Raw genomic sequence first — 57,671 nt, 5'->3', positions numbered from 1 at the left:
ACCGTGACGCTGTCGCCGTTGCCCACCTCGGCACCGTCGCCCGGCTCGAGCACCTTCAGCTCGAGGTCGGGCGATGGGGCCACGTCGGGGATGACGATGGTGGGCGCGGCGTCGCCGTTCCGAGTGACCTCGGGTACGTTCTCGGTCCACTCGGCGGGGGTCGGCAGCGGCTCGGGCTCAGGCTCGACGTACTCGCCGATGACGTCGGCGACGATCACGACGGTGTCGTCGGCGCCGACGCCGAGGGTCTCGTTGCCCGTCTCGCCGTAGAGCGACGCGGGCGGCGCGACGGTGACGGTGCGGGTGCCGTAGGGCTGGCAGTCGATCGCCGAGCGGAACGAGTCGAGCACCGAGCCGTCGCCGATCGCCAGGGTCGCGGGCTGCGAGACGATCTGCTCGCCCGTGGTGGCGTTGATCATCGTGATGACGAGGTCGGCGCTGGTGCCGCTCGCGGCCACCTCGCCGTCGCCCTCGGTGACGACGGTCGTCTGCAGGTCGGTCGCCGACAGCGGCGTCGTGAACGTCGCCGTCGGGTTCGCCTCGCCGAACGCTCCGTCGACCGTGATCGCGTCGCTGTCGGGCCCCGAGACCGCCTCGAAGCAGGCCAGCGCGCCGTCGGCGGTGGGGGTGGGCGTCGGCGTCGACTCGGGGCTGCCGGCGCAGCCGGCGAGCAGGAGCGCGGCCGAAGCGGCGAGTGCGACGGGCGCAGCGATGCGCTGGGCACGGTTCATGGAGGGGTCTCGTTTCCGATCGGGACGTGGATCACCAGTCTGCCGTGTCGCGGCTCACGATTGGCTGAGTCCGTATGACCGTGCGCGTCCGCCACCCGTCGCGCCCGAGGCATCCGACCGTACAGAATGGGCGGATGGGGGACGCACTCGAAGCGGAGGAGGCGGGCCCGGCGCCCGTCGGCCCCGCCGATGACCACGCCGCGCTCGACGCGGTGCTCTGGGATCCGATCGCCTTCGGAGTGCTGGTGCGCACGCGACCGCGCTTCGAGGAGGTCGTGCTCGACGCCGGCTGCGGCGACGGCGCCACCGCGTTGCCGACGGCCGAGCTGGTCGGGCCGAGCGGTCGAGTCGATGCGATCGATCCCGATGAGGGGCTGGTCGCGCTGGTGCGCGACCGCGCGAGCGACCGGATGCCGCAGCTGCACCCGTTCGTCGGGGATCTCGCCGACCGCGATCCGGGCGAGTACGACCTGGTGCAGTGCGCGCTCGGGCTGCGCCGACTCGCCGCGGGCGATGTCGATCGCCTCGACGACGTGGTGCGCGCGCTCGTGTCGCAGGCACGACCAGGTGGCCGGGTCGCGATCGCGGTCTGGGCGGGCGGGTCGTTCGACCCGCTGCCCGAGGTGCTCGGCGGCGCGCTCGCACCCGAGTACGGCGGCGACGAGGATGCCGCGGAGCTGGCGGCGTCCGCACGGCCGAGCCTGCCCGGCGCCGAGACCCCGGGCGCGTTCGCGCATCGACTCGCGGGGCTCGGGCTCTCGGGGGTGCGCGCCGATGTCGTGCCGCTGCACCTCGAACTCGACGACGAGCTGGCCTGGCGGCTCGTGACGGGCACGACGCTGCGTGCGCTGCTCGAGGACCTCGACGATGACGGGGTCGAGCGCGTGCGCACCAGGGCGCTCGCAGCGATCGCCGACCGGTCGATCGCGTCGGTCGACGCTTCGGTGCTGGTCGCGGTCGGTCGCCGGCCCGTCTGAGCGCCCCCCTTCCGGCCGTTTCCCGCCGCAGGGGGCCGAGGTCCCGGGGGATGAGCCCCTCCCTGCCCCGATAGACTTGACCGACGGTCGGCACGGTGCGCGAGGAGGGTGAATGATCTTCAGCCTCGTGGTCTTCGGTGCGCTGTCGCTGGTCACTCCGCTCCTCACGAGGCTGCTGGGGCGGCGGGTCTTCCTCGTGCTGGCCGTGCTGCCGGCCGCCGTGTTCGCGGTGCTGCTGAGCTGGCTGCCCGGCGTGCTGGCGGGGCAGTCCGTCAGCGAGACCGTCGAGTGGATCCCCACCCTCGACATCGCACTCTCGTTCCGCGCCGACGCGCTGGCGCTGCTGCTCGCCCTCATCGTCACGGGCGTCGGCGCGCTCGTGCTGGCCTACTGCGCCTGGTACTTCGACGACGACGAGCCGTCGCTCGGCCGCTTCGCGGCGCTGCTGCTGGCCTTCGCGGGCGTCATGCTCGGGCTCGTGACCGCCGACGACGTGTTCGTGCTGTTCACCTTCTGGGAGCTCACGAGCGTGCTGAGCTACCTGCTCATCGGCCACTACACGGGCCGCAAAGAGAGTCGTGGTGCGGCCCTGCAGGCCCTCACCGTCACCACGTTCGGCGGTCTCGCGATGCTCGTGGGCCTGGTCGTGCTCGCGGTCGCGGGCGGCACCACCTCGCTCAGCGAGCTGATCGCGAATCCGGTCACGGGTGTCGCCGGGGAATGGGGCATCGCGCTCGTGCTGGTCGGGGCGATCTCGAAGTCGGCGCTCGTGCCGTTCCACTTCTGGCTTCCCGCGGCGATGGCCGCGCCCACGCCCGTGTCGGCGTACCTGCACGCCGCGGCGATGGTGAAGGCCGGCGTGTACCTCGTCGCGCGGCTGGCCCCCGGCTACGCCGTGCTCGAGGCGTGGCATCCGATCGTCATCGGGCTCGGCACGTTCACGATGCTCGTGGGCGGCTGGCGCGCCCTGCGCCAGTACGACCTCAAGCTGCTGCTCGCCTACGGCACGGTGTCGCAGCTCGGGTTCCTGGTGCTGGTCACCGGGTTCGGCACGCACGACGCCGCGCTCGCGGGTGTGGCCCTGCTGCTCGCCCACGCCCTCTTCAAGGCGGCGCTGTTCCTCGTCGTCGGCATCATCGACCACGCCGCGGGCACACGCGACTGGCGTCGCCTGTCGGGGCTCGGCCGCCGCATGCCGGTGCTGGCGACGGTCGCGATGGTCGCCGCGGCGTCGATGGCGGGCCTGCCGCCGCTGATCGGCTTCGCCGCGAAAGAGGGGGTGTTCGCCTCGCTCCTCGAGGCGACCTACGCGAGCGAGCCCAGCGGCCTGGCGGGCTGGGCGTGGCTCGCGCTCATCGGCGCGATCGCCGGGTCGATCCTCACGGTCGCGTACAGCGTGCGGTTCGTCTGGGGCGCGTTCTGGACCCGCCCGTCGATCGCCCCCACCGAGCTGCACCGGCCGGCGGCGATGGCGGTCGCGTCCCCGCTGCTGCTGGCGGCGGCCAGCCTCGGGTTCGCGTTCGCGATCGGATGGCTCGAGCCGCTGTTCGCGGGCTACGCCGACGAGCTGTCGGGCCCGCACGAGCTGCATCTCGCGCTCTGGCACGGATTCGAGCCGGCGCTGTTCATCTCGCTCGGCGTGTACGCGCTCGGCGCGCTGCTCGTGTGGGGCCGTGCCCGGGTCGCGCGCATGCAGGCCGCGCTGCCGCCGATGCTCGACTCGGGTCGCGGCTACCTGCGAGTGGTCTCGTTCGTCGACCGGGTCGCGGCGGCCGTGACGACCGCGATCCAGCATCGCGGGCTGCCCGGCTATCTGGCCGTCATCGTGCTGGTGTTCATCGGCGGCCTCGGGTTCTCGGCGATCGTGAACACGACCTGGCCCGACAGCGTCCGGCTCTGGGACTACCCCGCCCAGCCGTTCCTCGCGCTCGTCATGGCGGTGGCCGCGATCGCCGCGGCCACGGTGCGCCAGCGCATGACGGCGGTGCTGCTGGTGAGCGTCACCGGGTACGGTCTGGTGCTGCTGTTCGGCATGTCGGGTGCGCCCGACCTCGCGCTCACCCAGGGCCTCGTCGAGACCATCGTGATCGTGGTGTTCGTGCTCGTGCTGCGGCGGCTGCCGAAGCAGATCGCGCAGCGACACCCGTCGGTGCACAAGCTCGCACGCGGCATCATCGGGCTCGTCGCCGGCGCCGTGATGGGCGTCATCGGGCTCGTGGCGCTCGGCGCCCGCATCGAGCCGACCATCGCCGGGGGCCTGCCGGCGCTCGCCCTCGAGGCCCACGGCAAGAACATCGTGAACGTCATGCTCGTCGACATCCGCGCGTGGGACACGCTCGGCGAGATCTCGGTGCTCGTCGCCGTCGCCACGGGCGTCGCGAGCCTCATCTTCGTCTCGGGCCGCACGGGCGGCGCGCCCCGGCTCGAGCGCCGCCCGCAGGGGCGCGACCGGTTCCGGCCGGTGCCCGAGAAGGCGTCGTCGATCCGCGCGGCCCGGCCCAGCCTGGCCGAGGTCGAGCACGAGACGGATGCCGCGTCCGAAGCCGCCGAGACCCGTCAGACCTGGCTCCTCGCGGGCCCGACCCTTTCGCCGCGGCGCCGGTCGATCCTCATCGAGGTGCTCGTGCGGCTGCTGTTCCACCCGGCCATCGTGGTGTCGGTATACCTGCTGTTCGTCGGGCACAACGCGCCCGGGGGCGGGTTCGCCGGCGGACTGCTCGCGGGCCTCGCGCTCGTGGCGCGCTACCTCGCCGGCGGCCGGTACGAACTCGGCGAAGCGGCGCCCATCGACGCCGGCCACCTGCTCGGCGGGGGCCTGCTGCTCGCCGCCGGCACCGCGGCATCCTCCCTGCTGTTCGGCCTCGCCGTGTTCGAGTCGAGCTGGTTCGAGGCCGACGTGCCGGTGCTCGGCACGCTCTCGATCGGCACCTCGACCCTGTTCGACATCGGCGTGTACCTCGTCGTCGTCGGGCTCGTCCTCGACATCCTGCGCTCGCTCGGCGCCGAGGTCGATCGTCAAGAGGAAGAGGCCGAGGAGTCCGAGGACGTCGACCCCGGCGACCTCGGGCGCTCGGGCGACCGCATCGACTCCCCGTCCCAAGGTGAGGGGGTGCGCACATGACCGGTTCGCTCACCCTCGTCGTGCTCATGGCCGTGCTGTTCGGCGCCGGAATCACGATCATGCTCGAGCGCAGCCTCACCCGCGTGCTCATCGGGTTCCTGCTCGTCGGCAACGCGGTGAACATCCTCATCTACCTGATGAGCGGGGCGCCGGGCGTCGCGCCGATCCTCTCCGACGGCGTCGACGAGGATGCAATCAGCGACCCGTTGCCGCAGGCGTTCATCCTCACCGCGATCGTCATCAACCTGGGCATCACGGCGTTCATGCTCGCCCTCATCTACCGGTCGTGGTGGCTGGCGCAGCTCGGCGACAAGGGCGACCTGATCGACGACGAGGCCGAGCTCGTCGAGGACGCCGAAGAGGCCGCCGACCTGATCCGCTCGTCCGCGGCCGACGACCGGGCCATCCAGGAGCTCATCGACGCCAGCGACGAAGAGCCCGAGGGGCCCGACGACGACGAGCTCGAGCTCGAGGCCTCGCTCCGCGACCGGGAGGACCGCCCGTGACCGCCGCCCTCGTGCCCCTCGTCGTGCTGCTGCCGCTGCTCGGCGCGGCCGTCGCGCTCATCCTGGGCCGCCACCGCCGCGCGCAGATGGGTGTGTCGGCGACCGTGCTCGGCGCGGTCGTGGTGATCGCGGCGATTCTGCTCGTCACGGTCGACGCCTCGGGCGAGGGCGTGGTCGTCGCGATCGGGGCGTGGCAGCCGCCGTTCGGCATCGTGCTCGTCGTCGATCGATTGAGCGCGATCATGCTGCTGATCTCGGCGATCGTGCTGCTCGGCGTGCTCGTGTACGCCGTCGGCCAGGGCATCGCCGATCAGCACCGCGAGACGCCGGTGTCGATCTTCCACCCGTCGTACCTGATCCTGTCGGCCGGGGTGTTCAACGCCTTCATCGCCGGCGACCTGTTCAATCTGTACGTCGGGTTCGAGATCCTGCTGTCGGCGTCGTACGTGCTGCTCACTCTCGGCGGCACGGGCGAGCGCATCCGCGCGGGCGTCACGTACATCATCGTGAGCCTCGTCTCATCGCTGTTCTTCCTCTCGGCGATCGCGCTCATCTACGGCGCGACGGGCACCGCGAACATCGCCCACCTCTCGGTGCGCATCGCCGAGCTGCCCGCCGACGTGCAGCTCATCCTGCACCTGCTGCTGCTGATCGCGTTCGGCATCAAGGCCGCGGTGTTCCCGCTGTCGTTCTGGCTGCCCGATTCCTACCCGACCGCGCCTGCGCCGGTCACGGCGGTGTTCGCCGGCTTGCTGACGAAGGTCGGCGTGTATGCGATCATCCGCACCGAGACGGTGATCTTCGCCGACAGCGACCTGTCGACACTGCTCCTCGTGATCGGCGGACTCACGATGGTCATCGGCATCCTCGGTGCACTGACGCAGGCCGACATCAAGCGTCTGCTGTCGTTCACCCTGGTCAGCCACATCGGGTACATGATCTTCGGCATCGGACTGGCGAACGAGATCGGTCTCGCCGCGACGATCTACTACGTCGTGCACCACATCACGGTGCAGACCGCGCTGTTCCTCACGACCGGGCTCATCGAACGGTTCGGCGGGGCGACGTCGATCAACCGGCTCGCGGGCCTGCTCAAGGCGTCACCGCTGCTGGCGATCCTGTTCTTCATCCCGGCGCTGAATCTCGGCGGCATCCCGCCGTTCTCGGGCTTCCTCGGCAAGGCCGGCCTGTTCCTGGCGGGCGGTGAGGCGGCGGCGGATGCCTCGCCCGGCTCGGCTGCGCTCATCTGGATCGTGATCGGGGCCGGCGCAGTCACCTCGCTCATCACGCTCTACGCGCTGACCCGGTTCTGGAACATGGCGTTCTGGCGCGGCCGTGATGAGCTCGAGGGGTACGAGTCGGTGCTGCTGAACTCGGTGCAGGAGTGGCCGGGCGCGAACACCGCCACCGCCACGGCACGCCGCACGACACCCGTGCTCATGGTCGTCGCGACCACGTCGCTGGTCGTGGTGACGATCCTGCTCACGGTGTTCGCCGGCCCGCTGTTCGAACTCGCCGACCGCGCCGCACGCGACCTCGCCGATCCGGCGGCGTACGTGTCGCTCGTCTTCCCCGGAGGCATCCGATGAACGCGAGGATGAGCCGTGCCGAGGGCCACGAGCCCCTGATCTGGAAGTCGCTGTGGCGGCAGGCTCCGTTGCTGATCGCGCTGGTCGCGCTGTGGTTGCTGCTGTGGGATCACATCGACGTGCTCACGGTCGTGACCGGCGTGGTGCTCGCGATCCTCGTCACCCGCACGCTGTACCTGCCGCCGGTGCTGCTGAGCGGTCGGTTCAACCCGTGGCGCGGCCTGCTGCTCGGGCTGCGCATGATCTTCGACGTCGTGCGTGCGTCGCTGCAGGTCGCGTTCTTCTCGCTGATGCCGTGGTGGAAGCCGATGAACGCGATCATCGCGGTGCAGCTGCTGACCCGCAGCGACCTCGTCACCACGCTCACGGCCGAGGCGATCTCGGTCGTCCCCGGCACCGTCGTGGTCGACATCGACCGCGAACGCGGCCTGCTCTACCTGCACGCGCTCGGCACCCGGACGCATGCCGACGTCGAGCACACCCGGCGCCAGGTGCTCGGCACCGAGGAGCGCATCGTGCTCGCGATCGGCACGCACGAGCAGGCCGAGTCGATCCGTCAGGCGCGGCGCCAACGTCGCGCTGCGGCCCGTGACATCCGACCGAAGGAGCACGCATGAGCTTCCTCACCGTGGTCAGCATCGCCGCCGGCATCATGTTCGGCATCGGCGGGCTCGCCGCCGTCGCACGCATCATCCGCGGCCCGTCGATCCTCGACCGTGCGCTCGCGACCGACGTGCTGCTCGCGATCGCGATGTGCGCGCTCGGCGCCGAGATGGCGATCAACCAGCACACCGACACGCTCGTGATCCTGCTGGTGCTCGCGATGTTCGCAGTCGTCGGCTCGATCTCGATCGCCCGGTTCATGGCGAAGCAGGATGTCTCGTGAGCCTCGCCGAGATCGCCGTCGGGCTGCTCATCCTCGTGAGCGCCTTCCTGTCCATGGCGGCCGGCATCGGCATCGTGCGGTTCCCCGACGTGCTGACCCGGCTGCACGCCGCGACGAAGCCGCAGGTGCTGGGGCTCGCGACCATCCTGGCCGCGGTCGTGCTGCGAGCGCCGACCTGGGGCGTGCTCACGACCGCGGTGCTCGTGATGACGTTCCAGCTGCTCACCCAGCCGATGACCGCGCACATGCTCGGTCGGTCGGCGTACCGCACCTCGCACGTGCGCCGCGACCTGCTCATCGAGGACGAGCTCGGCCGCGACATCGCCGAGCACGCCGAACCCGAGGCATCCGATCGCTGAGGGTTCGCACCCGTCCCTCCCCGCCCCCTCCCCGCCCCCTCCCCGCCCAAGGTCGATTCGCGCGAATGAGGCATGAACGTGCCGACCTCAGTGGCGCGAATCGACCTTAGCCACGGTTGCGGATACCGTGACGGCAATCGTCACCCGCGTGACATCCGCCCGTCATCTGCCCTGCGTAGCGTCCATGCATGGCTGCGAGCTTCGAGCGGGTCGATCCGTTCCTCGGAACCGAGGTCACCGAGCTCCCTGAGCCGACCGGACTCGCGGCATCCTGGTGGTGGCCGAAGCCGCAGATCGGCAACACGCACCCGGGCGCGACCTCGCCGTTCGGCATGGTGTCGGCGTGCGCGTACTCGGGCGCCTATCCGACCGGGTACGGCCGCTACGACCTCATCACCGAGGGCGTGCCGCCGCGCATCCACGACCGGCAGCTCGCGTCGGGGTTCACGCACTTCCAGCAGTCGGGCACCGGCGCGATCCGCAAGTACTACAACTACTTCCGGGTGACGCCGATGATCGAGCCGCTCGACGTGCTCGGCCGCACGTGGGATCTCGTCGACGAGCACGCCGAGCCCGGATGGTACGCGGCGACCCTCGAGAACGGCATCCGGGCCGAGATCACGGTGGGCCCGAAGAGCGCGGTGCACCGGTACACGTTCCCGAAGCATCGCAACGCCCGCATCGTGGTCGACTTCTCGATGGGCGGGCTCACGATCCCGTATGGCGCGACGATTCCGCTGCGCGCCCACCTCGAGACGGTCGCGCCGGGCGTCGCGCGCGGCGAGATCGTCGTCGAGGGCGCACCGCTCGCGGTGCACCTCGAGTGCGACACCCCGCAGTGGCGGCAGATGCTCTGGTACGACCGCCGCCTCATGCCCGGCGGCACCCGGCTCGACTTCGACCACATCCGGCCGACGACGCTGCGCAGCTTCGGGTTGATGTGGGCCGGCCCGGTCGAAGCCGGCCAGACCGTCGAGCTGCGACTCGGCTTCTCGCTGCGCGGCACCGAGCAGGCGCGGGCGAACCTCACGCGCGACTGCGGCGTCGGGCCGGCCCGCTTCACTCAGCGCCGCGAGCGCACCGGCAAGGCGTGGAAGCGGCACCTGCAGTCGATCCGCGTCGACACGCCCGACGACGACCGGCAGACGGTGTTCTCGACCGCGCTGTTCCACTCGCTGGTGAAGCCGTGCCTCGCGCCCGACGAGAGCCCGTTCTGGCCGAGTCCCGGCCCCTTCGCGTTCGACCTGTCGACGATGTGGGACGTCTACCGCACGCAGTTGCCGCTCATCACGACGCTGTTCCCCGAGCGCGCGGTCGAGCTCGCGAACGCGCTGCTCACCATCTGCGAGGAGGAGGGCAACTTCCCCATCGGCTACCGGATGGCGCGCGGCAGCGACCGGTTCTCGCGGCAGGGCTCAGCGCTCGTGCACACGTTCCTCGCCGACCTGTGCCAGCTCGGCCTCGACGGCATCGACTGGGACTGGGCGCTCGTGCACATGCACAACGACCTGCGGCGCACCTACGGCGAGGACTTCCTGCTGCACGGCGTGGCGCACCCCGTCAGCCACACCCTCGATCTCGCGTTCGGGTACTGGTGCACCGCGAAGGTCGCCCGCCGGGTGGGCGACGTGTCGCTCGCCGAGGAGTTCGAGGCGCTCGCCGCCCGCTGGGTGAACGCGTACGACCCGGGCACCGGACTGCTGCAGGACTCGACGTTCTACGAGGGCACCCGCTGGAACTACTCGTTCCGGCTGCAGCACGACATGGCGGGACGCATCGAGCTCGCGGGCGGCGACGAGGCCTTCACGGGACTGCTCGACCGGTTCTTCGGGTTCGGCGCGCCTCCGGTGCGGCAGCCGGGCATCCGGCCGGATGCCTCGGAGATGACCGCGGGGTACGCGCTCGGCCGCTTCGAGGGGCTGAACAACGAGCCGGACATGGAGTCCCCGTGGGCGTACACCTACGCCGGGCGCCCCGACCGCACCGCCGAGGTGGTGCACGCGATCGTGACGCAGATGTTCGGCACCGGCCGCGGCGGCCTGCCCGGCAACGACGATTCGGGCGGGCTGAGTTCGTGGTACGTGTGGGCGTCGCTCGGGCTGTTCCCCGTCGCCGGGCAGAACCTGTTCCTCATCAACGCGCCGAGCTTCGCCGAGTCGCGCATGCGCGTCGCCGGCGACGACGTGTTCCGAATCGAGACGGTCGGGTTCACCGAGCCGCGACCCGGCGGGCCGGTGCAGTACGTGCAGTCGGTTCGCTTCAACGGCGAACCCCTCGCCCGCCCCTGGCTGCGCGGCGCCGAGCTGCGACACGGCGGCACGCTCACCGTCGAACTCGGCAGCGAGCCCGGCGAGTGGGGCACGACGGAACGCCCGCCGTCGCATCCGCCGGCCGTGAAGTCGCCGCCCGTCACGCATGACCCGCTCGCATCGCACGAGTCATCCGAACCGCCCATCTCCACCGAACCAGACCGGAGGACGCCATGACCCCTTCGACCCTTCCGACCCGGCTCGTGATCGTCGTGCGCGCCGATCCCGTGATCTGCGGGCACTCCGTCGAAGCACGGAACCTCGCCGAGGTGGCGCTGCAGCGAGGCATCCGAGAGGTGCGCATCGTGACCTGGCCCATCGAGCGCCTCGAAGCTGCGGGGCTGCCGCTGAAGCCCCTCGACGTCGTGCTGCCCTACAGCCGCGGCATCACGGTCGAGCGGCCCGATCCGGTCGGCGACTACAAGGTGCCCGACAGCCGGTACCTCGCGGGCATCACGGGCCGGCTCGTCGAGCTGTTCACCGACGGCGTGCCGACGGTCGCGCTCTCGCTCTACCTGAGCCCGCATACGGTAGCGGTCGCCGACGCGATGCGGGTCGCGTGGGCGACCGGGCTGCCCGTGAACGTCACGACGATCGCCGAGGCGGTCGGGTCGGATGTCACGAACATCGTGCGGGCGTGCGTGGCCGAAGGCCGATTCGGGCCGGCGGCGCACATCCTCGCGAGCTACCTCGCGCAGGACCACCTCGTGGCGGTGTCGGAGTACACGCGCGACCTGATCGTCTCATCGGCCGAGGACGTCGACTCGGCGCACGGCACCCGGTTCGCCGACCAGCTGCGCGACCGCATCGCGATCTCGTACCCGGCGATCGACGCGACGCCGTATCTCGACGTGAGTGCCGCCGACGTTGACCGGGTGTGCGCTGCGCGCGACCTGCGGCCGGGCGGCTACGTGCTGTTCCTGTCGCGGCTCGCGCGGGCGAAGGGCGTCGACGAGCTCATCGACGGATTCGCTGCGTCGGCGGCGGCGAAGCGAGGCATCCGGCTCGTAATCGCCGGGCGCGGACCCGAGGCGGCCGAGCTGCGCGCCCGTGCCGCGCTCTCGCACGCGGCCGAGCTGATCGACTTCCTCGACGACGTCGGCGACGCCGAGAAGCCCGCGCTGATGGCGGGCTGCGCCGCGTTCGTGCTGCCGTCGAAGCCGCGGCCCGAGTTCGTCGAGACGTTCGGCATCGCGCTCGCCGAGAAGCTGCTCGCGGGCGGCGGACCGGTGATCACGTGCGACACCGGCGGCATCGTCGAAGCCGTCGGCGAGCACGCGACGATCATCCCGGTCGAGGATGCCGCGGCGATCCAGCGCGCGATCGACGAGGCGTTGGCGCTGCCCGCCGACGAGGTGCGTGCGCGTTCCGAGCGGGGTCGCGAGTATGCCAGGCAGTTCGATCGCACGAACGTGTTCGACAAGCTGTTCGCACGCGTGCTGCCCGACCCGGTCGCGGTGCTGGTCGAGTAGCCCTCTCGAACGCCCCCGTCAGTACGTCTGGTGCACGATCGCCTGCGCGACCGCCGCTGCCCCGTCCCCGTTGATCTCGTACACCGTGTCCCCCACCCGCAGGATCACGGGCGACGACGGGCCGTCCTCGGCGCTTCGCACTGCGGCGTCGACGTGCTGCCCCGCCGGCACGTCAGCGAGCTCGAGCGGAACGAACGCGGCGTCGGTGTCGGGCTCGCCGATGCGCGCGAACAGGTCACCGAGGCCCCGTGCCGTCTCGATCGTCACGAGCGGGAGCGGACCGAACCCGTCGACCACGAGCTCGCAGTCGAAGGTGCGGGCAGCAACCCTCACCGCGTCGTCGAATCCGGTGATCTCCCGGGTCGCGGCGAGCCCGAGCGCGTAGGTGTACGACGCACCGTCGAGCTGCTCGGCCTCGACCACGCCCGGTTCGGCAAGGCCGCCGGTGCACGCGGCCTCGCCGTCGCGCAGCGGCGCGATCTGCCAGGCGGCCCGGTCGGGCGCCGCCTGCACCGCTTCGGCCGCCGAGGATGCCGCGACGGCGAGCCGATCGAGCATCTCGGCGGCGTCCACACCGAGGAACCGGGAACCCGAACCCGTCAGCCCGGCCGCCGAGATCGTCGCCCGCAGCCACGCGTCGCCGACCGGCGCCGAGATGCGCCACCCGCTGTCGCCGACCGCGACGGATGCCTCGACGCCAGCGATCTCGCGGGACTCGGTCGAGGGGGCGTCGCCGGCCCACTCGGGCGTCCAGGCGAGTGCCCCGCCCGGCAGCACGTCGACCCGCAGGTACGCCCAGTCGGTGCCGTTGTAGTCGGGCATGCCGGTGCCGACGCGCCATGAGCACGCGAGCCCGCCCGCGCCGGTGAGCAGCAGGTCGGCGAACGCGAAGCGCTCGTACGTCGCGGGCACCGGCTCGACCGGCGTGCCGTCACCGCCCTGCAGCGTCGCGGCGACGAGGTCGCCCGGCACGAGGTCGTCGCACGTGTACGGCAAGGCCGCCTCGATCGGGGGCGTGCTCGCCGTCGGTGCGGGCGTCGGCGGCTCGGGCGTCGGCTCGGGCGCGGCGGAGCACGCGGTCAGGGCGAGGAGCAGCAGGGTGGTCGTCGCGACGACGGCGTTCGGGCGCACGGCACGACCCTAGCGGTCGGGCGACCCCCGCTGGTCGAGTAGGGAGCGCAGCGACCGTATCGAGACCCCGCACCCCGCCCACCGACCCTGCCACAGCTCACCAGGTCTCGATACGCGCTTCGCGCTACTCGACCAGCGGAACGGGTCAGTCGCGACCCGTGAACACCGGCGTGCGCTTCTGCTGGAACGCGGCGAAGCCCTCGCGGTAGTCGGATGTCTCGCAGAGCGCCGCCTGCGCGCGGTTCTCCTCGGCCATCGACGCCCACAGCCCGAGCCGCTCGTCGCGGAGCGCGGCGACGAGTCGTTTCGACGCGGTGAACGCGAGGGTCGGGCCGGCGGCGGCCGCGCGTGCGGCCTGCCACGCGGCATCCGTCACCTCGTCGGCGGGGAAGGCGCGCGAGAACAGGCCCGAGGCGACCGCCTCGGAACCCGACATCAACCGGCCGGTGACGATGAGGTCCATGGTGCGGTGCGCGCCGAGGCGTTCGACGAAGAGGGCGTGCCCGCCCGAGTCGAGCGTCGCGCCGAGGTTGGCGAACGGCGAGCCGATCTTCGCGGTGTCGGCGACATAGACGATGTCGCTCGCGATGAGCAAGCCGAGGCCGACCCCGAGGCACGCGCCGTGCGCGATCGCGAATGTCGGCACCGGGATGCCGGCGATGCGCTGCAACAGCGGCTCGACGAGTCCGCCGAGGTAGCCGAGCACGTCGTCCTCACGGGGGTCCACCCCGGAGATGTCACGACCCGCGCAGAACGCCCGACCCTCGCCCCGCAGCACGAGTGCGCGCACCTCGCCGGTGTCGGCGAGCCGGGTCGCCTCGACGTAGGCGGCGTCGAGCTCGCGCAGCGCGGCCTCATCGAGCGCGTTGAGCTTCGCGGGCGCGTTCAGCACCACTTCGGCGACCGCATCGTGCACGGCGAACTCGATCATGGCTGCTCCTCGTCGTCGCGGAATACCTACCGATCGTTCAGTCAGCCCGATCGTGCAGCCAGCATAGCCGCGCCTGGCTCAGCCCAGAGTGAGCGCGCTGAAGATGAGCCCGGCCAGCAGCAGCCAGCCGAACGACGAAACCGACGAGGGAAGATCGAGCACGCTCACTAGCCAGAGGCCGAAGAGGAACAGCAGCGCGACGACGGTCGGCACCGCCGCGGCGATCGTGAGTCCGCGCGCCCACCACAGCGAACGGGTGCGTGCGGGGGCGGCGGACGGGGGCGCGAGCGTCATGCGCCGGAGTCTAGCGGCCGGGCGTCACCGGCCCGAGGATGCGAGAACGGCAGGGGTGGGAAGCACCCACCCCTGCCGTTCACGTCGGGATCAGCGCGCGTCGACGGGCTCCGCGGCATCCGCCTCGTCGTCGGCGTCGAGCAGGTCCACGACCACGAGCTCGTCGTCGAAGGCGTCATCGGACGCGAGCTCGTCGTCGGACGCGAGCTCCTCGTCGGCCTCGGCCTCGTCGGCCTCAGCCTCGAGCTCCTCCGCGACATCCGCCTCGTAGTGCTCCGTCTCGAAGCCCTCCTCCGACTCGATCGCGGCGATCTCCACCGGGCCGAGGTCGTCGAGCAGCGCGTCGCCGAGGCGCACGTCCTCGAAGTCGACCTCGATCTCGGCGCGGTCGAGCAGGTCGTTCATGCGGCGCTGGCGGTTGCGCGGGATGAGCGTGACGACCCGGCCCATGCGGCCGGCACGGCCGGTGCGGCCCGCGCGGTGCAGGTAGGTCTTGTACTCGTCGGGCGCGTCGGCCTGGATCACCAGGTCGATGTCGTCGACGTGGATGCCTCGGGCGGCGACGTCGGTCGCGACCAGCACGTCGACCCGGCCGCTGGTGAGCTGGTGCAGGTTGCGCGTGCGACGCGACTGGTTGAGGTCGCCGTGCAGGGCGACGGCGCGAATGCCAGCCTCCTCGAGGTGGTCGGTCAGGTCCTCAGCGAACGCGCGGGTGCGCGAGAAGACGAGGGTCTTGCCGTCGCGGTCGGCGAGCGCCGCGACGATGTCGCGCTTGTCGCGGTTCTCGATGACGAACACGCGGTGGTCGATGGTGCCCGACGACTGGTCTTCGCCGGCGACCTCGTGCACGGCCGGCTCGACGAGGAACTCGTCGACGAGCGTCGCCACACCGGTGTCGAGCGTCGCCGAGAACAGCAGCTTCTGGCCGCCGGGCTTGGTGAGGCGGAGGATGCGCTGCACGGGCTCGAGGAACCCGAGGTCGCACATGTGGTCGGCCTCGTCGAGCACGGTGATCTCGATCGCCGAGAGGTCGAGGTGACCCTGGCGCTCGAGGTCCTCGATGCGGCCGGGCGTGCCGATCACGATGTCGACGCCGCGGCGCAGCGCGCCGACCTGGCGTGCCTGCGGCACGCCGCCGTACACCTGCGTCGTGAACAGGCCGACGGCCTGCGCGATCGGCTGCACGGTGCGGTCGATCTGCAGCGCGAGCTCGCGCGTCGGCGCGAGGATGAGCGCGCGGGGCGCGCGGCCCATCTCGCGCTTGCGACGACCGTCGGGGCCGTTCGGGAGGTCACGCTGCTTCGCCGCCCACAGCTGCATGAGCCGCTCGACGGTCGGCGCGCCGAACGCGATGGTCTTGCCCGAGCCGGTGCGCCCGCGACCGAGGACGTCGCGACCCTCGAGCACGACGGGGATGGTCGCGGCCTGGATCGGGAACGGGTGCTCGGCGCCGAGGTCGCCCAGCGCGCGGACGATGTTCTGGCCGAGGCCGAGGTCGCCGAAGCTCACACCGTCGACGGCTTCGGCCTGGATGGCGTCGGCCTCGAGGCGCTCGAGCACGACGTCGTCTTCGGGGGTGAAGGCGGGGCGCTCGTCGCGAGCCGGGTAGAACGAGGACGGGCGGCGCTCGCTGTCGCGGAAGCCGGCGCGCTCGACGTCGCGACGCGGGGCGCGGTCGCGGTCGAACTCGCGGCGTGCGGGCCGCTCACCACGATCGTCGAACCGGCGCGGAGCACGGTCACGGTCGAAGTCCCGACGCGGGGCGCGGTCATCGCGATCGAACCGGCGCGGCGCACCACCGTCGCGCGGGGTACGGTCGCGGTCGAACTCGCGGCGTGCGGGCCGCTCGCCACGGTCGAAGTCCCGACGCGGAGCGCGGTCATCGCGGTCGAAGCGGCGCGGCGCACCACCGTCGCGCGGAGTACGGTCGCGGTCGAACTCGCGGCGTGCGGGCCGCTCGCCACGATCGTCGAACCGGCGCGGAGCACGGTCACGGTCGAAGTCCCGACGCGGGGCGCGGTCATCGCGATCGAACCGGCGCGGCGCACCACCGTCGCGCGGGGTACGGTCGCGGTCGAACTCGCGGCGTGCGGGCCGCTCGCCACGGTCGTCGAACCGGCGCGGGGCACGGTCGTTCCGGTCGAACCGACGGCCGCCGTCGCGCGGAGCGCGGTCGCGGTCGCGGTCGCGGTCGAACTCGCGGCGGGGCGCGCGGTCGTCGCGGTCAGAGCGACGGCCGCCGTCGCGACCGCCCTGCTCGCCGCGGCTTCCGTGTTCGGGGCGGGCGTCGGCGCGGTGCGGCGTGCGGCCGCTGGCGACGCGCTCGTCGCGGCTCCAGCGGGCCTTCTTCGGGGCATCCTCGTCGGGGCGGTAGCCGCGGTGACCGGGGCTGCGCGATCCCGACTTCGGGGCACCCGACTTCGCCGCGCCGCGCGCGTACGAGGGGTCGAAGTTGCGCGCGGGTCGTCCGCCGGCGGGCTTCGTGTTCTTGGGCATGGTGGAACTTCCTGGGTTGTACTCGAGTACATGGCGAACGTGCTGCGCGGTGCGCAGCACGATCGAGAACCCGGAACTGTCGTAGGCCGGGGCCGTTCACATACGGTGATCTATCCAGAGGCCGAACGCCTCGGAACCGGCCCTGCAGACTCACAAACCCATCCGCGCACAGCGCGGTGTCCAGACCGACCTGACCACGATAGCGGTTCCGCCTGTGAATCGGCCGCATCGCGCGAGCCGGTTTCGACGGGATGAGCCCCGAGGCGCCCCATGACCCGTCGGATCCGCCAGGTGAGGACTCCTCCGGATTCTGGGGTAGCATCGCTGCACCCCCGACCCGGAGCCCGCCCGTGATCCAGACCCGAACTCGCGGTACCGGCGGTCGCGGCGGCCGGCACCGCAGCCGGGCGCTGCTGATCGCCGCGGCCGTCGCCGCCGCGATCGCGACGACCTCGGTGCTGAGCGCGTTCCACACCCGGCTCGAGGCCATCGACCCGCAGGGTTCGGATGCCGCGAGCGAGGTCGCCGGCGCCGAGATCGTCGGCATCCGCACATTCACGCCGCCCGCCGGCCTGCGCGTCGCACCCGATCTCGAGTACGGCACACGAGAGGACGGCACGCTGCTCACGCTCGACGTGTGCCTGCCCGCGGCAGCCGGCCTCGGCATCGAGTTGCCCGCGGTGGTGTCGGTGCACGGCGGCAGTTGGGCGCGCGGCGACAAGGCCAACGCCGACTGGCGCAACGTGTGCCTGTGGTTGGCGAGCGAGGGATTCGTCGCGGCATCCGTGAACTACCGACTGGTGCCCGATGCGGTCTTCCCGGCGCAGCTCGAGGACGTGCAGCTCGCCGTCGAATGGCTGCGCGATCCCGCGCAGCTCGAGCGGTTCGACATCGACCCGAGCCGAATCGGCGTATTCGGCGGTTCGGCGGGCGGCAACCTCGCAGCCCTCGTCGGCGCCACCGGCGAGGGCCCACTCGACGAGGGCTCGCGGGTCGCCGCGGTCGCCGATCTCTCGGGCCCGGTGGTGCTCGACGGCATCCCCGAGGGCGACGTGTGGCTGCGTGGCATCGTCGGTGCCTACGTCGGGTGCGAACCCGATTCGCTCGACGGCGACGGATGCCCCGCGGCCGGCGCCGCATCGCCCCGCACGCTGCTCGACGCCAGTGACCCGCCCGTGTTCATCGGTCACGCCGAGCACGAGATCGTGCCGCTCGCCCAGTCGCTCGGCTACGCCGAGTCGCTGCGCGCAGCCGGAGTGCCCGTCGAGTTGGCCGTGGTGCCGGGCGGCGAGCACTCGATCGGCATCCTCGACTCGGCGCTGCGCGAGCGGGTCGCCGCGTTCCTGCACGCGCACCTGGGCTGAGGGACCGCGCAACCCCTCGACGCCCGCGACGGCGACCTGCCATCATCGCCGCATGCCCGACTCCGCCCGCCCCCGGCCCGACGGCCACGACTCGCCCGCCCGGTTCAGCCGCGACGACTGGCGCCTCATCCTGCGCCGCACCTGGCACGAGGCGCGCATCAACCAGTGGGCCGACATCGCCGCCGCCCTCACCTATTACGTGGTGCTCGCAACGTTCCCGGCGCTGCTCGCTGCGCTCGCCCTCATCGGCGGCTTCGGGTCGGCCGAGCGCTTCGGCGAAACCGCGCTCGACATCGTCGGCGACCTGTGGGGCAACGACGCGGCCAGCGCGCTCGACGAACCGCTCGCCCAACTGCTCGACGCGTCGCACCAGTGGTCGGCACTCATCGTCGGCATGGCCGGCGCGCTCTGGGCGATCTCGGGATACCTCGGGGTGTTCGGTCGCGGCATGAACCGCATCCTCGACGTCGAAGAGGGGCGGCCGTTCTGGCGATCGCGGCCGGCGATGCTGCTCGTCGCGGCCGGGCTGCTCGTACTGGCGGCCGCGGTCGCGGTGCTGCTCATCGTGAGCGGCCCGGTGGCGGGCGCGGTGGCCGAGGCGTTCGGCCTCGACGAGGGCGTGGCGTTCTGGTGGGACCTCGCGAAGCTGCCGGTCGCCGCAGCCCTCGTCGCGCTCGCGATCGCACTGCTCTACTGGGCTACGCCGAACGTGAAGCGCCGCCACGTGCGCTGGATGAGCGTCGGCGCGGCGTCGGCCGTGCTCGCGTGGATCATCACGACGGGCCTGTTCGGGGTGTACGTGCTGGGATTCCGCACCTACGAGCGCAACTACGGCGTGCTCGGCGGGGCCGTGGCGTTCCTGCTGTGGGTGTGGCTGTCGAACCTCGCGGTGGTACTCGGCGCGGTGCTCGACACCGAGGTCGAACGGCTGCGGCAGCTGCGCGCCGGCATCGCAGCCGAGGTCGACCTGAAGCTGCCGCTGCGCGACGAGCGGATGGTGCGCAAGAACCACCAGCAGCGGGCCGATGACATCCGCCTGGCCGCCGAGGTCCGCCGCGAGGCATCCGTCATCGGAAGCTGACGCGCGCTCGCGTGCAGCACCTCCCCAGCCCCGATGCGCTGCAATGGTTCCATGCCGACCGAACCCATCACCGTCTCGATCCGCCGCGAGGTCGACCCCGCGCGCATCTCCGAGGCGACCGCGTGGGTGCAGACCGGCGTGAACCTGGCCAACAAGTACCCGGGCTTCCTCGGCTCGGGCTGGGTGCGGGCGGGCGAGAGCTCCCGAGTGTGGCACATGCTCTACCGTTTCGCCGACGAGGCGTCCCTCGAGGCGTGGGAGCACTCCGCCGAACGGTCGTGGTGGCTCTCGACCGGGCAGGCGTTCGTCGAGAGCGAGCGGTCGCGGCGGCGCTCCGGCATCGAGGGCTGGTTCGACGAGCCGCCGACGGGCTCGGTCCCGGTCGCCGGCGGCGCCGGCACCGAGGCATCCGACCCGCCGCCCGCGCCGCCGCGCTGGAAGCAGGCCGTCACGATCTGGCTCGGCTTCTTCCCGGTGAACCTCGTGTTCTCGTACCTGATCGGCCTCGCGCCCGGCTGGGGCGAGGTGCCGTTGTGGCTGCGCGTGCTCGTGACGACCCTCGTGCTCACCCCGATCATGACCTACTGGGTGCTGCCCGTCATCACGCGCTCGCTGCGCCGCTGGCTCGCGCCTCGCGCTCGGTGAGGCGCGGGGCGGCAGTCTCATGCCGCCCCGGCTTGCCGCTCAGCCGGCCGTCGAACAGGTCGCGCAGCTCGTCGCGCTCCGCCTCGGTCGGTCGCCACGAGGCGGCGTCGACGTTCGCCTCGAGCTGCGCGACGCTCGTGACACCGGTGATGAGACTCGACACCGCCGAGTCGGCCAACAGCCACCCATAGGCGAGGTGCACGGGCGTGACCCCGCGCACCGCGGCGAACTCGCGGAAGCGCTCGAGCGCCTGCCATGGGGCATCGTGCAGCAGGTGCGGTTTGAATCGGGTGACCTTGCCATCGGCGGGCGCGGCGCCGCGTCGGTACTTGCCGGTGAGCAGGCCGTTCTGAAGCGGGAAGTAGGCGAGGAACCCGACCTCGAGCCGACGCACGGCCGGCAGGATGTCGCGTTCAGGCCCACGCCACAGGAGGCTGTACTCGTGCTGCACGGAGACGAACGGATGCAGCCCGCGCTCGCGAGCCGTGTGGTGAGCGTCGACAAGCCTCCACGCAGGCAGGTTCGAGACGCCCGCGTACCGGATCTTCCCCTCGCGAACGAGGTCGTCGAGGGTGGAGAGCGTCTCTTCGAGCGGCGTCGACGGGTCGGGCGAGTGCAATTGGTAGAGGTCGATCCAGTCGGTGCCGAGCCTGGTGAGCGACGCCTCGACCGCCCGCCGGATGTATCGCCTCGACCCGCGCGCACCCCAATCGGGTCCGAGCGCTCCGCGCAGATCGCTGCCGAACTTCGTCGAGATGACTGCCTCGTCGCGCCGGCCGGCCAGGGCACGGCCGAGTAGGAGTTCGCTCACGCCGGGCTCGTCACCGTACCCGTCGGCGGTGTCGAAGAAGCTCGCGCCGAGGTCGAGCGCACGCCCGACGATCCGGTCGACGCCGGCCTGGCCGTCGCGGATACGACCCGCTTTGCCGAAGGCCGCGGTGCCGATCGCGAGATCGGCGACGACGAGGCCGGATGCCCCGACATGCCGGTATCCGACGCTCACGGGATCACCACGATCTTGCCGCGCACGTGACCCGACTCACTGTGGGCGTGGGCGTCGCCGATCCGCTCGAGCGGGTAGCTCGCGGCGATCTCGACTTCGTACCGCCCCTCGGCCGCGAGCGCCGAGATCACGCCGATCGCCTCGGCGCGCAGCCGTCGCTCGTCATCGCTGAGCCGGCCGGCGCGGCTGCCGCTCCATGCGCGGATACCGAAGGCCTCCGCCTCCTCGACGCGCACGATGGTCGCGATGCGCGAACGGTCGGGCACCAGTGCGAGCGAGGCCTCGATGGCTTCGTCCGTGCCCGCAGCGTCGAGCACCCGGTCGATACCGTCGGGCGCCGCCGTGCGAATCCGCTCGACGAGCCCCGGGCCGTGCTCGACCGCGAGTGCGCCGAGCTCGCGCAGCCGTTCGAGGTTGACGGCGCTCGCCGTGGCCACGACCGCGGCGCCCTTGGCTCGAGCGAGCTGGATCGCCGCCTGACCGACGCCGCCCGATCCGCCGTGCACGAGCAATGTCTCGCCCTCGGCGAGGCCGAGCGAGGTGAGCACCTGGTGGGCGGTGCCGGCCGGCACGCCGAGTCCGGCGGCTTCCTCCCACGAGAGGGTCGCGGGCTTCGGTGCCAGCTGCGCGGGGGTGACGACGACGTGGCTCGCATACGCGCCGTCGGCGCCGCGCACGACGACCTCATCGCCGACGGTCACCCCGTCGACGCCCTCGCCGATCCCGGCGACCACACCCGCGGCATCCGATCCCAATCCTCTCGGCGCCTCGAGCGCGCCCGACGAGCGGAATCCCTTCCGCACCTTCCAGTCGACAGGGTTCACCCCCGCCGCTCGCACCTCGACGAGCACCTCCCCGGGGCCCGGGTCGGGGGTGGGCACCTCGTGCAGCTCGAGCACCTCGGGCCCGCCGTATCGATCGAATCTCACCACTCGGCTCACCGGTTGTCCTCCTGTCGTTCGGTTGGGACGTGCTGTCGTTCGGTTGGGGCGTGCTGTCGTTCGGTTGGGGCGTGCTGTCGTTCGGGTGCGGCGTGGACGACCGGTGGGCCGCCCGTGTTGGCCGCGCCGCCTGGCACCTGAGCGACCGCCCGCCACGACTCGTGCAGGCGCGCGTAGACGCCACCGGCCCCGAGGAGGTCGGCGTGCCTGCCGCGCTCGATGATCCGCCCACGGTCGAAGACCAGCACCAGATCAGCCGTCTCCGCAGTCGCAAGACGATGCGCGATCGTCACGGTGGTGCACCCCGCGGTCATCCGATCGATCGCCCCCCGGAGTCGCGCATCGACGGCCGGATCCACCGCGCTCGTCGCCTCATCGAGGATGAGCAGGTCGGGGCGCACCATCGCGGCTCGGGCGAGCGCCACGAGTTGCCGCTCGCCCGCCGACAGCGAATCACCGCGTTGCCCGACCTCGGTGTCGAGGCCGTCGGGCAACCCATCGACCCAGCCGAGCAGGCCGAGGCCGTCGAGCACGTCACGCACCTCCGCCTCGGTCGAACCGGGCCGGGCGAGCGCGATGTTGTGCCGCACGGTGCCCTCGAAGAGAAATCCGTCCTGAGGAACGATCGTCACGCGCCGCCGCAACTCCTCCTCGCGGAGGTCGCCGATCTCGGCACCGCCGAGCAGCACGTGGCCCTTCTCGGCCGCCAGCTGTCTGGTCAGCAGCTTGGCGAACGTCGACTTGCCCGACCCCGTCTCGCCGACGACGGCGACGTGCATGCCGGCTGGCACCCGCAGGTCGAGGTCGTGCAGCACGCGGGGTCCGGACGGATACCGGTGCCGCACGCCGTGCAGCCGAACCTCGATCGCACCGGGGGCCGGCCGAGCGCGGGCGGCGAACTCGGGCGCGGCGATCGGCTCGTCGAGCAGCTCGAGCACCCGCCCCCACCCCGCGATGGCGTTCTGCGCCTCGTTGATGATCTCCACCGCCTGCTGGATCGGCCGAGAGAAGAAGGTGATGAGAAAGACGAACGCGAGCAGCTCACCGACCGTGAGCGACCCGAACCAGCCATGCAGCGCACTGTCGCGATAGGCGTCCGTCGACAGCAGCACGCCGACCACGACGACGAGCGCCGTCGACAGCCCGCCGACGAGCTCGCCGAGCGAGAAGCTGACCGCGAGCGGGCGGAGGGTGCGCACTTGCGTATCGCGCGTGCGGTCGATGGCGGCGTCGACACGCTCCTGGATGCGGTCGGATGCACCGGTCGAGCGGATGACCGCGGCGCCCACGATGGTCTCGGCGATGACCGACAGCATCGCGCCGACATCGCGCCGAACCCGCCGGTAGCCCGCCGCCACACGTCGCTGGGCGGCGCGGATCGCGAACGCGACAGGAAGGAACAACGCCAGCACGAGCACCGTGAGCGGCCACGAGTACCAGCACATGATGCCGGTCGCGATGACCAGCTGCAGCACGCTGATCAGGAGCGTCACCCCGCCCGACTGGGTGAAGTTGGAGATCGCATCGACATCGCTCGTCACCCGCGAGACCAGCGAACCGCGTCGCTCACGGTCGAGCGAGAGCCCGTCGAGCCGGTGCACGTGGCGGAACGCCGCCGCACGCAGGCCGGCGAGCGCTGCCTCGCTCGCCGTCACGAGCCGGCGGTTCATGCCCCAGGACGCCACGCCCGCGGCGAGCACCACGGCGAACGCGGCGGCCACGGTCGTCGACACGAGCGCCAGGTCGGGTCGACCGCCTGCGATGCCCTCGTCGACGGTGTAGCGGATCGCCACGGGAGTGACGATCCGACCCGTCGCGGCGATCACCGCGAGCAGCAGCGTGACGGCGATGCCGTGGCCGAGCTCGGGGGTGATCTCGAGCCCGCGGCGAACGGTGGCGACGAGGCCGCGGGGTTCGGCAGCGAGGCCGGGGGCTGTGGCGGTCGCGGTGGCGGACGCGGCGGCGGTCATGCGTGCACCGCCGCTCGGGTGAGCTCGTCGACGGCGATCGCGCTGCCATACGCTTCGACGAGTTCGCGGTAGCCGGGTGCAGCGAGCACGAGCTCGTCATGGGTGCCCCTGGCGACGATCCGCCCCCCGTCGAGGAACACGATCTCATCGGCGAGCGCGATGCTCGAGGCGCGGCTCGCGACGATCACCACGGTGAGCCGGCCGGCCGCGCCCGAGCGCGTCGCGAGCGCCAGGCGGCCGATCACCTCGCGCTCCACGCGCGCGTCGAGAGCGGAGGTCGCGTCGTCGAGCAGCAGGAGTCGCGGCCGGGAGACGAGCGCCCTGGCGAGCACGAGCCGCTGCTTCTGCCCGCCGCTGAGCGTCGCGCCCCGCTCGCCGAGATCGGCGTCGAGTCCGTCCGGCAGCGCTGCGACGAAGCTGTCGGCCGACGCGGCGCGCAGGGCCTCCCAGATGCGATCGTCGCCGTACCCGCGACCGAGGTCGACGTTGAACCGCACGGAGTCGTCGAAGAGGAAGGCGTGCTGGGGCGCGAGCCCGACCGCGGCGGCGATGCGACCCGGCGCATAGCTGCGGGCGTCTTCGCCGTCGAGCCGCACGATGCCCTCCTCGGGGTCGACGAGCCGGTCGAGCACCTGCACGAGCGTGCTCTTGCCCGAGCCCGTCGGGCCGACGAGCGCGACCACCCGACCGGGCTCCGCCCCGAGGTCGAGGTCGCGCAGCACGGGCCGACCGCCGGGGTAGCCGAATCCGATGCCCCGTGCGTCGACGGCGATGCCCCGTGCGTCGAGGGCGATGCCCCGTGCGTCGAGGGCGGCACCCGCCCCTTCCGGGTCGAGGTCGCGCTCGCCGTACTCGGGGAACTCGTCGGCGCGGAGCACCGCCTCGACCCGCTCGCGCCCCACGACGCTCATCGGCAGGGCGCTCAGCACCCGCCCGATGACCTGCAGCGGGAACGCCATCGTCACGAACAGGTACGCGACTTGCACGAGCTCGCCCGCGCTGAGGTCGCCGTCGGCGACACGCGCGCAGCCGAGCAGCAGCACGCCGAGCACTGCGACGGTCGGCAGGAACTCGATGACCGGATCGAAGAGCGACGTGATCCGGCCCGACCGCACGTTCGCGTCCCGCAGTTCTCGGGCAGCTGCACCGAACCGCTCCAGCTCGTGATCGGCGAGACCGAGCGTTCGCACGACCTCGGCGCCGTCGAAGCTCTCGTGAGCGATCGCACTGACGGATCCGCGGAGCTGCTGCGCGCGCCGGGCCCGCGGGGCGAGCACGCGCTGGTACCAGAGGTTCACCCCGACGATCGCGACGATGAGCGCGAGCGTCACGAGCGCCAGCACGACGTCGGCGAACGCGACCGTCACGGCCGCGGCGACGAGCATGAAGGTCACGCCGATCGCGAAGGGCAGCGGCATGATCGGCTGCCACATCGCCTCCACGTCGGAGACCGCGTTCGACAGCAGCCGGCCCGGCGGATGCCGCAGGTGCCACCCGAACCCGAGCGCGAGGTACTGGCGGGTCACCTGCCGACGCGAGCGGGCCTGCACCCGGAACTGCGTGATACCCGACGCCACCCGCCGCACGACGAGCCCGGTCACCTTCATCGCGGCGAGCCCGAACACGACGGCGAAGGCCGCCCAGAGCGCGCCGGCCCCGACCTCGCCGGCCGCGAATGAGGGCTCGATCACCGTGTCGGTGACCCAGCCGAGTCCGACCGAGGCGACGACCAGCGAACCGCACTGCACGAGCGCCGCCGCGATCGACACCGCGAAGGTGCCGGGTTCGGTCGCACCGCCCCTGGCGAGCCCGGCGAGGCCGGTTCGGAACGGATGCCTCGTTCTGATCGCGTTCAGATCGTCTTCGGAGGCGACGACCCGCTCCCTGCCCCTGATCGCCATCAGCTCGCGAGCCGGGAGTGGTCTCCGAGCCCGTGCCAGCCGCGGGCGTGGTACACCAGTGGCGGCGCGGCCTCGGGACGGACCGGCGAGGTCTCGATCGCGCGGCCGACGACGAGCGTGGCGGTGCCCGCCCGCACGCGTTCCTCGACGCGCACCCGGATCCAGCTGCCGACGACGTGGAACACCGGCTCGCCGCTCGGCAGCCGGCTCCACAGCGAGCGGTCGGCGAACCGGTCGACTCCGCTCGTCGCGCACAGTTCGGCGATGCCGAGGTCGTCGGCGCCGAGCAGGTGCACCACCGCGGTCGCCGCCGACAGCAGGGTCGGCGTGCTCGACGACCGCTCCGACGCCGAGAACACGAGCAGCGGCGGCGCGACGCTCACCGAGGCGACACTCGTCGCCGTGAGCCCGACCGGCCCGTCGCCGGCGTCGGCGGTGATCACAGCGACACCGCCCGGGTGATGCCGGAACAGGCCCGTGAACTGCTCGGCGGTCACCGGGTCGCGATGCGCCACCAGCGTGCTCACGGCCGCGACCCGGTCGCGACCGGGCGGGACGGATCGGCCGACCAAGCCGACCACGAGCCGACGAACAGCGACGCCTCGATGCCGAGGGTGCGCAGCACGAGCACCTCGTGCGCGGCGGCGACCCCGCCGCCGCAGTAGGCGCCGACCTTCGTGCCAGCTGCGACGCCGAGCGACGCGAACCGCTCCCGCAGTTCGGGCTCGGGGCGGAGCAGACCCCGCTCGTCGAGGTTCGCCCGGGTGCCCGCCTCGAGTGCGCCGGGGATGTGCCCGGTGGGAGCTGCGCCCGGCTCCCGCGGTCCGCCGAGGTAGGCGGACTCACCACGAGCGTCGAGCAGCACGCCCTCGTCGGGAAGTCCCGCCGCACCGTCGGCGTCGAGGACCGGGAGGGCGCCCGGGCGCACGCTCACCGTGCCTCGGGTTGCCGGCGGGGGTTCCTCGGCCGAGACCCCACCGCCCGCCGCGAGCCAGGCAGCGTACCCGCCGTCGAGAAGACGGACGTGTTCGAGGCCTGCCCAGGTGAGCACCCACCAACCGCGGCCGGCGCTCAGGCCGGAGTTGTCGTCGTAGACCACGACCTCCGAGTCGTCGTCGATGCCGAGCGATCGCAAGGTCTCCTGCAGGTCGGCCGGGTCCGGCAGCGGCCGACGCCCCGCGGTGCCGCCGCCTTCGCCGGCGAGCTGCCCGGCGAGATCGACGAACCGCGCGCCCGGGATGTGTCCGGCCTCGTACTGCGGACGCAGGTCGGGCCCTCGGGGCGAGAACCGGATATCGAGCAGGATCGGAGGCTCCCCGGCCTCGAATCGGGCGAGCAGTTGCTCGGCGGTGATCACGTCGCGTTCGCGAGACATTCCTGCACCTTCCTAGGCGACCGCGGCGCGACGCGCGACGGTGAACTGGTTCTCGGGCTTGGGCAGACCGAACAACTCGCGGAACGTACGTGGCGTGCCGTATTCGGTCTTGAAGAGGTCGCGTCGCTGCAGTTCGGGGATCACGAGGTCGACGAACGCATCGAGCGGGCCGGGCAGGTAGGGCGAGAACACGATGAATCCGTCGGTCGTGCGCTCATGGAACTGCTCCTCGATATAGTCGGCGACGTCCGATGCATCGCCGACCGCGGCCTGCTTGCCGTGCGTGCGCTTGTAGAACAGCGCGACCTCCCGCAGCGTCGGCGATTCGTCGTCGTATGCGGTCCTGGCGCGATCGAGGATGAGCGCCGGCCGGCCCTCGAGGTTCGCGAGTTCGGCAACGTCGGAGATCGGCGTGTCGAGGCGACGTCCGGTCAGGTCGACGCCGAGCGCTTCCGACAGCGGCGCGAGATTCGCCTCGGCCACGGTGAGGTGCTGGATCTGACGGAACTTCTCGTGCGCCTCGCGGGCCGTGCCGGCGACGTAGACCGGCAGACTCGTGACGGTCTGCTGTCCTTCCGGGTGGCCGTGCGCGAGTCGTCGGCGTTGGAGATCTTGGTAGTAGGCCTTCGCGCGGGCCGTGTCCTGGAGCATGATGAACCGGATGTCGGCGTGCTCGGCACCGAATTCGTGCGACTCCTCCGACGAACCGGCATGCAGAATCGGAACGTGCCCCTGAGGAGGTCGCGCGATGTTCAACGGACCGTCGACCGAGAAGTGTTCACCCCGATAGCCGATCGCGTGGACCTTCGACTCGTCGATGAACTGGCCGGTCGCCTTGTCGCCGACCAGAGCGTCGTCCTCCCAGCTGTCCCAGAGGCCTTTGACGACCTCGACGAACTCGCCGGTCCAGGCATACCGCTTGGCGGCATCCCAGTGCTCTTCGCGGCCGAAGTTGCCGGCTGCCTCCTCGTTCTTGCCGGTCACGATGTTCCAGGCGATGCGCCCGCGACTCAGGTGGTCGAGCTGGGCGGTCGCGCGCGCGAGCGTGTACGGCTCGGCGTACGTCGTGTTCACGGTCGTGACGATGCCGATGTGCGTCGTCACGGCCGCGACGAACGAAGCGAGGGTCAGCGCCTCGGGCCGCAGCACCTCGTTCGGGCTCTCGTACTGCGACGAGGGCAGCCCGACCACCCGGTCGCCGATGAAGTAGAAGTCCAGGAGCCCGCGCTCCGCGGTGCGGATCGTGCGCAGGATGAACCCGGGGTCGAACGTGCCGTGGGCGTTCGCCTCGGGCAACCGCCATCCGGCGGGGTGGGCGCCGCTGGCCCAGATCGAGTAGCCGAGCTTGACGTGACGTCGTTCGGTGGACATGGTCGATCTCCTTCTGTGGTGGATCCGAGGGTCAGTCGGTGAATCCGAGGTCGGCGCGGATGCGCTGATGCACGTCCGCGAAGAATTCGTCGCGCAACGTCTGATGGCTGCGCGGCCGGGGTCGGTCGGCCAGCGAGTACTCGGCCAGGATCCGGCCGGGCCGCGGGGCGAGGGTCACGACGCGGTCGCTCAGGGCGAGCGCCTCGCCGACGTCGTGCGTGACGAGCACCACCGTGGTGCCGAGCTCGGCCTGCACATCGAGCAGCAGGTCGTGCAGCGAGTCGCGGGTCCAGGCATCCAGCGCCCCGAACGGTTCGTCCATGAGCAGCACCGCCGGGTGGTAGACCAGCGACTGCGCGATCGACACGCGCTGCCGCATTCCGCCCGAGAGCTCGTGCGGGCGACGATCCGCGAAGTCCCCGAGGCCGACGCGCCGAAGGATCGCGATCGCCCGTTCCGCGCGCTCCTCACGGTCGACACCGTGCAGTTGCAGCGGCAGCTCCACGTTCTGCTTCGCCGTGCGCCACGGCAGCAATCGGTCGTCCTGCGTGATGTACGCCCGCTGCGGGAGGCCGTCGGCCTCCTTCACCGCGCGGCCGATGGTGACGCTGCCGTGGGTCGGGGTGAGCAGGCCGGCGACGATGTTCAGCAGCGTCGACTTGCCGCAGCCGCTCGTACCCACGAGCGAGACGAACTCGCTCGGGGCGATGTCGAGGCTCACGCCGCGCAAGGCCGGCACGATACCGGCGTCGGCGGCGAAGTCGTGGTCGACCTCGTCGATGACGATCCGTCCGCCGGGCAGCGGCGGCGCCGAGGTCGACTCGGCGGTGAGGACGGTGCTCATGGCTACCTCTTCTCCTTCGGGATCCAGACGAGCAGACGGGACTCGACCGACGATGCGGTCAGCGAGAGCGCCTGCACGAGTGCGGTCACGATGAGCACCGCGGCGAACAGGCTCGCCATGTCGAGCAGGTTGCTCGCGCGGATGAGCAGGTACCCGAGTCCGCGGTTGGAGCCGAGGAACTCGGCGGTCACGACGGCGAGGGCCGTCGCGGGCAGCGCAAGCTTGAACGCCGACGCCAGGAACGGGAGCGTCGCCTGGATGCGGAACCGGAACAGCGTCTGCAACCGGCTCGCCTCGAGCACCCGCGCGAGCTCCAGGTACTTCGGGTCAGTGCTTCGCAGCCCCTGGAACGAGGCGATGAAGACGATGAAGAAGGCGGTGAGGTATCCCATGAAGATCTTCGTCTCCAGACCGAACCCGAACCACACGATGAACAGCGGTACGAGCGCGATCGTCGGGATTCCGTTGAAGACGATGATGTAGATCTCGGCGAACCGCCCGAAGCGCGGGAACCCGGCGAGCACGACGGCGAGCGCGAACGCGACGACCGCGCCGGCGGTGAACCCGGCGGCCAGCGCGATCAGCGTGAACTGTGCGTGGAAGAAGAGGTGCCCGGTGACGATCCAGTCGCCGAGCCGCGCGAGCACCTCGATCGGGCTGGAGACCAGCAGCGGGTCGATGAGGGTTCCCGACGCGAGCTGCCAAGCGACGAGCACGACGAGCACGAACGCGGCGTGGAGCGCGATGGTCGGCGCCGAGCGACGCAGCCGATCGAGTCGCCGGATCCGTACTGACGCGCCCGCGGTGCCGGCGCCCGGCTCGGTCGCGGCCGCGATCGGCGCCGCCGGCCCGGGCGTGCCCGCCGGGACGGCGGCCTGATCGACTGCCGACCCGCGGGGCTGCGTGATGGTGGACATGTCGCGTCACCTCACTTCGTCGCCGGCGGCAGGTACGCCTCGGTGTAGACGTCGTCGATCGGCAGCTTGGCGGTGATGTTGCCGCTGGCGAGCGCGAACTCGATCTGCGCCTCGAGCGCCGCCACCGGGTGCCGGCTGTCGGCAGGCAGGTTGCCCTTGCCGACCTCGACCGTGGCGAGCAGTCGCTCGCCCTGGATGTCGGGGAACGTCTTCTCCAGCGAGGTGACGATCTCGTCGACCGAGTGCGTCGTGACGAAGTCGGCCCCGCGCTGGTAGGCGCGGAAGAAGGCCTTCGCGAGTTCCTCGTTCTCGGACGCCCAGTCGTCGTTGATGATCGTCTCGGCCGAGCGGGCGTTGGCCACGAGCGGCACCTCTTCGGCGAGCTCCTCGTTGCTCAGCAGCTCGACCGCGTCGCCCGACTCGACGAGCAGCCGGTTGTCGGGTGCGCTCGCGAGCCAGACCTGCACCGAGCCGTCCTTGATGCCCGAGATCTTGTTCAGGTTCTCGAGCGGTGCGAGTTGCACGTCGCGCTCCGGGTCGAGGCCGAACCAGTCGGCGAGGTACGCGCTCGCCCGCTCCCAGAGCCCGCCGGCCGAGTTCGTCGCCCAGATCGTGCCCTCGAGCACGTCGGCGCGGTCCTCGATGTCGCGCTCCTCGAACTCCTCGGGGTCGATGCCCTTCGACTCGAGGTAGGCGTTCGAGATGATCAGCGACCAGTCGTTGGTCACCTGCACCGCGGCGGCGAGCTTCACGTTGCGACCCTGTTCAACGGCCTGGGCTGTGGTGGACAGCGAGAGGAAGCCGATGTTGACCTGGTCGTTGATGAGCGCCTGCAGCGTGTTCGGCGCGTTGCCGGTCACGAAGTCCTCGATGGTCACGCCCTCGTCTGCGAAGTACCCCTCGCTGACGGCGACGTTGTAGGCGAGTTGGCCGCCCGTGTAGTCGTCGCCGGAGGTCGCGACGATCACCGTGCCGAGATCGTCGACCCGGGCGTCGGCCGGGTCGGCGCCGCCGGCGGGGCTCGCGGCGCAGCCGGCGAGGAGGAGCAGCGATGCCGCGATGGCGGGAACGGCCGTTCGAGCGGCCCTGGTGTGAGATGCGGTCCTGGTCATGGCAGCCGAACCTACGACCGCGGCGAGGGCGCCGGAAGCGGCCGGAGTCACGAGTGGTCACGAGGTTTCGCGCGGTGCAGTCGCGTGTCCGAATGTGTCATGTCTTACCCCTCGTGACATGCGCCGCGCTGGGCGTCGGGAGCGCCGCAGCAGCCCGTGTTAGCGTCCCGGTCACGGGCGCGGCAAGCGGGGGCGCCCGACTTCGGGAGGCAGCATGTCGATCGATCCACCCGTCGCGCACTCCGCGGCCGAGGCGGTCCGTGACGCGAGCGCCGATGGCGGTCGCGTCTTCCTCGACGTGCATTTCCGCCACGGCGAGCACGACTGCGAAGAGATCTATCTCAGCGGACACGTGCCCGGTGCGCACTTCTTCCCCCTGCAGCACTATTCGACGCACCCCGACGGGCTGCCGCCCATCACCGAGTTCGAAGACGAGGTGCGCGGATGGGGCGTCTCGTCGTCGACGGCGGTGACCGTGTACGGCGGACGCAGCTGGCGATCGGTCGCTCGTGCGTGGTGGCTCCTGCGTTGGGCCGGCCTTCGCGACGTGTCGTTCCTCTCGGGCGGCTTGGCCGCCTGGATCGAGGAAGGCGGATCGCTCGAACTCGGCCCAGTCCACGCGGCGCGAGGCACGGCGACGCTGTGGCCCGGAGGGCAACCCACCGTGCGGGCCGACGACCTGCTGTCGCTGCCGCACGACACGGTGCTCATCGATGCGCGCGACGCACGTTCGTTTCGGGGCGAGCATGGGTCGCCCGCCCTGTCGCGCGCGGTGAACGCCCCGGCGGGGCTCAACCTCGACGACGGCGTGCTGCTGGACGCGGAGGATCTCGCCGCCTACTACGGCCGGCTCGGCATCGACGAGTCCTCGCGGGTCGTGGTCTACAGCGAGACGGGCTTCTCGGGCGCGCTCACGGTACTCGCTCTCGCGGCGATCGGCATCCGAGCCGCCCTCTACCCGGGGCGCCTCGATGAGGTGCACGCCCGGGTCGGCGTCTGAAACTCCCCACCCGCTCTGTTCAGGAACCACCCCGCCCGCACCTTTCTCAGGAGGAATCGTGCGAAATCGGCCCCGCGACGCCCAAAACTCCTGAAGAACGCATCGGGAGCGCGACCCGTTCCTGAGAAACGTGTCAGCGCTTTGCGCCGCCGATGCGCCGCGACAGCTCGCCCGCGGCATCCTGCACCCCTGCGGCGACCGCCTCGCGATCGATCGCCGCATCGCTCGTGTAGGTGATCGCGATCGCGGCGGCGGGCCAGCCGAGATGGTCGATGACGGATGCTCCGACCGACGCGAGCCCCGGCGTGACCTCGCCGTCCTCGTGCGCGAGGCCCGCTTCGCGCACGGCGGCGAGCAGTCGCTTCAGGCGGGCGTACTCGTGGCGATCGGGATACAGCGCGCGCAGCTGCGTCGCGGGCAGCCCGGCGAGCATCGCCCGGCCCGACGCAGTGAGCTGGGCGGGGAGCCGCACGCCGACGTCGGTGACGAGCGAGGGGCGGCGGGGCGCGCGCTCCTCGACGAGGTAGAGCACGTCGCGCCCGTGCAGCACGGCGAGGTGCCCGCTCTCGCCGAGGCGGTCGACGAGCGCGGCGACGAGCGGGCGGCCGAGGCGGGCGAGCGGCTGCTGCCGGCTGAACCCGCTCGACAGCTCGAACGCGGCCACGCCGAGGCCGTACCGGCGCTCTTCGGGCAGGTGCACGACGAAGCCGCGTTCCTGCAGCACGCCGAGCAGTTGATAGGTCGTCGAGCGCGGCAGCGCGAGCGCGGTTGCGATCGACGCCGCCGGCACGGGGCCGCGCTGCGCCGCGAGATGGCTGAGGATGCGCAGGGCCTGATCCGCGGCGGGAACCTTCGACTCGGCCATCCGCGCCTCCCGGGCCACGCTCGTCTTCGCTTGCACCCGCTCGCAGACCGTCGGGGTCGCTTGTGGTCGCTTCGAACAGGCGGATGCGACTACGAGCGTCCCCGACAGTGTAGTCCGGGATACCGGACGGATGCCTCGGTGCGCGCGTTCCGGCCGCCCGCGCGACGGGGTGGAATCGAGAGATGACCCGCAACACCGTCTCCGCGCCCGGCACCGTCACCGTCGGCACCGTCACCGTCGGCACCGTCACCGTCGGCGCCGCCCCACTCACGGTCGACGAGGTGGTGGCCGTCGCCAGACACGGGGCATCCGTCGTGCTCGATGCGGACGCGCTCGACACCGTCGAAGCGAGCCGCGTGATCGTCGAGGCGCTCGCCGACGACCCCGAGCCGCACTACGGCATCTCGACCGGATTCGGCGCCCTCGCGACGACGTTCATCGAGGCCGATCGCCGGGCCCAGCTGCAGGCGAGCCTGATCCGCTCGCACGCGGCGGGCTCGGGCGCCGAGGTCGAGCGCGAGGTGGTGCGGGCGCTCATGTTGCTGCGCCTCGCCACCCTCATGACCGGACGCACCGGGGTGCGGCGCGTCACGGCGGAGACCTACGCGGCGGTCTTGAACGCCGGAATCAGCCCGGTCGTGCGCGAGTACGGCTCACTCGGCTGCTCGGGCGACCTCGCGCCGCTCGCCCATTGCGCGCTCGCGCTGCTCGGCGAGGGCGAGGTGCGGGTCGGGCTGGGTGCGGACGCACCGCTCATGGATGCCTCGGACGCGCTGGCCGCGGCCGGCATCACCCCGCTCGTGCTCGAGGAGAAGGAGGGCCTCGCCCTCATCAACGGAACCGACGGCATGCTCGGCATGCTCGCGCTCGCGATCGCCGACCTGCGGACGCTGATCACCACCGCCGACGTCGCCGCGGCGATGAGCGTCGAGGGCCTGCTCGGCACCGACGCCGTGTTCGCCGCCGACCTGCACCGGCTGCGCCCGCAGCGGGGCCAGCAGGTCTCGGCCGCGAACCTGCGCGACCTGCTCGCGGGTTCGCCGATGGTCGCCAGCCACAAGGGCCCCGAGTGCACGCGCGTGCAGGACGCGTACTCGCTGCGCTGCGCACCCCAGGTGCACGGCGCGGCGCGCGACACGCTCTCGCACGCGTCCGCGGTGGCCGAGGCCGAGCTCGCGAGCGCCATCGACAACCCCGTGCTCACGGTCGACGGCCGGGTCGAGTCGAACGGCAACTTCCACGGCGCCCCGGTCGCGTACGTGCTCGACTTCCTCGCGATCGCGGTGGCGGATGTCGCGTCGATGAGCGAGCGACGCACCGACCGGTTCCTCGACCGGTCTCGCAATCAGGGGCTGCCGCCATTCCTCGCGCACGAGGCCGGCGTCGACTCGGGGCTGATGATCGCGCAGTACACGGCGGCCGGAATCGTCAGCGAGCTGAAGCGACTCGCGGTGCCGGCGTCGGTCGACTCCATCCCCTCGTCGGCCATGCAAGAGGACCACGTCTCGATGGGCTGGGCGGCCGCGCGCAAGCTGCGCCGCGCGATCGACGGACTCGCGCGGGTGCTCGCGATCGAGGTGCTGACGTCGGCCCGCGGCATCCGGCTGCGCGCCCCGCTCGAACCGGGCGCCGCGACCGGCGCGGTCGTCGCACTCGTCGAGCGGGTCGCGGGCGGCCCTGGCGCCGACCGCTTCGTCGCTCCGGAGATCGAGGCGGTGGTCGCGGCGGTCGCGTCCGGCGAAGTCGTCGCCAGCGCGGCGGATGCCACGTCCGCCGGCCGACTCGACGACGGTTCGACGGCACACTCGGGAAGCTGAGTCTGCCCGATCGTCGCCCCGCATTCGGGGGGCATCGGCGTGATTCGCCATTGTGCCCTCGTGGGCCTGCTGACAGACTGAGGGAGGTCGGCCCGACAGCGGCCGGCTCGGATGGAACCTCATGCCGTTGACCTCGCGCGAACACCAGCGTCGCCCGCTCCGAGCACGGATCGCTCGGCGGGCGGCCGTCGTGCTCGTGAGCGCAGTCGGCACCTTCGCCCTGCTCGGCGGCTCGTTCGCACCGGCATACGCGGGCGAGACTCCGCCTGCTCCCGAGACCGTCGAGCCGACGCCGCCGACGCCGACCGAGCCGACGCCACCTGAGCCGACGACGGAACCGTCGCCCGAGCCGACACCGACACCGACGCCCGAGCCGACCGAAGAGCCGACGCCGACGCCCACCCCCACGCCGTCACCCACCCCCACGCCGACGACGGAGCCGTCGCCCGAGCCGACCCCGACGCCCGAGCCCACCCCGACACCGACCCCCGAGCCCACACCGACACCCACCCCCGAGCCCACCCCCACCGGTGCGCCCACTCCCGCCGGCGAGGCACCCACGAACGCCGGCCCGCGCGTCTCGCTCGACCCCGCGACGATCTCGGCGCTGCTCGCCGGTCGGCTGGCCTCGCGCGTCGACCCGTCGGTGGTGTCGCTGATCGGCGCGCGTACCGCGGTCGGTCAGGCCGAGCGCGCGCTTCGGAGCGCACAGACCACGCTCGCCGGGGCGATGTCGACGCAGCGTGCGGCCCGGGCGGTCGCCCAGCAACTCACCGATGACGCCGACCGCGCACGCGATCGGGCGGACGCCGCGGCCGAGGCGTTCCTCGCCGCGAGCCGTCGCTCGAACGACACGGCGATGCAGTCACTGGGCGCGGCGTTCGGTTCCGGGCAGAACCTGCTGTCGGGGCTCGGTGCGATCGACCGCGTGAACAAGCTCACCTCGAACACCGACGAGTTGGCCGCGACGGCCCAGAAGCTCGACGACGCCGCGACGTTCGCCGAGGAGCGCGCCGAGCGGGCCTGGCGCGAGGTCGACGACGTGCCGACGATCGACTACCAGGAGCTCGTCGCCGAGGCCGAGAACGCGGTGGTGTCCGCCCGCAGCGAGGTCGCCGCGCTCGAGACCCAGGTCGCCGCGGCGAGTCTCTCGCAGATCGTCGAGCTGCCGGTCGACGCCACCCGCTTGAGCGAGCAGGGCTGGGCGCTGCCGGTGTCGGGTCGGGTCACCGACGGATTCGGTCCGCGGCCAGACAAGCCGCTGCCCGGCACGAAAGACTTCCACTCGGGCACCGACATCGCCGCGTCCTGCGGTACCCCGGTGTTCGCCGCGACCAGCGGCATCGTGACGGTCGCCGGCCCGAACGGCGGGCTCGGCAACTGGGTGCTGGTGAACCACGGTGCGGGCGTCGAGACCGGGTACGGGCACCTCGCGCCCGGCGGCATCCTCGTCTCGGCCGGCGATCACGTGCAGGCCGGCCAGGTCGTCGGCGTCGTCGGCGACACCGGGCTCTCGACGGGCTGTCACCTGCACTTCGAGGTGCACCTCGACGGCACCCCGGTCGACGCGCAGACGTTCATGGCCGCGCGCGGCATCCTGATCCAGTGAGCGGCCCGACGACCCTGCTTCCCGGTCGGCTCACCCCCACCAGTCCGGAATCCCGGACACCCGCCCCGGGGCATCCGTTGTCGCCCCCGACCGCCTGCGCGACCATCGGAGCATGACCGACGCACCCACCGCCGCCCCGGCCGCCGCACCTGCCGCCCGCACGGTCCGCGCCCCACGCGGTACCGAGCGCACCGCGAAGAGCTGGCAGACCGAGGCGCCGCTGCGCATGCTCATGAACAACCTCGACCCCGAGGTCGCCGAGCGCCCCGACGACCTCGTCGTCTACGGCGGCACGGGCAAGGCCGCCCGCAACTGGGAGTCGTTCGACGCGATCGTGCGCACGCTTCGCGACCTCGAGGCCGACGAGACGCTGCTCGTGCAGTCGGGCAAGCCCGTCGGCGTGTTCCGCACCCACGAGTGGGCGCCGCGCGTGCTGATCGCGAACTCGAACCTCGTCGGCGACTGGGCGACGTGGCCCGAGTTCCGCCGGCTCGAGGCCGAAGGCCTCACGATGTACGGGCAGATGACGGCGGGCTCGTGGATCTACATCGGCACGCAGGGCATCCTGCAGGGCACGTACGAGACGTTCGGCGCGGTCGCCCGCTCGCTCGGCCGACCCGACGGCAGCCTCGCCGGCACCCTCACGCTCACCGCAGGCTGCGGCGGCATGGGCGGTGCGCAGCCGCTCGCCGTCACCATGCACGGGGGTGCGGTGCTCATCGTCGACGTCGACGAGTCGCGGCTGCGCCGCCGGGTCGAGCACGGCTACCTCGACGAGATCGCGCCGTCGCTCGATGCGGCAGTCGAGCGGGCGGTCGCCGCGCGGTCGGCCGGACTGGCCCGCAGCGTCGGGGTCGTCGGCAACGCGGCATCCGTGTTCCCCGAACTGCTCGATCGCGAGACGCCGATCGACATCGTCACCGACCAGACCAGCGCGCACGACCCGCTCGCCTACCTGCCCATCGGCGTGCCGCTCGCCGAATGGCGCGAGCTCGCGGCGCTCGACGCCGAGGAGTTCACACGGCTCGCGCGCGAGTCGATGGCCGCGCACGTCGAGGCGATGGTCGGGTTCCAGGCTCGGGGTGCCGCGGTGTTCGACTACGGCAACTCGATCCGGCGCGAGGCGCAGCTCGGGGGATACGAGCACGCGTTCGATTTCCCGGGGTTCGTGCCGGCGTACATCCGGCCGTTGTTCGCCGAAGGCAAGGGGCCGTTCCGATGGGCGGCCCTGTCGGGCGACCCGGCCGACATCGCCGCGACCGACCGCGCGATCGTCGAGCTGTTCCCGCACGACGAGCATCTGCGGCGCTGGATCGCCCAGGCCGGCGAGAAGGTGCACTTCGAGGGGCTGCCGGCCCGAATCTGCTGGCTCGGCTACCAAGAGCGTCACCTCGCCGGGTTGAAGTTCAACGAGATGGTCGCCTCGGGCGAGTTGAGCGCACCCATCGTGATCGGGCGCGACCACCTCGATGCGGGATCGGTCGCCTCCCCCTACCGCGAGACCGAGGCGATGGCCGACGGCTCCGACGCGATCGCCGACTGGCCGCTGCTGAACGCGCTGCTGAACACGGCGTCGGGTGCGACGTGGGTCTCGATCCACCACGGCGGCGGGGTGGGCATCGGGCGCAGCATCCACGCCGGTCAGGTGGTGGTGGCGGATGGCACGGAGCTCGCCGCGCAGAAGATCGCCCGCGTGCTCGTCAACGACCCGGGCACCGGGGTCATGCGGCACGTCGACGCCGGCTACGAGCGGGCCGTCGAGGTCGCGCACGAGCGGGGTCTTCGGGTGCCCATGCAGGAAGGCTGAGCGGATGCCTCGCGGCACGCTGCTCACCGGAATCGGCGAGCTCGTCACGAACGACCCGACGCTGACCGGCGCCGAACCCGGCCCGCTCGGCATCATTCGCGATGCGGCCGTGCTCATCCAGGACGAGCGCATCACCTGGGTGGGCCCCTCCCCCTCCCCCTCCCCCTCCCCCTCCCGTTCCCCTTCCCGTTCCCCGTCCCACGGGAACACTTTCGAGGATGGGAAACACGTTCCCCGGAGAACGTCCTCCCAATCCTCGAATGTGTTCCCGTGGTCTGCGGGAGACGGCAGTGGAGCGGGTCACGTCAGCGAAGCGGGTGAAGAGGGCTGGGACGTCGAGGCGTACGAGGTGGTCGACCTGGGCGGCGCGTGCGTCATCCCGGGGTTCGTCGACAGCCATACCCACCTCGTGTTCGCGGGCGATCGCGCAGCGGAGTTCGAGGCGCGTATGCGCGGGCAGGCATATGCCGCCGGAGGCATCCGATCGACCGTGGCCGCGACGCGAGCCGCGAGCGACGACGACCTGCGAGCGCGTCTGCGATCATTCGTCGCCGAGGCGACCGCGCAGGGCACCACGACGCTCGAGGTCAAGAGCGGGTACGGCCTCACCGTCACCGACGAGGCGCGACTCGTGCGCCTGGCCGCCGAGGTCACCGACGAGGTGACCTTCCTCGGTGCGCACGTGGTGCCGGCCGAGTACGCCGGGGCCACCGACGCGTACGTCGACCTGGTCGTCGGCCCCATGCTCGACGCGTGCGAGCCGCACGCGCACTGGATCGACGTGTTCTGCGAGACCGGCGCCTTCACGGTCGAGCAGAGCCGGCGCATCCTCGAGGCCGGGATCGCCCGGGGGCTGGGCGCACGCGTGCACGCGAGCCAGCTCGGCCCGGGCGAGGGCGTGCGCCTCGCGGTCGAGGTCGGCGCGGCCTCGGTCGACCACGGCACCTTCCTCGCCGACGCCGACGTCGAGGCGCTCGCGGCATCCGACACCGTGCTCACCTTGCTGCCCGGCGTCGAGTTCTCGACCCGTCAGCCCTACCCCGACGCGCGCCGCCTCATCGACGCCGGAGTCACGCTCGCACTCGCGAGCGATTGCAACCCGGGCTCGAGCTTCACCAGCTCGCTCGCGTTCTGCATCGCCGTCGCGGTGCGCGACATGCGCATGACACCGGCTGAGGCGGTGTGGGCGGCGACCGCGGGCGGGGCGCGGGCGCTTCGTCGCAACGACGTCGGCCGCATCGCGCCCGGCGCCCGCGCCGACCTGGTGCAGCTTCGCGCGCCGAGTCACGTGCACCTGGCGTACCGGCCCGGCGTGCCGCTCGTCGAGGCCGTCTGGAAGGACGGCGAGCGCGTCGCGTGAGCGGAGACGCAGTGCCCACTGGCCTCTCAGCGCCGCCGCACCTCGATCGCGCTCATGCCCCGCATGCTGAACCAGATCCGGTCGTCGGACTCGACGAGGGTCGCCAGCACGTCGTCGCATGCGGGGCAGCGCACCACGGTGCCGACCGCGCTGCGATAGACCATCGCGCGTGCGACGACGTCGGCGGTGCCGCACGAGCCGCAGCGCGCGACGGCGTCGGTCACGTCGAACGCGAAGAGCTCGGCGAGCGGGCCGGCGAGGGCGTTGCCGTCGACGTGCGGGGCGGGGTGTGCGGTCCGGTGGTGTTCGGTCATCACGTGCCTCCGAATCGTTCGATGCGGATCGACCGGGCGTCGTGCCCCAGGTCGAGCAGCCAGGACGCCACGAGCTCCGCGAATCCCGTCGACCCGCACACGAACACGCGCGGGGCGCGTTCGGCGGGCACGACGAGCCGCGCGACCTCGTCGCGCGTGAGTCGCATCGGCGGGCGCTCATGCCCGGTCGGTGCGGCGCGCGTGTAGATCAGGTCGATGCGGATGCCTCCGGCACGGCCGGGCCCGTTCACCGCGAGCTGCGCGAGCTCGGCACGGAAGAACGTGTCCTCAGGTGTGCGCACCGAGTACAGCAGCCGGAACTCGGTGTCGTCCCCCGCCTCGGCGTGCGCATGGGCCATCGCGTACAAGGGCACGATGCCCGACCCGCCGCCGACGAGCTGCACCGGTCGCGAGGCATCCCGAGCATCCGGGGCATCCGAGGCATTCGCGGCATCCGAGACATCCGGGGCATCCGGGGCATTCGGGGCATCCGAGACATCCGCGCCCGGCGCCTCCCAGATGAAGAACCGTCCGAGCGGCCCGTTCACCTCCACCTGATCGCCGGCGCGCAGCTCGTCGACGAGGAACGGCGACACCTCGCCGCCCGGCACCCGGTCGACCGCGAGCACGACCCGGCTCGACGGCCCCGACGAGGCGATCGAATACGAGCGGGTCGCGGTGTAGCCGTCGGGCGCGGTGAGACGCACATCGAGGTGCTGGCCGGCCGCGTTGCCGGGCCAGCCGTCGACGTCGAGTTCGATGCGCGCCGACTGCGAGGTCTCGGGCCGCACCGAAGCGACCGTGGCGGCGTGCCAGGCGCTGCGGGGCAGGCGCCTCACCAGTACCGCTCCTCCTTCCACGGGTCGCCGTGGAGGTGGTAGCCGTTCTGCTCCCAGAAGCCCGGGTCGTCGTCGGGCATCATGACGAGCCCCCGTACCCACTTCGCGCTCTTCCAGAAGTAGAGGTGCGGCACGATGAGGCGCGCGGGGCCGCCGTGCTCGGGCTCGAGCGGTTCGCCGTCGAACTCGAACGCGATCCACGCCTTGCCGTCGAGCAGGTCCTCGAGCGGAACGTTCGTGGTGTAGCCGCCGTAGCTGTGCGCCATGGCGAACTCGTACTCGGTCTCGACCTGCTCGAACAGGGTGTCGACCGAGACGCCGCGCCAGCTCGTGCCGAGCTTCGACCAGTGCGTGACGCAGTGGATGTCGGTCGAGACGTCTTCGATGGGCAGCGCCATGAACTCGTCCCACGTCCAGCTGGTGTCGACGCCCGACTCGGTCCGGATCGTGAACTGCCAGTCGGCGGTGTCGATGTCGGGCGTCGGGCCCGCCGACAGCACCGGGAAGTCCTCGACGAGGGTCTGTCCGGGTGGCAGGCGCTCGTCGCGCCCCGCGCGTCCGCGCCCCGAGAACCCCCTGGTGATGAACGACATGGCCCGCTCCCCCCGCTCGCTGCCAACCCTAGTGAGGCGGGGCCGCGGTGTCAGCCCTTCGGAGTGTCGAGCCGCACGAGCGTGCCGGGGTACGCGGCCCCGGCCAACCCGCCCGCGTGCACGTCGGCCCAGTGCGCGACGTCGAGCGCGACTTCGGCGACCGCACAGGTGGGCAGATCGATCGCCTCGCCGGTGAGGCGATGCACCAGTCCGGATGACTCGGGGTTGTGGCCGACCAGCATCACCGCGCCGACCGCATCGTCGAGACCGCGGATCGTCTCGAGCAGGTGCGAGGTGCTCGCCGCGTACAGCGTCGCATCGAGCAGCACGGATGCTCCGGGCTCGAGGTCGAACGCGGCGGCGAGTGCGGCGGCCGTGGTGCGGGCGCGCAGCGCGGTACTCGACAGGATGAGGTCGGGCACGACGCCGCGCGCAGCGAGCCGGCGGCCCATTGCCGGTGCGTCGTGGCGTCCGCGTGCGTTGAGCGGGCGGTCGTGGTCGTCGAGCGCCGGGTCGCCCCAGTCGCTCTTGGCGTGCCGCACGATGAACACCGTCTTCACGCAGCCCACGCTACGCCGCAGCGGGACCGCGGCCAACGCCACCCCGAGTGTTTCCGTTCTCACACCAGGTTTCCGATCCGCCGGAAACGCAGTGCGCGAACGGAAACACTCGGGGGAGAGGGAGAGGGAGAGGGAGGGGGAGAGGGGGCTGCGTCCTACTCGAGCGACGCCGCGGGCCGGGCGGCGAGGCCCGCCGCGACCTCGAGCACGCACAGCGCAGCGAGCCGCACGGTGCGACCGTCTGGCGCGTCGGCCGTGGCATCCACCTCGGCGATGTCGACCGTGCGCACTCGCTCGTCGCGGGCGGCGGCACGCACGAGCGCCCGGAGCTCCCAGGCGGCGAGTCCGCCGGGCACCGAGGCGGGGCATCCGGGCGCCACCGATCGGTCGCACACGTCGACATCGATGTCGAGGTGCACCGGCCCGCCTGCGGAGCCGGCGATCGCGAGCGCCGCGGCCATCACGTCGGCCGGCGCCCGGCCGTGCAGGTCGTCGCGGTGCACGACCGTGATGCCGAGGTCGCGCGCGCGCCGCGCGTACGCCGCCGAGTTCGCGAAGTCGGCGATGCCGATCTGCACGATGCGTGCGGGGTCGAGCCCGGCCTCGACGAGCCGGCGCACGGGCGACCCGTTCGACACTCCGTCGCGCAGGTCGTGGTGCGCGTCGAGGGTGACGAGTCCGGCGTCGGCGAGCGAGCCGGCCGCGACCTGCGCGCCGGCCGTCGCGACGGGCACCGTGACCGAGTTGTCGCCGCCGAGGGCGACCAGCACTCGGGCCGTCGAAACCACCCGCGAGACCGCCGCCCGCGTGCGCGCCTCCCCCTCGGGCCCGTCGGGCTCGTCGACATCGCCGGCGTCGGCGAACGAGCATGCGGCATCCAGGTCGATCGGCGCGAGGCCGCCGCCGCCGACGAGCGCCGGGCTGTACCGCCGCAGCGCCTCTCGGATCGCCGCCGGCGTCGCGTGCGCGCCCGTCGGCGAGAGCGAGGTGCGCCAGGCGGGCACCCCGAGGATCGCGAGATCGACGGATGCCTCGTAGCCCGAGGCATCCGGCCGTAGATCAGCCCAACCGCCCGCCCGCGGCCAGCTCGGATCATGCGCGAGTTCGGCCATGCGGTTCACGCTATCGACGACGGATGCCGCGGGCCGTCGCCGTCCGCCAGCGCGCGTCCGGCATCCCGGACACCGGTACCGCCACCGCGGGCGTTGCCGCCGCCGCTCGCAGCCCGCCGCCGATCCGATGCGCGCACGAACGCCTTGCGGATCTCGTCGACCCAGATCACCGCGGTCGCGGCGACCGCGCACCACACCCAGTGCTGCCAGTCCAGCGACGCGGTGCCGAACGCGACCTGCAGCGGCGGCCACGACACGACGAGCACCTGCAGCACCACCCCGAGCACGAACGCCCCGACCAGCCACCGGTTCGAGAACAGCCCGTGGAACGCGCTCGACGTCGCCGACCGGGCCACGAACGCCGCGGCGAGCTGCGCGAACACGAGCGTCGTGAACCCGGCGGTGCGCGCGACGTCGACCGAATCCGTGCCGCCGGGGATCACTCCGCCCGCCAGGAACACGTCGATCGTGAGCAGCGTGATGACCGCCAAGGTCACGCCGGTGGTGACGATGCCGGCCCACATGCGGCCGTCGATCGCCCGCTCGTGCAGTCCGCGTGGCGGGCGTGCCATCACGTCGTCGATCTCGGGGTCGACACCCATGGCGAGCGCGGGCGCCGAGTCGGTGACCAGGTTGATCCACAGGATCTGCGTGGCCAGCAGAGGCAGCACGATCGAATCGGTCGAGGCATCCGAAAGGCCCAGTACTCCCGCGAACACGACGCCGAAGAACACCGTGAGCACCTCGCCGGTGTTCGAATAGAGCAGGTACCGCAGGAACTTGCGGATGTTGTCGAAGATCACCCGCCCCTCGCGCACCGCCTCGACGATGGTCGCGAAGTCGTCGTCGGCGAGCACCATGTTCGCCGCCTCCTTGGTGACCTCGGTGCCGGTGATGCCCATCGCGATGCCGATGTCGGCCGACTTCAGCGCGGGCGCGTCGTTCACGCCGTCGCCCGTCATCGCGACGACCAGCCGGTCGGCCTGCAGGGCGTCGACGATGCGCAGCTTGTGCTCGGGGGCGACCCGCGCGAACACCGAGATGTCGCGCACGGCCTGTGCGAACGCGGCGTCGTCGAGCTGGTCGAGCTGGGTGCCGGTGAGCGCCGTCGCGCGGCCCGGTTCGACGATGCCCAGGTCGGCGGCGATACGCGCCGCCGTCGCCGGGTGGTCGCCCGTGATCATGATGACCCGCACGCCGGCGCGGTGCGCCTCGGCGATCGCGGGCGGCACCTCGGGGCGGGGCGGGTCGATGATGCCGACGGCGCCCGCGTAGACGAGGTCGCGTTCGTGCGATTCGTCGGGATCTGCCACGTCACCGCCCTGGTCGAGCGAGCCGAACTCGGGCGCCTCGCGATACGCGACGCCGAGCGTGCGGTATGCGGCCTGCGAGAGCGCCTCGATGTCGGCGAGGGCGGCCGCGCGCCGCGCGCCGTCGAGCGGCACCACGTCGTCGCCGACCCGCACACGGGTGCACCGCTCGAGCAGCACGTCGGGTGCGCCCTTCGACAGCACGACCGTGCTGCCGTCGGCCCGGCGGTGCACGGTTGACATCATCTTGCGCTCGGAGGTGAACGGCACGTCGCCGATGCGTCCGTACTGAGCGGTCGCCTCGACGATGCCCGCGAGCTTGTGCGCGGCGACGAGGAACGCGGCCTCGGTGGGGTCGCCCTCGATCTCCCAAACGCCGTCGTGCTCGGCGAGTTGCGCGTCATTGGCGAGCGCGCCGGCACCGAGCACGATCTGCGCCTCGGTGCGCAGCGCGCCCGGTTCGAGGGGGCGGCCGTCGACGGCAGCCCGGCCGATCGGCGCGTAGCCGGCGCCGCTCAGGTCGACGGTGCCGCTCGCGGTCACGATCCGCTCGATCGTCATCTGGTTGGTGGTGAGCGTTCCGGTCTTGTCGGTGCAGATGACGGATGCCGAGCCCAGCGTCTCGACGCTCGAGAGCTGCTTCACGACCGCGTTGCGCTTGGCCATCCGCTGCACGCCGAGCGCGAGCACGACCGACAGGATCGCCGGCAGTCCCTCGGGAACGGCGGCGACGGCGAGCGAGACGCCGAGCAGCAGGATGGTGACGAAGTCGCTCGGGGAGTTGATGCCCTCGATGAGGGCGAGGGCGAGCATGACGACGAGGGCGATGACGATCACGACCCGGCCCAGCACCCGCCCGATGCGGCTGACCTCCTGTTGCAGCGGAGTCGGCTCTTCGCGGGTCTCGTCGAGCATCGTCGCGATGGCGCCCATCTCGGTCGTCATGCCGGTCTCGGTGACGACGGCGCGGCCGGTACCGCGGGCGACCGCCGTGCCCTTGTAGACCATGTCGAGCCGGTCGCCGAGCGGTACCTGCGCGGTGAGGGTGGCCGCGGACTTCTCGACCGCTTCGCTCTCGCCGGTGAGGGATGCCTCGGCGATCCGCAGCGCGCTCGCGCGCAGCAGGCGCCCATCGGCCCCGACCTGGTCGCCCTCGCCGAGCACGAGGATGTCGCCGGGCACGAGCTCGGCGGATGCCACGGTGTGCAGTTCACCGTCTCGCAGCACCGTCGACTGGGCTCGCGTCATCACCGAGAGCGCGGCGACGGCCTGCTCGGCGCGGGCCTCTTGCACGAGGCCGAGTACGGCGTTGAGGATGATGATCGCCCCGATCACGACGGCGTCGATCGGCCAGCCGTGCGCCCCCTCGACGATCCAGGCCACGACCGAGATCACGACCGCGACGAGCAGCAGGATGATGAGCGGATCGGTGAACTGCGCGAGGATGCGCCGCCACAGCGGGTTCGTGCGAGTCGACCGCAGTTCGTTCGGGCCGTGCTCGGCGAGGCGGCGGGCGACCTCGGCGGTGGTCAGCCCGGTCGCGGGGTCGACGGCGAGCGCGCGGGCGACCTCGTCGGCGTCCGTCAGAGACGGATCCGAGCGGGTGATGGACGGATCCCCCTGATCGGTCACCTGCCCAGTCTGTCATTCCCGTTCGTCCCCATGCCTTCCACCCGCCCAGTCGGTCGGGAATGGGGAGGGTGGTGCGATGGTTGGCTTGGGTGAGATACCCCTAGGGGGTATATCGGATGCCACGGAGGAACGCGCAGCATGAACACCATCGAGCACGATCACCACGACGAACCGACGGCGACGCACCCGCACGCCGGGCACGAGCGCGCCGGGCACGACGAGCACGGCGGGCACGGCGGGCACGGCATGCACGGCGGGCACGACACGCACGACGGGCACGACGGGCACGACATGCACGGCGGGCACCGCGGACACGCCGACCATGTCGGCCAGTTCCGCCGACTGTTCTGGATCATGCTGGTGCTCGCGATCCCGACCATCGCGTTCAGCCCGATGTTCGCCGATATCCTCGGCTATCCGCTGCCCGACAACGCGGTGATCCCGTGGATCTCGCCGGTGCTCGGCACGGTCATGTACGTGTGGGGCGGGCGCCCGTTCCTGACCGGCGCGTGGAGCGAGCTGAAGGCTCGCACGCCCGGCATGATGCTGCTCATCGGGCTCGCGATCACGGTCGCGTACTTCGCATCGCTCGGCGCGAGTCTCGGCATCCTCGACCATCATCTCGACTTCTGGTGGGAGCTGGCGCTCCTCATCGTGATCATGCTGCTCGGCCACTGGATCGAGATGCGCTCGATCGCGCAGGCCTCGAGCGCGCTCGATGCGCTCGCCGCCCTGCTGCCCGACGAGGCCGAGCGGGTGACGGATGCCGCGGAGCACGCCGGCATCGAGCTGGTCTCGCCCGCCGACCTGCGGGTCGGCGACCTCGTCGTCGTGCGCCCCGGCGCCCGAGTTCCCGCCGACGGCGACGTCGTCGAGGGCACCGCGGCGGTCGACGAGTCGATGATCACCGGCGAGTCCCGCCCCGTCACCCGGGGCCTGGGCGACCGGGTCGTGGCCGGCACGGTCGCGACCGACACCGCGATCAGGGTGCGGGTCGCGGCGGTCGGCGACGACACGGCGCTCGCGGGCATCCAGCGGCTCGTGGCCAAGGCGCAGGCCTCGACCTCGCGCGCGCAGCGCCTGGCCGATCGCGCCGCGGGGTGGCTGTTCTGGTTCGCGCTCGGCGCGGCCGTGCTCACCGCGATCGCGTGGACCGTGCTCGGCAGCCCCGATGACGCCGTCGTGCGCACGATCACCGTGCTCGTCATCGCGTGCCCGCACGCGTTGGGCCTCGCGATCCCCCTCGTCGTGCAGATCGCGACCGAGCGTGCGGCCAAGGGCGGCGTGCTCGTCACCGACCGTCTCGCGCTCGAGACCATGCGCACCGTCGGTGCGGTGCTCTTCGACAAGACCGGCACCCTCACCAAGGGCGAGCCCGCGGTGACGGAGGCCACGTCCGCGCCCGAGTTCGACCTCGACGGCGTCATCGCGGTGGCGGCCGCGGTCGAGCGCGATTCGGAGCATCCGCTGGCCCGCGCCATCGTCGCGTACGCCGAAGCCAGGGGCATCGACATTCCCGCAGCCGAGTCGTTCGAATCGGCACCCGGACTCGGGGTGAGCGCGATCATCGCGGGTGTGCCGGTGTTCGTCGGCGGCCCCTCGATGCTGGCCGGTCGCGGCAGCGAACCGCTCGTGGCATCCGAGCAGTGGTCGTCGACCGGAGCGACCGTGCTGCACGTCATCGTCGGCGACGTGGTGGCAGGGGCGATCGCGCTGGCCGACGAGATCCGGCCCGAGTCGCGCGAGGCGGTCGACGCGCTGCACGCGCTCGGAGTGCAGGTCGTCATGATCACGGGCGACGCCGAGCCGGTCGCCCGCTCGGTGGCCGCCGAGCTCGGCATCGACCGGGTCTTCGCGGGCGTGCGCCCCGCGGACAAGTCGGCGAAGGTGCAGGAGCTGCAGGCCGAAGGCCTCACCGTGGCGATGGTCGGCGACGGCGTCAACGACGCACCCGCGCTCGCGCAGGCCGATGTCGGCATCGCGATCGGCGCCGGCACCGACGTGGCGATCGCATCGGCGGGCGTGGTGCTCGCGTCGAGCGACCCGCGGTCGGTGCTCAGCGTCATCGAGCTGTCGCGCGCGACCTACCGCAAGATGACGCAGAACCTCTGGTGGGCCGCGGGGTACAACCTCGTGTCGGTGCCGCTCGCGGCGGGCGTGCTGGCGCCCATCGGATTCGTGATGCCGATGTCGGTCGGCGCGATCCTGATGAGCCTGTCGACCGTGGTCGTCGCTCTCAACGCACAGCTGCTGCGACGGCTCGACCTGCGCCCCGAGGCATCCGCCCGCACGCTCCGCTGACGCCCACCCGCCCACTGCACCCCCTCCTCCCCCTCCTCCCCCTCCTCCCCCTCCTTCCCCCAGCGGATCAGGAATTCCGAGCCGACACGCCGACCCGCGCGCCCCACTCACCGGCGTGTTGCGACGGATTTCCTGATCCGTCGCAAGTGGCAGGCGGGCACCGGCGTAGGCGTAGGCGGGCACCGGCGCGGGCGCGTCGCGACCCCGGCGCCGCGCTCAGCCCGCCGCGTTGTCGATGCGGAAGCTGAACTGCTCGGGCCGGAACCGGTCGTCGGCGACCTCGACAGCTCGGCCCGTGGCATCCGACGACCGTCGACGCTCGCGCAGCAACGGCGCCCCCATCGGCACCCGCAGCGCCTCGGAGTCGAGCCGGTTCGCCCCCACCGCGTCGATCGTGTGCCGCGCCGAGGTCAGCGCGACCCCCTGCCTGGCCAGCTCCGCGAACACCGAGCCGGTGTCGGTGTCGAATCCGAACAGGTGCCGGCCGACCTCGGGCACGAACGTGGAGCGCTCGAGCATCACGGGCACGTTCTCGAGCGTGCGCACGCGCACAAGGGCGACCACGGTCGCGCCCTCGTCGAGCCCGAGCAGCCCTGCGGTCGCCGAGTCGGCGCTGCGTCGGTCGAGCACGAGGGTGCGCTGCCCGGGTACGCGGCCCTCACTGCGCGCCCACTCGGTGAACGAGCGCAGCGTGTCGAGTGACTGGGCGGGCACGACCTTGCCCACGACCGGCGGCCGCCCGCGCCCGCCGACGACGACGCCGTCGGCCCGAAGGCCGGCCAGCGCGCGCCGCACCGTACCCCGCGATGTGTCGAACTCACGGCACAGCGCGGCCTCGCTCGGCAGCGGAGTTCCGGGCGCCCACTCGCCCCGCACGATGCGGTCGAGCAGCGCGACGCGCACACGATGCGACACGGGTGACGTCGCGGTCTCGACCATGCCTCGACCCTAGGAAGGGGGTCGGCCGCGAGGCTTTCGCCGCCGCGTCCGGCAGGTGAACGTTGGCTGAACGGATGCTGCGCCGAGCGAGCCCGGCGGCGGCGCGTCGGAACGCGGCCGGGCCGCGCCGGCTACTCCACCGTCGCGTCGGCCTCGGCTCCCGCGGGCAGCGGCGGCACATCGGAGCCCGCCGACGAACCCGCAGCCGAGGCATCCGCCTCACCCTGCTTGCGCAGCTTGCGCCGCTCGCGCGCGCCCTCGACCAGGTGGTAGAGGGTCGGCAGCACGATGAGCGTGAGCAGCGTCGACGAGACGAGGCCGCCGATGACGACGAGCGCGAGCGGCTGCGAGATGAAGCCGCCGTGCCCGGTGATGCCGAGCGCCATCGGCAGCAGCGCGAAGATCGTCGCGAGCGCGGTCATCAGGATGGGGCGCAGACGTCGGGATGCTCCGTGCAGCAGCGCATCGCGCACGGTCATACCGCGATCTCGGTACTGGTTCACGAGGTCGACCAGGACGATCGCGTTCGTCACGACGATGCCGATGAGCATCAGCACGCCGACGAGCGACGCGACGCCGAGCGGGATGCCCGTGATCACCTGCAGCGCGATCGCACCGGTCGCGGCGAACGGCACCGAGACGAGCAGCAGCAGCGGCTGCAGCAGCGAGCGGAACGTCGCGACCATCACGATGTAGACGATGAGGATCGCCGCGAGCAGCGCGAGGCCGAGCTGCGAGAACGCGTCGCCCTGGTCGGCGGTGACGCCGCCGAGCGACGCCGAGGTGCCGGCGGGCAGGTCGGCCTCGTCGACCGCGGCGGTGACCGCTGCACTGGCGGTACCCAGGTCGTCGCCCGCGGGGGTCGCGGTGACGGTCGCGCTGCGCAGGCCCTGCACGGTGGTGACCGTCGCCGGACCGTCGACGACCTCGACGGTGGCGAGCGAGTCGAGCCGCACGGGCCCCGCCATGGTCGGGATCGCGAGGGCGCTGAGCTCGTCGACCGTCGTCGGCGGGTTGTCTGCGGCGAGGTAGATCGTCAGGGTCTTCTCGTCGATCACGACCGAGCCCGCGGTCTGCGGCTGCATGGCCGCCGAGACGTACCCACCCAGCGCGACTTCGCTGAACCCGGCCGCCGCCGCGGCGGTGCGGTCGACCTCGACGGCGATGTAGGGGCGGGCGTCGGCGAGGTTCGACGTCACCTGGCTGAGCGCGTCGACGCCCCGCAGCTCGTCGACGACCGCGTCGGTCGCGGCCTGCAGGTCTTCGGCGTTCGAGGCCGTGATGTCGACCTCGATGTCGTTCGAGGCGCCGAATCCGCTCGATGCGGCGAGGGTGATCTCGCCGACGTCGTCGATGTCGGCCAGCTCGTCGCGCACCTCGGCCTGCAGCGCGTCCTGGTCGGCTGACTCGTCGGTCGTGACCGAGTAGGTGACGGTCGCGCTGCCGCCGCCGAACACGGCCGCGAGGCCGCGCCCGCCCGAACCGATCGAGGTCTGCACGGTCTCGATGCCCTCGGTGTCGAGCAGCACCTGCTCGACCTGCCGCGACGCGGCGTCCATGGCGTCGAGGCTGGTGCCGACGGGAAGCTCCTGCGTGACCTGGAAGGTGTTCTGCCCCGACGAACCGAGGAAGTTCGTCTTCATGAACGGCACGAGGGCGAGGGTGCCGCCGAGCACGAGCACCGCGATGAGCAGCGTCGAGACGCTGTGCTTCAGGGTCCACTCGATGATCGGCAGGTAGCCGCGCTGCAGGCGCGAGGGGTGCTCGAGCTCGTCGGCGGGCGGGGTCGAGGATGCGATCGCAGACGATGCCACCGCACCGGATGCCCCGGTCGTCGGCGCCGTCTCGTCGACGAACGCCGCCGCGGCCGCCTCGCCGGCCTCGTCGTGCTTGTGCAGCTTGGCGGGCTTCAGCAGCCAGTACGCGAGCACCGGAACAATGGTGAGCGACACCAGCAGCGACGCGAGCAGCGCGATCGTGACGGTGAGCGAGAACGGGCGGAACAGCTCGCCCGTCACGCCCTCGACGAGCGCGATCGGCAGGAACACCGCGACGGTGGTGATGGTCGACGCGGTGATCGCGCCGGCCACTTCGCGCACCGCGTGCACGATGGTCGACGCCTTGTCGACGCCTTCGACGAGGTGCCGCTTGATGTTCTCGATGACCACGATCGAGTCGTCGACGACGCGCCCGATCGCGATCGTGAGCGCGCCGAGGGTGAGGATGTTCAGCGTGTAGTCGGCGACCTGCAGGCCGATGAAGGTGATGAGCACCGACGTCGGGATCGAGATCGCGGTGACGATCGTCGCGCGCACCGACAGCAGGAACAGCAGGATCACGATGACCGCGAACGCGAGGCCGAGCAGGCCCTCGGTCGCGAGCGACTCGATCGACTGCTCGATGTAGGGCGCCTGGTCGAACACGACGGTGAAGGTCGCGCCCGAGTTCGTGGTGTCGAGCGACGACTCGAGGTCGGGCAGCAGGTCCTTGACGGCGTTCGACACCTCGACGGTGTTCGCGCTCGGCAGCTTCGTGACCGAGATCGTGAGGGCGGGCTCGCCGTCGACGCGCGAGATGCTCGTCACCGGGTTGTCGGTGAGTTCGACGGTCGCGACATCCGCAATGGTCAGCTCGACCGGCGCGGCCGCGGCGGCCGCACCGAACGCGCCCTGATCGGATGCCTCGTCGCCGAAGTCGGCCGATGCGTCGCCTGCGTCCGCCCCGTCGGCCCCCTCGGCCGGCAGCGCGGGGGCGGTGCCGCCGATCACGGGCAGCGCCGAGACGTCGTCGATGCTGCCGAGCTTGGTGCCGGTCTGCACGGCGAACGTCGAGTCGTCCTCGGTGATGGTGCCGGCGGGAACGAGCAGGCCGTTCTGCGAGAGCGCGTCGCGGATGGCCTGCTGCGTGAGGCCGTAGGACGCGAGCTTCGCCTGGTCGGGCGTGATGGTGACGCGCTGGCCGACGTCGCCCACGAGGGTCGCCTCGCGCACGCCGTCGATGTCGTTGATCTCGCCGAGCGTGGTTCGGGTGATCTCGTCGGAGAGCGCGCTGATGTCGTCGACCCCGGTCACGGCGAACGAGATGACCGGGAAGTCGTCGAGCGAGAGCGCGATGACCTGCGGGTCGACGTCGTCGGGCAGTTGGCCCGCGATGCGGTTCACCGCCGACAGCAGCTTCTGCTCGGCGAAGGCGAGGTCGGTGCCGTAGGTGAAGCTCGCCGTCACGCGCGAGACGCCCGTCGAGCTGGTCGTGGACGTCGACTCGAGCCCCGTGATGCCCTGGATCGCGGTCTCGATCGGGGTGGAGACATCCGTGTTCACGATGTCGGGGGACGCACCCGGGTAGGCCGTCACGATCGACAGCTGCGGGAACTCGATCGACGGCGCGAGCTCCTGCTTCAGGCTGGTGAGCGAGATCCCTCCGAAGATGGCCACGACGACCGTCACGAGCGCGATGAGGGCACGGTTCTTCATGGACAGCTTCGCCAGCAGATGCATGGGGTCGATTCTCGCAGTCGTCAGGTCACGGCCCGCTGTGAATGGTTGATGAATGACAACGGATGCCTCGCGAGGCATCGCGTGTCGAGAGTCTTGCCGCTCAGGACGCGGGCAGGCTGTGCCAGGTGTCGAAGGCGATGGATGCCGCGCCTTCGGCATCGCCCTGCTCGCATAGGCGGATCAGCGTCTCGTGACGATCGACCGAGTCGGCGCCGCTGAGCGTGGTGAACCGCATGCGCTCGGCGCGGCGCACGACCGGCGTGAACTGATCGAGCACCGCCGCGAGTGCTCGATTGCCGCCGACCGCGACGGGCACGGCGTGCAGGTCGTCGTCGGCGCGCAGGGCCGCGTCGACGTCGCCGGCCTCGATCGCCGCCGCGAACCGGGCGTTGGCCTCGCGCATCGCCGTCAGGTCGTCGGAGGTGAGGCTCCGTGCCGCCTCGCGCACGGCGAGCTCGTGCATCGCGGCGACCACGTCGCGCGCGTCGCGCGCGGTGCGCAGGTCGAGCGTGCTCACGGTCGTCGACCGCCCGGGCTGAGCGATGACGAGCCCCGCCTGCGCGAGCCGGAGCAGCGCCTCGCGCACCGGCGTGCGACTGACGCCGAGCCAGGCGGCGAGGTCACCGTCTTTGAGTTGCTCACCCGGCTCGAGCGTGCCGTCGATGATCGCATCGCGTAGCCGCACGAAGACGTCATCGCGTAGCAGGGTGCGATCGACGGGTGGGACGTGCGCTGGGATCGGCATGCAATATATCTCGCACACCTGGGCGGCTACGTCAACCGAGCACGCGGGCAATCGGGCACCGCCACATCCCGCGTGCCAATCGTCCCGAATCCGAATCGCTCGAATTGATATGCAATATATTGCGAGCAATGTTCGTTACACCCATCGAGCCCGGAGCACTCCCGCTCCTGCTCAGCCCCGATGGGAACCCGTCGGGACGAATCGAAAGGAAACTCCGATGACCACGAACACCGCGAAGCCGACCGTCGTGCTGGTGCACGGCGCGTTCGCCGACTCGTCGAGCTGGAACGGCGTGATCGAGCGCCTGCACCGCAACGGCTACCCCGTGATCGCCGTCGCCAACCCGCTGCGCGGTCTGCAGCCCGACGCGGCCTACCTGCGCAGCGTGCTCGAGAGCGTCGACGGGCCGATCGTGCTCGCCGGGCACTCCTACGGCGGCAGTGTCCTCAGCGAGGCCGTCGACGGCACGGCAGATGTGCGCGCCCTCGTCTTCATCGCCAGCTTCCAGCTCGATGTCGGCGAGAGCACCGGCGAGCTGGCGGCGAAGTTCCCGGGCGGCGAGCTCGGGCCGGCGCTGCGCGAGGTGCCGGTCCCCACCGCCGACGGCACGGGCACCGATCTCTCCATCGATCAGGACGAGTTCCGTCGCGTCTTCGCCGCCGATGTGCCCGAGCAGACGACCGCGCTCATGGCCGCGACCCAGCGGCCCATCACCGCGAACGCGCTCTCGGATGCCGCGACGAACGCCGGGTGGAAGCTCGTCGAGTCGTGGAGCCTCGTGACCCTCGAGGACCTCGCGATCCCCGCCGACTCGATGCGGTTCATGTCCGAGCGGGCGAACTCGCACACCGTCGAGATCCACGCCTCGCACGGCGTGACCGTCTCGCAGCCCGAGGCCGTCGCCGACCTGATCGACGAGGCCGCACGCACGACCGTGCCGGCCGCGTCGGAGCTGGCGGTGGCTGGATGACGGCGCCATCACCGAATCGGACTCAGCCCACCGGCAGCGGCTCCGCCCCGCGATCCTTCGACATCGGGATCGTCGGCGGCGGGGCCGCCGGCCTGAGTGCGGCCCTGATGCTGGGCCGCGCTCGGCGCTCGGTCGTCGTCATCGATTCGGGGCGGCCGCGGAACCGGTTCGCGCCCCATATGCACGGCGTGCTCGGACACGACGGCAGGCCGCCGCTGGAACTGCTCGCGCGCGGCCGAGCCGAGGCCCGGGGGTACGGCGTCGAGTTCGCCGAGGGCGAGGTGTCGGCGGTCGAGCGCGTCGCGGGGGGCTTCCTGCTGCGCGGCGCGCACGAGGTGCTCGTGCGCCGGGTCGTCGTCGCCACCGGGCTGGTCGACGAACTGCCGGCGATCCCCGGCCTCGAGGCCATGTGGGGCACGAGCGCGGTCGCGTGCCCGTACTGCGACGGCTGGGAGGTGCGCGATCGGCCGCTCGGCGTGATCGCGACGTCGCCGATGAGCCGCAACCAGGCGCAACTGCTCCGGCAGTGGACCGAAGACCTGACCGTCTTCGGGGCCGTCGAGGCGGGGATCCCCGAGGCCGAGCTGCGGGCGTTCGCGATGCGAGGCATCCGTGTCGCTCCGCCCGCGACCGAGGTGAGCGGACGCCTCGGCGCGGTCAGAGTATCCACCGCCGAGGGCGAGCATCGCGTCGATCGACTCTTCGTCGGCGCACGCCCGCGGCCGGTCGACGCCCTGCTGTCGCACCTCGGCTGCGACACCCAGCAGACGCCCATGGGCACGGTCGTCGCCACCGACGACTCGGGGCAGACCAGCGTCAAGGGCGTGTGGGCGGTCGGGAACGTCGCCGACCTGAAGGCGCTCGTCCCGATGGCCCTCGGCGCCGGGGTCCACACCGCAACCCAGATCAACATCTCCCTCCTCGAGGAGGAGATCGCACGAGCGCTCGCGTCGGACGCGAGCAGAGAGGACTGACCATGCACACCAGCACCGCATCATCCACCCACCCGGTGGTGGCCGCCGCGATAGAGGCGCTCGACGCCCACGATGCCGAGGCCCTCGCCGCGCTCTTCGTCGCCGACGGCTGCGTCGACGACGAGAGCGAGACGCACGAGGGCCGGTCGGCGATCCGCCGATGGTTCGAGGCGACGCCGGCCACCCGCATCGAGCTGCTGCACGAGGAGTCCTACGGCTCCGAGGTCGAGCTCATCGCGAAGGCCCACGGCGACTACCCGCAGAGCCCGCTGTCGTTCCGCTACGGCTTCGAGCTCGAGGGCGACCGCATCGCGAGCCTGAAGATCTCGCTCATCTGAGTCGGCACGCGCCAGCGCCGGTCGAGGAGTGCTTCGCGAAGCGCTCCTCGACCGGCGAGATGCGTCGCCGCTAGGCGGCCTGCCGGCGGCGGCGCGTGCCCACGACCGCGGCGGCACCGCCGGCCGCGAGGACGAGGCCGGCGAGCCCGAGCGCCCAGCCGGGCTCGACGCCCGTGCTGGCGAGGTCGCCGCTCGCCCCGGTTGCGCTTCCGACGGGCGCCGCGGCCGCCGCCACGGTCAGCGCGGCCGACACCTCGGTGCCGTCGGGCAGGATCGCGACCAGCGTGTGCGCGCCCGCCGGGGTCGAGGCCGGGATGGTCGCCGTGAACGACAGCGTGCCGTCGGCAGCTGCGGTCGCGCCACCGAGCGCGACCGGCTCGCTGCGCAGTTCGAAGCGAACGGATGCCTCGGGCTCGAAGCCCGTGCCCGAGACCACCACGGTGCCGCCGGCGACGACGGTCGACGCGCCGAGCGTGATCGACGGGGCGTCGGGCTGACCCGGCTCCTCGCCGCCCGGCTCCTCGCCGCCCGGCTCCTCCCCACCGGGCTCCTCGCCGGTGCCGCCGCCGAACACCGCGTCGGCGTCGCCCAGCCGCAGGAACACCGTCTCGCCCGTGGCGTCCGCCAGGCCGTCGTTGTCGGTGACCGCGTAGAGCTGTCCGTCGGCGGCGATGGCGAAGCCCTCGAGCTTCTCCTGCGTCCAGCCGTGGGTCGCGCGCAGCGCGGCCAGCACGTCGATCGCGGTGCGCTTCTCGAGGATCGGCAGCGTGCCGCCGGCCGCGAGCGAGGCATCCGTCGCCCCCGCGCCCGCGGGGAGGTCGACCGTGGTGACGCGCTTGACGGCCGCAGCCGGCCCGTTCAGCTTGTCGCGCTCGATGAGCGCGAACGTGTCGTCGTCGATCGCGGTGATCTCCGAGAGGCCGAGCCAGTCGCCCGCGACCGAGGTGTGCTCGAGGCGGTACCCGTACCAACTCCACTCGCCGCCGGCCAGGTCGTACCGGCCGATGCGGGTCACGTCGTCGCCGTCGACCGTGCCGGCCGCGGCGTTCGCCGGGTCGGTCCAGAGCGGGCGTTGGATCGCGACCCAGAGCTGCGCGTCAGCGCCCGACCCGGTGACCGTGACACCTTCGAGGCCCCACTTGCCGACGTGCGCGGTGACGTCGGCCGGCAGGTCGACGCGCCGGTCGATGAGGCCCAGGCCGTCGGTGTGCACGAGCTGGTTCGCGGCCCCGGTCGCCCCCTCGAGCGCGAGCCAGAACCCGCCGTCGCCGTCGACCGCGAGGCCCTCGATGTCGAGCGCGACGGGTGCGCCCTGCTCGTCCGAGATGTGGATGGCGCGGTCGACGACCGCCGGCGTGCGGCTCACGTCGATCGAGTACACCGTGCTCGGCGCGACGGCGACGTCGCTCGCGGCCCAGACATGCGTGGCGTCGGTCGGGTTGCCGGCCAGCGCGCCGAGCGCCTGCCAGCCGATCGGCGCACCGTCGGCGCTCGACGCGTCGACGCCCGAGACGAGGCTCGGCTGCGCGATGGTGCCGGCGGGCGCCTCACCGAACACGTACACGTTGACCGATGCGCGCACGTTGACCGACGAGTCATCCGTCTCGCTCGACACGACCAGCAGATCGCGGCCGGGCACGGGCAGGATGCCCTCGGGCCCGTTCGTCGAGAACAGCACCTGCACGAACGCGGGTGCCGCCGGGTCGCTCACGTCGTAGACCGCGATGAAGTTGCTGCGCTCGCTCGCGACGAACGCGTACGGC

The 57,671-nt window shown here is 71.9% G+C and carries 47 protein-coding genes (2 of these 47 only partly in view); 21 read left to right on the top strand and 26 right to left on the bottom strand.

Annotation, left to right across the window (positions count from 1 at the left end; translation table 11 throughout):
• Nucleotides 1–731 carry the 5' portion of an FKBP-type peptidyl-prolyl cis-trans isomerase gene (locus FLP10_RS10895; protein ID WP_149160879.1) on the bottom strand. The gene continues 256 nt to the left of window position 1, outside the view, so only the first 731 of its 987 coding nucleotides appear in the window; its start codon is at nt 729–731; the stop codon falls past the left edge of the window.
• A 134-nt stretch (nt 732–865) separates the two neighbouring features.
• Here FLP10_RS10895 and FLP10_RS10890 point away from each other — a divergent pair, with 134 nt between their 5' ends.
• The 9 genes from FLP10_RS10890 (at nt 866) to FLP10_RS10850 (ending at nt 11,950) form a co-directional block, all read left to right on the top strand.
• A complete protein-coding gene (locus FLP10_RS10890) occupies nt 866–1,708 on the top strand; it encodes a class I SAM-dependent methyltransferase (RefSeq protein ID WP_168209175.1) in 843 nt (280 codons plus the stop codon).
• 112 nt (nt 1,709–1,820) lie between these two features.
• The gene (locus tag FLP10_RS10885; RefSeq protein ID WP_149160877.1) at nt 1,821–4,829 is read left to right on the top strand and encodes a Na+/H+ antiporter subunit A; all 3,009 of its coding nucleotides are present in this window, start codon (nt 1,821–1,823) and stop codon (nt 4,827–4,829) included.
• On the top strand, nt 4,826–5,335 hold the full coding sequence (locus FLP10_RS10880; protein WP_149160876.1) for an NADH-quinone oxidoreductase subunit K: 510 nt from the start codon (nt 4,826–4,828) through the stop codon (nt 5,333–5,335). Before FLP10_RS10885 ends, FLP10_RS10880 begins: the two co-directional genes overlap by 4 nt.
• Entirely contained in the window at nt 5,332–6,924 is a 1,593-nt protein-coding gene (locus tag FLP10_RS10875; protein WP_149160875.1) for a Na+/H+ antiporter subunit D, read from the top strand. Before FLP10_RS10880 ends, FLP10_RS10875 begins: the two co-directional genes overlap by 4 nt.
• Before the next feature lie 8 nt (nt 6,925–6,932).
• A complete protein-coding gene (locus tag FLP10_RS10870) occupies nt 6,933–7,541 on the top strand; it encodes a Na+/H+ antiporter subunit E (protein WP_168209174.1) in 609 nt (202 codons plus the stop codon).
• On the top strand, nt 7,538–7,810 hold the full coding sequence (locus FLP10_RS10865; RefSeq protein ID WP_149160873.1) for an MrpF/PhaF family protein: 273 nt from the start codon (nt 7,538–7,540) through the stop codon (nt 7,808–7,810). The genes FLP10_RS10870 and FLP10_RS10865 overlap by 4 nt, the downstream gene beginning before the upstream one ends.
• A complete protein-coding gene (gene mnhG, locus FLP10_RS10860; RefSeq protein ID WP_149160872.1) occupies nt 7,807–8,169 on the top strand; it encodes a monovalent cation/H(+) antiporter subunit G in 363 nt (120 codons plus the stop codon). Before FLP10_RS10865 ends, mnhG begins: the two co-directional genes overlap by 4 nt.
• Before the next feature lie 188 nt (nt 8,170–8,357).
• Nucleotides 8,358–10,655: a glycoside hydrolase domain-containing protein gene (locus FLP10_RS10855; RefSeq protein ID WP_149160871.1), complete on the top strand. Its 2,298-nt coding sequence runs from the start codon at nt 8,358–8,360 to the stop codon at nt 10,653–10,655.
• Nucleotides 10,652–11,950 (top strand): glycosyltransferase, encoded by a 1,299-nt coding sequence (locus tag FLP10_RS10850; RefSeq protein WP_149160870.1) that lies wholly within the window; start codon nt 10,652–10,654, stop codon nt 11,948–11,950. The genes FLP10_RS10855 and FLP10_RS10850 overlap by 4 nt, the downstream gene beginning before the upstream one ends.
• Before the next feature lie 18 nt (nt 11,951–11,968).
• On the opposite strand, the gene FLP10_RS10845 is transcribed toward FLP10_RS10850, so the two are convergent.
• The 4 genes from FLP10_RS10845 to FLP10_RS10830 all read right to left on the bottom strand — a co-directional run bounded on the left by FLP10_RS10845 (nt 11,969) and on the right by FLP10_RS10830 (nt 16,802).
• On the bottom strand, nt 11,969–13,081 hold the full coding sequence (locus FLP10_RS10845) for a hypothetical protein (protein ID WP_149160869.1): 1,113 nt from the start codon (nt 13,079–13,081) through the stop codon (nt 11,969–11,971).
• A gap of 145 nt (nt 13,082–13,226) precedes the next feature.
• Complete coding sequence (locus tag FLP10_RS10840; protein ID WP_149160868.1) at nt 13,227–14,012, bottom strand: enoyl-CoA hydratase/isomerase family protein; 786 nt, start codon at nt 14,010–14,012, stop codon at nt 13,227–13,229.
• Between the two features lie 78 nt (nt 14,013–14,090).
• Nucleotides 14,091–14,306, bottom strand: coding sequence for a hypothetical protein (locus FLP10_RS10835; RefSeq protein WP_149160867.1), 216 nt, complete (start codon nt 14,304–14,306; stop codon nt 14,091–14,093).
• Between the two features lie 90 nt (nt 14,307–14,396).
• Nucleotides 14,397–16,802 (bottom strand): DEAD/DEAH box helicase, encoded by a 2,406-nt coding sequence (locus tag FLP10_RS10830; protein ID WP_149160866.1) that lies wholly within the window; start codon nt 16,800–16,802, stop codon nt 14,397–14,399.
• A gap of 350 nt (nt 16,803–17,152) precedes the next feature.
• Here FLP10_RS10830 and FLP10_RS10825 point away from each other — a divergent pair, with 350 nt between their 5' ends.
• From FLP10_RS10825 to FLP10_RS10815, 3 genes are read left to right on the top strand one after another with little or no spacing between them, the layout of a single operon-like run.
• A complete protein-coding gene (locus tag FLP10_RS10825) occupies nt 17,153–18,166 on the top strand; it encodes an alpha/beta hydrolase (protein WP_168209173.1) in 1,014 nt (337 codons plus the stop codon).
• 52 nt (nt 18,167–18,218) lie between these two features.
• A complete protein-coding gene (locus tag FLP10_RS10820; protein ID WP_149160864.1) occupies nt 18,219–19,247 on the top strand; it encodes a YihY/virulence factor BrkB family protein in 1,029 nt (342 codons plus the stop codon).
• Between the two features lie 51 nt (nt 19,248–19,298).
• Nucleotides 19,299–19,892: an antibiotic biosynthesis monooxygenase gene (locus FLP10_RS10815; protein ID WP_149160863.1), complete on the top strand. Its 594-nt coding sequence runs from the start codon at nt 19,299–19,301 to the stop codon at nt 19,890–19,892.
• On the opposite strand, the gene FLP10_RS10810 is transcribed toward FLP10_RS10815, so the two are convergent.
• From FLP10_RS10810 to FLP10_RS10765, 10 genes are read right to left on the bottom strand one after another with little or no spacing between them, the layout of a single operon-like run.
• Nucleotides 19,849–20,895, bottom strand: coding sequence for an aldo/keto reductase (locus FLP10_RS10810; protein ID WP_149160862.1), 1,047 nt, complete (start codon nt 20,893–20,895; stop codon nt 19,849–19,851). The two genes, FLP10_RS10815 and FLP10_RS10810, sit on opposite strands and share 44 nt — an antisense overlap.
• Complete coding sequence (locus tag FLP10_RS10805) at nt 20,892–21,824, bottom strand: NADP-dependent oxidoreductase (protein WP_246149998.1); 933 nt, start codon at nt 21,822–21,824, stop codon at nt 20,892–20,894. Before FLP10_RS10805 ends, FLP10_RS10810 begins: the two co-directional genes overlap by 4 nt.
• Before the next feature lie 8 nt (nt 21,825–21,832).
• The gene (locus FLP10_RS10800) at nt 21,833–23,806 is read right to left on the bottom strand and encodes an ABC transporter ATP-binding protein (RefSeq protein WP_149160860.1); all 1,974 of its coding nucleotides are present in this window, start codon (nt 23,804–23,806) and stop codon (nt 21,833–21,835) included.
• Nucleotides 23,803–25,707, bottom strand: a complete 1,905-nt coding sequence (locus tag FLP10_RS10795; protein WP_149160859.1) for an ABC transporter ATP-binding protein — start codon at nt 25,705–25,707, stop codon at nt 23,803–23,805. Before FLP10_RS10795 ends, FLP10_RS10800 begins: the two co-directional genes overlap by 4 nt.
• Complete coding sequence (locus tag FLP10_RS10790) at nt 25,707–26,234, bottom strand: flavin reductase family protein (RefSeq protein WP_210418384.1); 528 nt, start codon at nt 26,232–26,234, stop codon at nt 25,707–25,709. The genes FLP10_RS10795 and FLP10_RS10790 overlap by 1 nt, the downstream gene beginning before the upstream one ends.
• Entirely contained in the window at nt 26,231–27,082 is an 852-nt protein-coding gene (locus FLP10_RS10785; protein ID WP_149160858.1) for a sulfurtransferase, read from the bottom strand. The genes FLP10_RS10790 and FLP10_RS10785 overlap by 4 nt, the downstream gene beginning before the upstream one ends.
• Before the next feature lie 12 nt (nt 27,083–27,094).
• Nucleotides 27,095–28,453, bottom strand: coding sequence for an NtaA/DmoA family FMN-dependent monooxygenase (locus tag FLP10_RS10780; RefSeq protein WP_149160857.1), 1,359 nt, complete (start codon nt 28,451–28,453; stop codon nt 27,095–27,097).
• A 31-nt stretch (nt 28,454–28,484) separates the two neighbouring features.
• Nucleotides 28,485–29,297, bottom strand: a complete 813-nt coding sequence (locus FLP10_RS10775) for an ABC transporter ATP-binding protein (protein ID WP_149160856.1) — start codon at nt 29,295–29,297, stop codon at nt 28,485–28,487.
• A gap of 2 nt (nt 29,298–29,299) precedes the next feature.
• On the bottom strand, nt 29,300–30,214 hold the full coding sequence (locus tag FLP10_RS10770; protein WP_149160855.1) for an ABC transporter permease: 915 nt from the start codon (nt 30,212–30,214) through the stop codon (nt 29,300–29,302).
• Nucleotides 30,215–30,225: 11 nt separating this feature from the next.
• Complete coding sequence (locus FLP10_RS10765; RefSeq protein WP_149160854.1) at nt 30,226–31,326, bottom strand: ABC transporter substrate-binding protein; 1,101 nt, start codon at nt 31,324–31,326, stop codon at nt 30,226–30,228.
• Nucleotides 31,327–31,540: 214 nt separating this feature from the next.
• Between FLP10_RS10765 and FLP10_RS10760 the strand changes: the two genes are divergently transcribed.
• Nucleotides 31,541–32,326: a sulfurtransferase gene (locus FLP10_RS10760; protein ID WP_149160853.1), complete on the top strand. Its 786-nt coding sequence runs from the start codon at nt 31,541–31,543 to the stop codon at nt 32,324–32,326.
• A gap of 133 nt (nt 32,327–32,459) precedes the next feature.
• Here the strand turns inward: FLP10_RS10760 and FLP10_RS10755 are convergent, their stop codons facing one another.
• Nucleotides 32,460–33,191, bottom strand: a complete 732-nt coding sequence (locus FLP10_RS10755; protein ID WP_149160852.1) for an IclR family transcriptional regulator — start codon at nt 33,189–33,191, stop codon at nt 32,460–32,462.
• 182 nt (nt 33,192–33,373) lie between these two features.
• Here FLP10_RS10755 and hutH point away from each other — a divergent pair, with 182 nt between their 5' ends.
• The 4 genes from hutH to hutI all read left to right on the top strand — a co-directional run bounded on the left by hutH (nt 33,374) and on the right by hutI (nt 39,784).
• Complete coding sequence (gene hutH / locus FLP10_RS10750; protein ID WP_149160851.1) at nt 33,374–35,008, top strand: histidine ammonia-lyase; 1,635 nt, start codon at nt 33,374–33,376, stop codon at nt 35,006–35,008.
• A gap of 190 nt (nt 35,009–35,198) precedes the next feature.
• Complete coding sequence (locus FLP10_RS17590) at nt 35,199–36,617, top strand: M23 family metallopeptidase (RefSeq protein ID WP_210418383.1); 1,419 nt, start codon at nt 35,199–35,201, stop codon at nt 36,615–36,617.
• Nucleotides 36,618–36,729: 112 nt separating this feature from the next.
• Nucleotides 36,730–38,424 carry a urocanate hydratase gene (gene hutU, locus FLP10_RS10735; RefSeq protein WP_149160850.1) on the top strand — a complete coding sequence of 565 codons (1,695 nt, stop codon included), beginning with the start codon at nt 36,730–36,732 and terminating at the stop codon, nt 38,422–38,424.
• Nucleotides 38,425–38,428: 4 nt separating this feature from the next.
• Nucleotides 38,429–39,784: an imidazolonepropionase gene (gene hutI, locus FLP10_RS10730; protein WP_246149997.1), complete on the top strand. Its 1,356-nt coding sequence runs from the start codon at nt 38,429–38,431 to the stop codon at nt 39,782–39,784.
• A gap of 26 nt (nt 39,785–39,810) precedes the next feature.
• Here hutI and FLP10_RS10725 read toward each other — a convergent pair whose 3' ends face one another.
• The 6 genes from FLP10_RS10725 to FLP10_RS10700 all read right to left on the bottom strand — a co-directional run bounded on the left by FLP10_RS10725 (nt 39,811) and on the right by FLP10_RS10700 (nt 46,144).
• The gene (locus FLP10_RS10725; protein ID WP_149160848.1) at nt 39,811–40,098 is read right to left on the bottom strand and encodes a DUF6510 family protein; all 288 of its coding nucleotides are present in this window, start codon (nt 40,096–40,098) and stop codon (nt 39,811–39,813) included.
• Nucleotides 40,098–40,937, bottom strand: a complete 840-nt coding sequence (locus tag FLP10_RS10720; RefSeq protein ID WP_246149996.1) for an FAD-binding oxidoreductase — start codon at nt 40,935–40,937, stop codon at nt 40,098–40,100. The genes FLP10_RS10725 and FLP10_RS10720 overlap by 1 nt, the downstream gene beginning before the upstream one ends.
• Entirely contained in the window at nt 40,934–41,530 is a 597-nt protein-coding gene (locus tag FLP10_RS10715) for a sulfite oxidase-like oxidoreductase (protein ID WP_149160847.1), read from the bottom strand. Before FLP10_RS10715 ends, FLP10_RS10720 begins: the two co-directional genes overlap by 4 nt.
• 50 nt (nt 41,531–41,580) lie before the next feature.
• On the bottom strand, nt 41,581–42,090 hold the full coding sequence (locus tag FLP10_RS10710; RefSeq protein ID WP_149160846.1) for a SixA phosphatase family protein: 510 nt from the start codon (nt 42,088–42,090) through the stop codon (nt 41,581–41,583).
• Between the two features lie 155 nt (nt 42,091–42,245).
• Nucleotides 42,246–43,202: an arginase family protein gene (locus tag FLP10_RS10705; RefSeq protein ID WP_149160845.1), complete on the bottom strand. Its 957-nt coding sequence runs from the start codon at nt 43,200–43,202 to the stop codon at nt 42,246–42,248.
• Nucleotides 43,203–43,207: 5 nt separating this feature from the next.
• Entirely contained in the window at nt 43,208–46,144 is a 2,937-nt protein-coding gene (locus FLP10_RS10700) for a cation-translocating P-type ATPase (protein WP_149160844.1), read from the bottom strand.
• A 138-nt stretch (nt 46,145–46,282) separates the two neighbouring features.
• On the opposite strand from FLP10_RS10700, the gene FLP10_RS10695 reads away from it, so the two are divergent.
• Complete coding sequence (locus FLP10_RS10695; RefSeq protein ID WP_149160843.1) at nt 46,283–48,445, top strand: copper-translocating P-type ATPase; 2,163 nt, start codon at nt 46,283–46,285, stop codon at nt 48,443–48,445.
• Nucleotides 48,446–48,661: 216 nt separating this feature from the next.
• On the opposite strand, the gene FLP10_RS10690 is transcribed toward FLP10_RS10695, so the two are convergent.
• From FLP10_RS10690 to FLP10_RS10680, 3 genes are all read right to left on the bottom strand, one after another.
• Nucleotides 48,662–49,384, bottom strand: coding sequence for a GntR family transcriptional regulator (locus tag FLP10_RS10690; RefSeq protein WP_149160842.1), 723 nt, complete (start codon nt 49,382–49,384; stop codon nt 48,662–48,664).
• 131 nt (nt 49,385–49,515) lie between these two features.
• Nucleotides 49,516–52,881: an efflux RND transporter permease subunit gene (locus FLP10_RS10685; RefSeq protein ID WP_149160841.1), complete on the bottom strand. Its 3,366-nt coding sequence runs from the start codon at nt 52,879–52,881 to the stop codon at nt 49,516–49,518.
• Between the two features lie 100 nt (nt 52,882–52,981).
• Complete coding sequence (locus FLP10_RS10680) at nt 52,982–53,626, bottom strand: GntR family transcriptional regulator (RefSeq protein ID WP_149160840.1); 645 nt, start codon at nt 53,624–53,626, stop codon at nt 52,982–52,984.
• A 217-nt stretch (nt 53,627–53,843) separates the two neighbouring features.
• Between FLP10_RS10680 and FLP10_RS10675 the strand changes: the two genes are divergently transcribed.
• The 3 genes from FLP10_RS10675 to FLP10_RS10665 are packed head-to-tail and all read left to right on the top strand — an operon-like array spanning nt 53,844 to nt 55,908.
• Nucleotides 53,844–54,596: an alpha/beta fold hydrolase gene (locus FLP10_RS10675; protein ID WP_149160839.1), complete on the top strand. Its 753-nt coding sequence runs from the start codon at nt 53,844–53,846 to the stop codon at nt 54,594–54,596.
• The gene (locus tag FLP10_RS10670; protein ID WP_149160838.1) at nt 54,593–55,570 is read left to right on the top strand and encodes an NAD(P)/FAD-dependent oxidoreductase; all 978 of its coding nucleotides are present in this window, start codon (nt 54,593–54,595) and stop codon (nt 55,568–55,570) included. Before FLP10_RS10675 ends, FLP10_RS10670 begins: the two co-directional genes overlap by 4 nt.
• Nucleotides 55,571–55,572: 2 nt before the next feature.
• Nucleotides 55,573–55,908, top strand: coding sequence for a nuclear transport factor 2 family protein (locus FLP10_RS10665; protein ID WP_149160837.1), 336 nt, complete (start codon nt 55,573–55,575; stop codon nt 55,906–55,908).
• A 70-nt stretch (nt 55,909–55,978) separates the two neighbouring features.
• Here the strand turns inward: FLP10_RS10665 and FLP10_RS10660 are convergent, their stop codons facing one another.
• Nucleotides 55,979–57,671, bottom strand: the 3' portion of a protein-coding gene (locus FLP10_RS10660; protein ID WP_149160836.1) for an esterase-like activity of phytase family protein. It continues 1,193 nt past the right edge of the window; the window shows 1,693 of its 2,886 coding nt (coding positions 1,194–2,886); the start codon falls outside the window, past its right edge; the stop codon is at nt 55,979–55,981.

The organism is Agromyces intestinalis (assembly GCF_008365295.1).
GTDB lineage: Bacteria > Actinomycetota > Actinomycetes > Actinomycetales > Microbacteriaceae > Agromyces > Agromyces intestinalis.
This window is presented reverse-complemented; position numbering and strand designations above follow the sequence as displayed.

What these genes read in the sequence shown, in the direction of transcription:
- hutI (WP_246149997.1), top strand. Translation starts at nt 38,429, where the DNA reads ATGCCTCGCGGCACGCTGCTCACCGGAATCGGCGAGCTCGTCACGAAC.
- FLP10_RS10820 (WP_149160864.1), top strand. Translation starts at nt 18,219, where the DNA reads ATGCCCGACTCCGCCCGCCCCCGGCCCGACGGCCACGACTCGCCCGCC.
- FLP10_RS10675 (WP_149160839.1), top strand. Translation starts at nt 53,844, where the DNA reads ATGACCACGAACACCGCGAAGCCGACCGTCGTGCTGGTGCACGGCGCG.
- FLP10_RS10890 (WP_168209175.1), top strand. Translation starts at nt 866, where the DNA reads ATGGGGGACGCACTCGAAGCGGAGGAGGCGGGCCCGGCGCCCGTCGGC.
- FLP10_RS10665 (WP_149160837.1), top strand. Translation starts at nt 55,573, where the DNA reads ATGCACACCAGCACCGCATCATCCACCCACCCGGTGGTGGCCGCCGCG.
- FLP10_RS10695 (WP_149160843.1), top strand. Translation starts at nt 46,283, where the DNA reads ATGAACACCATCGAGCACGATCACCACGACGAACCGACGGCGACGCAC.
- FLP10_RS10755 (WP_149160852.1), bottom strand. Translation starts at nt 33,191, where the DNA reads ATGGCCGAGTCGAAGGTTCCCGCCGCGGATCAGGCCCTGCGCATCCTC.
- FLP10_RS10870 (WP_168209174.1), top strand. Translation starts at nt 6,933, where the DNA reads ATGAGCCGTGCCGAGGGCCACGAGCCCCTGATCTGGAAGTCGCTGTGG.
- FLP10_RS10685 (WP_149160841.1), bottom strand. Translation starts at nt 52,881, where the DNA reads ATGCATCTGCTGGCGAAGCTGTCCATGAAGAACCGTGCCCTCATCGCG.
- FLP10_RS10690 (WP_149160842.1), bottom strand. Translation starts at nt 49,384, where the DNA reads ATGGTCGAGACCGCGACGTCACCCGTGTCGCATCGTGTGCGCGTCGCG.
- FLP10_RS10760 (WP_149160853.1), top strand. Translation starts at nt 31,541, where the DNA reads ATGTCGATCGATCCACCCGTCGCGCACTCCGCGGCCGAGGCGGTCCGT.
- FLP10_RS10835 (WP_149160867.1), bottom strand. Translation starts at nt 14,306, where the DNA reads ATGACGCTCGCGCCCCCGTCCGCCGCCCCCGCACGCACCCGTTCGCTG.
- FLP10_RS10680 (WP_149160840.1), bottom strand. Translation starts at nt 53,626, where the DNA reads ATGCCGATCCCAGCGCACGTCCCACCCGTCGATCGCACCCTGCTACGC.
- FLP10_RS10885 (WP_149160877.1), top strand. Translation starts at nt 1,821, where the DNA reads ATGATCTTCAGCCTCGTGGTCTTCGGTGCGCTGTCGCTGGTCACTCCG.
- FLP10_RS10780 (WP_149160857.1), bottom strand. Translation starts at nt 28,453, where the DNA reads ATGTCCACCGAACGACGTCACGTCAAGCTCGGCTACTCGATCTGGGCC.
- FLP10_RS10770 (WP_149160855.1), bottom strand. Translation starts at nt 30,214, where the DNA reads ATGTCCACCATCACGCAGCCCCGCGGGTCGGCAGTCGATCAGGCCGCC.
- FLP10_RS10840 (WP_149160868.1), bottom strand. Translation starts at nt 14,012, where the DNA reads ATGATCGAGTTCGCCGTGCACGATGCGGTCGCCGAAGTGGTGCTGAAC.
- hutU (WP_149160850.1), top strand. Translation starts at nt 36,730, where the DNA reads ATGACCGACGCACCCACCGCCGCCCCGGCCGCCGCACCTGCCGCCCGC.
- FLP10_RS10855 (WP_149160871.1), top strand. Translation starts at nt 8,358, where the DNA reads ATGGCTGCGAGCTTCGAGCGGGTCGATCCGTTCCTCGGAACCGAGGTC.
- FLP10_RS10795 (WP_149160859.1), bottom strand. Translation starts at nt 25,707, where the DNA reads ATGGCGATCAGGGGCAGGGAGCGGGTCGTCGCCTCCGAAGACGATCTG.
- FLP10_RS10775 (WP_149160856.1), bottom strand. Translation starts at nt 29,297, where the DNA reads ATGAGCACCGTCCTCACCGCCGAGTCGACCTCGGCGCCGCCGCTGCCC.
- FLP10_RS10815 (WP_149160863.1), top strand. Translation starts at nt 19,299, where the DNA reads ATGCCGACCGAACCCATCACCGTCTCGATCCGCCGCGAGGTCGACCCC.
- FLP10_RS10800 (WP_149160860.1), bottom strand. Translation starts at nt 23,806, where the DNA reads ATGACCGCCGCCGCGTCCGCCACCGCGACCGCCACAGCCCCCGGCCTC.
- FLP10_RS10830 (WP_149160866.1), bottom strand. Translation starts at nt 16,802, where the DNA reads ATGCCCAAGAACACGAAGCCCGCCGGCGGACGACCCGCGCGCAACTTC.
- hutH (WP_149160851.1), top strand. Translation starts at nt 33,374, where the DNA reads ATGACCCGCAACACCGTCTCCGCGCCCGGCACCGTCACCGTCGGCACC.
- FLP10_RS10670 (WP_149160838.1), top strand. Translation starts at nt 54,593, where the DNA reads ATGACGGCGCCATCACCGAATCGGACTCAGCCCACCGGCAGCGGCTCC.
- FLP10_RS10785 (WP_149160858.1), bottom strand. Translation starts at nt 27,082, where the DNA reads ATGTCTCGCGAACGCGACGTGATCACCGCCGAGCAACTGCTCGCCCGA.
- FLP10_RS10725 (WP_149160848.1), bottom strand. Translation starts at nt 40,098, where the DNA reads ATGACCGAACACCACCGGACCGCACACCCCGCCCCGCACGTCGACGGC.
- FLP10_RS10705 (WP_149160845.1), bottom strand. Translation starts at nt 43,202, where the DNA reads ATGGCCGAACTCGCGCATGATCCGAGCTGGCCGCGGGCGGGCGGTTGG.
- FLP10_RS10850 (WP_149160870.1), top strand. Translation starts at nt 10,652, where the DNA reads ATGACCCCTTCGACCCTTCCGACCCGGCTCGTGATCGTCGTGCGCGCC.
- FLP10_RS10880 (WP_149160876.1), top strand. Translation starts at nt 4,826, where the DNA reads ATGACCGGTTCGCTCACCCTCGTCGTGCTCATGGCCGTGCTGTTCGGC.
- FLP10_RS10865 (WP_149160873.1), top strand. Translation starts at nt 7,538, where the DNA reads ATGAGCTTCCTCACCGTGGTCAGCATCGCCGCCGGCATCATGTTCGGC.
- FLP10_RS10715 (WP_149160847.1), bottom strand. Translation starts at nt 41,530, where the DNA reads ATGTCGTTCATCACCAGGGGGTTCTCGGGGCGCGGACGCGCGGGGCGC.
- FLP10_RS10765 (WP_149160854.1), bottom strand. Translation starts at nt 31,326, where the DNA reads ATGACCAGGACCGCATCTCACACCAGGGCCGCTCGAACGGCCGTTCCC.